Source organism: Providencia huaxiensis (assembly GCF_002843235.3).
Classification (GTDB): Bacteria; Pseudomonadota; Gammaproteobacteria; order Enterobacterales; family Enterobacteriaceae; genus Providencia; species Providencia huaxiensis.
In genome coordinates, this window is the sequence record NZ_CP031123.2 from 3229609 (window position 1) to 3287279 (window position 57671).

Here is a 57671-nt window from a genome sequence, read left to right on the forward strand (position 1 = left end):
ATTCGCAGCACGGTCGATCAGGATTTTGTCTTCCGGTTTTATTCTCAGGTTAAGAGATGAGCGAGTCACGGCAACATCATTTTGAGTCGACATATCGACCTCCCAATTGATTGCTTACTCAGCTAAGCATACAGAAATGTAATGTCGTTGTCATTACATTGTAAATACAAGATTGTCGTACCATGTATTTATGACGTAAATACCACATTGATTTAACAGTGAAATTAATAAAAAAATCAAAAAGCTGACATGAGTGAAATCCCCCAATAGCTGGGAAACCAATTATTAGGGGTCACTTAATGAGAAGAGGGCTTTTTACCATCAACCGCACATTATTCGCTTTATAATGATTGCCCCGGTAATGGCACTAAATCACTTTCAATATAGCGTCTTACTAACGTCGCAAGCGCGACTAATGAGTCAAGATGCGTTCTTTCCCAGCCGTGGGAACTGTCTAGAGCAAAACAGGCTAAAGCCGCACGAATATCCCACCCTGCATCAATCGCGGCGGCACTATCCGAACGATAATGTTTAAACGTATCGCGGACGTGAGGAATATCATACTGCTGACATAGCTGCAATAAATGCCGTGTAATGGCTAAATCAAACGGCCCGGTTCTGTCACGAAAAGCTAAAGTGAGTGCGTCATCCCGTGTGGTTTGGTCTGGGGCAGAAACAGAGTTATCAATCGCTAATAATTCTTGAACCTGCGGACCAAAACCGTGTGTTCCGCCAATACCGACCTCTTCTGAAATCGTGAACATCATCTGGCAAGGCACCGCTGGCACAATGCCATCATCCACCAGTGATTTTAATGCAGCTAACATCACCGCGCAGCCAGCTTTGTCATCTAAATGACGAGAAACAATAAAACCGTTGTCAATGAATTCGGGTTGCGCATCAACCGCAACAATATCACCGACATTTAAGCCATGGGATTGCAAATCAGCGAAGTTATAACAGGGGGCATCAAGGCGAATTTCTAAATTATCCCAATCGGCTATTTGGGTATCAACTTCAGTATTAAAGCGATGCCCAGAGGCTTTTAATGGCAAAATCGTGCCGCGATATTGGTGATTGTCACTAAATACCGTCACCCTTGCACCTTCCGCAAAACGCGCTGCCCATGTACCTGTATTACGCAGAGCCAAACGCCCATTCGGTTTGAGTTGTGTCACCATTGCCCCTAACGTATCAAGGTGGGCGGCTAATGCACGTTTAGGCTCTTCAGAGCCAAGCGTGATATATAACACCCCACGGCGTGTGTATTTCGGTGTGAACCCCAACTCAGTCAACCATTGGTGAGTTTGTGCCACGGCTTGCTCCGTCATACCAACCGGGCTAGGCGTACATAACAATGTTTTTAATACAGAGGTCAGATATACTTTATCTATCATTATATTACCTATCTTCACTTAAAAAACGTTCTTGCAATGTGGCTTGCAGCGCTAACATGGCTTGTTCTGCATAAGCCATATGAGCTTCCATCACCGATTGAACTTTTGCGACATCTTTACGGCGTAATGCTTCGATTAATTGATATTGGTATTCAATGCCTTGGCGTCTATCGACAGGCTCAGGTTTTAAATAAATATCCTTACAAACCGCTAAATCTTTGAGTAAACGCTGTAAAAAATGGCAAATAAACACTAATAAAACGTTGTCGGAATAGCTGGCAACCACGGCATGAAAATCCAGTTCGGCCATCCGCTGTTGCCAGCGTTCGTTTTCATCTGCGGGTTCATGGTCATAAATGGCGATGGTATCGTACAGCTTTTGAATACCCTCATTATCAATGTTGTCAATCGCACTAACGGCAACCACTGGTTCGAGTAATTTACGTAGCGTATAAATATCTTTGATTGATATATCCCGCGTAAACAAATAGTTCGATAACAAACTCATTGCTCGGGATTCAGTCATGGAATCAATAAACGCGCCACCACCCGGCCCGGTTTTCGTTTTAATTAATCCTTGAACTTCTAATGATTTCAGTGCTTCTCGCACCGTACTTTTGCTGGCGTTATAATGTTCAATCAGTTCTTTTTCTTGTGGCAAACGGTCACCGGGTATGAGGTTATTGGCCATGATAGTTTCTTTTATTGCATTGACGATTTCATCAGTCCGCTTAATACGTACTGGCTCTATTGTCGTCGGCTTATTGGTGCTCATATTAGGTTCTCAACTGGTTTAAATTATTTTCTAAACGACTGAATCAACACGAATACGTGGGGCACTCGCCAATAAATTTCGCGTATATTCATGCTCCGGCGCGGCAAATAAGCTGCGGGTATCTCGACATTCTAGCAAATCCCCTAAATAGAGTACGGCAACCCTATCTGCTATCGATTCCACTACCGCTAAATCGTGGCTAATAAATAAATACGACAACGAAAACTGTTGTTTAAGTTGTTCTAATAACAACAAGACTTGCGCTTGCACCGAAACATCCAACGCACTAACTGGCTCATCAAGGACTAATATCCGCGCATCTGCGGCTAAGGCTCTCGCAATCGCTAGCCGCTGTGCCTGTCCTCCCGAAAACTCATGGGGATAGCAAGCTAACGCGTCAATTGGCATATTGACGGCCTCAAGTAATTCCGCCAAGCGTTTCGCCCTTTGTGATGCACTCATGTGCTTTAAGTATTTCAAGGGAACCGTTAATGTTTCCCCAATCGTTTTACGTGGGTTCAAAGATGCGACAGGGTCTTGAAAAACATACTGAATAGCTTGCCCAAACGCACGAGCACCTTGCTGCAGCCACTCGGCTCGAGTCTGCCCTAATACGCTAATTTCCCCCGAGGTTTCACGCTCCAACCCAACTAAAATACGCGCTAAGGTGCTTTTTCCAGAACCACTCTCCCCTACAACAGCAAGTGTTTCGCCTTCATAGAGCGATAATGAAATGTTTTTTAGTGCATGAACTTGGCGCCCTCGGGGGTGAAATAGGCTCTTCGGCTGCCCGAAGGTTTTCACCAACTGATTAACCTCAATCACTTTTTTCATTAAGCCTCCTGCGTTGATGCTAAATCATTACCATTAGGCTGATGACCATAGAGTTGTTGAACCTGCTTTAAAAACCCACGCCCTTCCCCTAACTTCGGTACACTGGCGATCAGACGTTGTGTGTATGGATGCTGAGGCTGACGTAATACCGTTTGCGTATCCCCCGTTTCGACTATCTCACCTTGCTGCATCACCGCAACACGGTCGCAAATTTGATTAATAACCGCGAAGTCATGGGTAATAAATAAGAGCGCAACACCGCGTTCACGGCGTAGTTGGTTGAGTAACTCTAAAATACGCGCCTGGACCGTGACGTCTAATGCGGTGGTCGGCTCGTCGGCAATAATCAACACTGGGTCATTGGCCAACGCCATCGCGATCCCTACCCGCTGACGCTGCCCGCCCGAGAGCTCATGGGGATAGGCATCAAAACGTTCTTGCGCATCAGGGATCCCAACACTATCCAATAATTCGATAGCTTTATTTTTCGCCTCATAGAGTGACAAAGACTGGTGAGCAGTGATGGCTTCACGCAATTGCACACCAATGGTAAATTGCGGATGGAGTGTCGTCAGTGGGTCTTGGAAAATATAGGACACCTTCGCACCACGACGGCGCTGCATAACGGATAATGGCAATGACAACATTTCTTCATGTTCTACATAAATCCCCCCCGCGGTAATCAGCGCAGGAGGCGACGCTAGCAGCCCCATCACAGACAAAGCCGTAACACTCTTACCTGAGCCGCTCTCCCCAATTAACCCTAAGCACTCCCCCGCTCCAACGGTAAAACTGATCCCTTTTACAGTCGGACGTAATTGATTTCCTTGGCGAAAAGCGACAGACAACTCTTTGACTTCTAATACCGCTTGTTTATCCCCTGTTTTCGCAGGAATATTAACTCTATCAGTCTGTGTCATCGGTTGTGAGCGCTGTAGAGCCCCTGATTTTAACCGGGGATCAAGAATGTCACGCACGCCATCCCCTAACAGGTTAAAGCTAATCACAATAAGAAAGATCATAATACCGGGTACCAATGCCACATGAGGAGCGACAAACATTTGTGCGCGTCCTTGCCCTAACATTGAACCTAAATCTGCATTCGGTGGCTGAGTCCCTAGCCCTAAAAATGACAAGCCCGCCGTCTCTAAGATCATCCAACCGATGGTCGTTGACATGGTAACCACAATAATTGGCAAGACATTCGGTAACACTTCCGTTAATAGCACTTGTAGGTGGTTTTTACCTGACAGCCTTGCTGCTTGAATAAAATCCCTATCACGCAAACCCACCGTTAACCCACGAATATTTCTCGCAAAAAAGGGAATATTGACCAATGCGATAGCATATAACGCATTGAGTAACCCTGGCCCAAGGACTGCGACAATCGCTAATGCCAATAGTATGTATGGAAATGCCATTAGCATATCAATACAACGCATCAATAATGTATCGGTGCGATGGCCTACATAGCCAGCCACCAAGCCAATCAGGGTGCCGAATATTGCCGCAATGAGCGTTGCTGAGATACCGACCAATAGGGATACTCGGGTTCCCCACAGCAATCGAGACAAAATATCTCGCCCTAAATGGTCTGTCCCTAATAAATGATCAGGTGAAAAAGCGGGAAGTAGCCGATTTACTAAATCGGTTTTATCTGGATCAGCAAGGGGGAGCCAAGGGGCTAAAAATGCCAAGAGCATAATGATAACTAAAATAAATAGCCCCAACGTTGCTAGACGGTTCGCCAATAATAACGAGCCGATCGATTGGCGATGACGATGCTGAATAACAGGGGTCACAGACTGGCTCATGATTTCAACCTCGGGTCTAACATGGCTTGCACAACATCCGCAAGCAAATTGATAAAGACATAGGACGCTGCCGCAATCAATACGCCCCCTTGGACTAAAAACAAGTCACGGGTTGCTACTGCCTTGACTAGCATGGCGCCTAGCCCCGGCCACTGAAAAACGGTTTCAATGTACACCGCACCACCAAAAACAAAACCCGCTTGGATACCAATGACTGGGATGACTGAAACCAGCGCCATACGAAATGCATGGCGGAAAATCACTCTGCGTTCGCTCAGCCCTTTAGCTCTGGCGGTACGAATGAAATCGAGCCTTAATACTTCTAACATTGCCGTACGTGTCAAACGCGCAATCACTCCTGTCGCAACCAATGAAAGCGTTACAGCAGGTAAAACAAGGTGATGTAATAAATCGCTCAGGCCACCGCCTTGCCAAATATCATACATTCCAGATGCCGGAAACCATTGTAATTGAACAGAAAAAAGCATAATCATCAGTAAGCCTATCCAAAAAGATGGCATTGATATACCCAATAAAACAGCGAGTGTAATAAACCGATCACTCCAACTGAACTGACGAATGGCAGAAAGGACCCCGGCCAGCAGCCCTAGAATTGAGCTGAGTAACAACGCACTTCCGCCCAAAATTAACGTGGCAGAAAATCGCTCTAAAACCTCATCAACAACTGGACGGTTAAGGACAAATGAGCGGCCAAAGTCACCCGAAATTAAATTATTCATCCAAATAAAATATTGCTGATATAACGGCTTATCGAGCCCAAGCTCAACTTTGACTCTCGCCACATTTTCAGGAGTCGCCCAAGGGCCAAGCAACGCTTGAGCTGGGTCTCCAGGGATCATTGCCATGATAAAAAAGACAATTAACGTCAAACCAATCAGTATGGGTATGGTCGCTAAAACGCGTTTCAAACAGTATAACCACATAGTTTTTCCCCATAAAATCAAATGATTAATTGAATAATCAATTCACATTAATCAATCTTTACGAACGTCTTTAAGTAATAAATTAAAATTAGGCTGCAATTTGAAATGCTTAACATGCTCATTCGCGACCGCATTTTGCTTCCAATTCGCGACAAACAACCAAGGTGCATCTTGATGAACAATTTTTTGTACTTGCCGATATAGCTGGGCGCGCTCCTCGAGGTTATTGGTGACTCGAGCTTTGTCTAATAACCTATCAAGCTGCTTGTTACTGTAATAACCGGAATTAAACCCGCCTTTATCTGGCCAAGAGGCGCTATGTAAGGTTAAAAAGGGTAAAGTATCTGGGTCATTCGTCATCCATGCCATTTCAGCCATGTGTGCTTGTTTGAGGCCTGCATTGACCTTGGATAGGTAGGTATTCCACTCAAAAGTTTGGATTTCGACAGATAACCCAACCGCTTTCAGGTCAGCTTGAATGGCGGTTGCCATGGGGATCGGGTCTAGCATCCCTGAGCCCCCTTCCGTGACATAAAAAATAACTTTTTGCCCTTGAGCCCCTGCTTCTGCTATCAATTGGCGTGCTTTTTCAGGGTCATAAGGATAAGCCTTGGTTTCTGCATCAAATGCCCAATCAAATGCTGATGGAATGGGCCCTTGTGCTACCCCCGCAGAGTCCTGAAGAATATATTTCACAATATTGTCTTTATTTACCGCATAGTTAACGGCTTGCCTCACACGCACATCATCAAACGGTGGTTCAGACGCATTGAGCATGGCATACCAAACATGAGGCCCTACCGCTTCATAAACATCAAAGCGGTCGTCATTAACAAATAGCGGGACATTATCAGCGGGTACCTCAACCATGGCATCAATCCCCCCTGATAACATTTCTGCGACCCGAGTATTAGCGTCAGTAATAGGCCGAAAAACCACATGCTCTAAACTGGGTTTTCCATCCCAATAGTTTTCATTCGCGGATACGACCACCCTTTGGTTTGCGGTCCACTCATCAAATTTAAAAGGCCCTGTTCCACTGGGATGGCGGCTAAAGTCTTTGTCGTATTGTTTTACTGCTGTAGGTGAAACAATCAGCCCTGCCGGTGTCGCTAAGTTCGATAAAAACGGGGCAAACGGCTCTTTTAAGGTAAAAACGACGGTTCTGTCATCCGGGGTCGTTATCTTGTCTATCGCGGAGAAAAAAAACGATAATGGGAATGGCCCTGTATGGTAGTACGGGTGCTGGTTATCCAGCATTCGTTCAAACGTGAATTTGACGGCATCCGCATTGAATGGGCTGCCATCGTGAAATTTTATATCTTCGCGTAAATGGAAAGTATAGGTGAGGCCATCGTCACTAATAGACCATGACTGGGCTAAAGCAGGCTCAAGCGTTAATGTGCCATCGGCATTGCGAACTAACCCTTCATACAAGTTAACCAAAATTCGGGAATCATTCGCTGCTGTCGCCACTTGTGGGTCTAATGACTGCGGCTCAGCAACTTGCCCTAATAACAAGACATTAGGATGATTCACCGCCAATGTCGGTAGCGAAATAAAGCATAAAAGCCAAAGACTGGCTATCCATCTACATAAACGCATCTTCATTCGCGCCTCCCCGAGTGCTGACATTGCTATATGATTGTGAAGTGTGATTTGTGTCAATTTTGTTAATAATTTTATCTTTTTCTTTATTTATGATGATAAATTATATTTCAAGCAAGAATTTATGATGATAAATTTGATCAAGGTCTAATTTATGAGGTGTAAAATGACATTTTCAATTGTGGCGCGCTGCCCAGTGACAGGAAAAATAGGCGCAGCAACGGCAACAGGTGGCCCTGCTGTTGGTGCATTAGTCTTACATGGTGAAAGCCAAACGGGTGCAATCGCCACTCAAGCAATGACAAACCCTATTGCAGGACTAACAGGTATTGAATATTTGCAACAAGGTCATAATGCGAATAAAAGCTTAGATTACCTAGTGACACAAGATATTGGCTGCGAACAACGGCAATTGATTATTCTTGATAACCACGGTGGTACAGCCGATTGGACGGGACAAGATTGCTTACCTTGGTGTGGAAGTTTATCGGAGCCCAACTTCGCCATTGCTGGAAATATGTTAGCTGGTGAGCAGGTTCTGGATGCCATACATCAAAGCTATTATAAAAACGCCCATCAAGATCTGGCTGATAGGCTACTGATTGCCATGCAAGCAGGTGCAGATGAAGGCGGTGACTACCGGGGGATCCGTTCCGCTGCATTAAAAATATGGAATAACCGACAATATGCAGATATCGATATTCGCTGTGACTGGTCTGAAGCACCGTTATCCGCGCTTGTCACCATTCTTCAACAAGTCCGATCCGAGGATTATGCTAATTTTTTCGCACAAATTCCTACAGGGAATGAATATATCACTAATAATTGAACCTATCATGGTGCATATCGACTAATAAAGTAAAATAACTGAATGATATGTACCTAAAATAAAAAATAGCCATCCGCTAAATGACAATTAACCACATGAATCACTCTGTATTTTTTCTTATTACAACCAATTTAGCTTTTTATTCAATTTCCAATTCATTACTTAATCTTAATTATCTATTCTTGTTATACATTCTCTTAACTTTTATCTCTGATAGTCATCAAAAAATAAATGGTTATTTTTACAACATTAAAGATAATAGAAAATACCTATCTCTTTGAGTCTGTCTAATTCTATCTCATAAATGATGACGTTAATTAACCTTAGTAAATGCTAGGTTATTTTCTTCTGCTTATGTATTACACATAAAAAATAGAATGAACAACATTATCAACACGTTAAAAACAGCCATTACTATTAATATCATGAATGATATTTAGACAGGCCAGCCAAGCAATATTAAATAAACTTAAATTTTGTAGGTCTTACCAGATGGATAATTAATAATCAAATGAACAAAAATAACTCAAAGAGGTCATTAAAATTCCATTTATATATTATATTTCTCATTTTATAACTTAAGGGATATTCAGAACTTTCATCTATGGTGAAATATTAATCTCCTTCTTTGATCCCCTCATCAATTATTAACCTTAAGTTAAATTATCATATTTACACCTGTACACTTTTAATGACATTAACATTAAAAAAATATTAATTCTTACATCTCTAAAATAAAGTAATCACCGACAAAGCCTTTACAGCACTGAGCACATCAATTTACGTCACATTTCATTTCAATGACCTTTGTTAACAAATGCTACCGACACTTAACAATTACAAAATATATGATAAGATCATCATCTCAATTTGAAATTATTTACTATATAAAAAACAAGATTGTTATTGAGGTTATAGATGAAAATCTCGAGAAGAAAGCTATTATTAGGGGTTGGTGCTGCTGGAGTTCTAGCAGGGGGTGCTGCAGTTGTTCCTATGATCAATCGTGAAGGTCGTTTTGAATCGACTAAATCACGTGTACCTGCTGTTGCTGGTACTGAAGGCAAATTACCTGAGTCTGCAGATGCAGTCATCATCGGTGCTGGCCTTCAAGGGATCATGACTGCAATTAACCTTGCAGAAAAAGGTCTTAATGTTGTTATCTGTGAAAAAGGTGTTGTCGGCGGTGAGCAATCAGGCCGTGCATACAGCCAAATCATCAGCTACAAGACCTCCCCAGCGATTTTCCCTTTACACCACTACGGGAAAATTCAATGGCTTGGAATGAACGAAAAAATCGGTGCTGACACCAGCTACCGTGTTCAAGGCCGTGTTGAAGTACCTTCTAGCGAAGAAGATTTAGAAATTTCAAGAGCGTGGATAAAATCTGCATCTGAAAACCCAGGTTTCGATACCCCATTACGTACCCGTATGATTGAAGGTACTGAACTGGCTAATCGTCTGGTTGATGCACAAACTCCATGGAAAATTGGTGGATTTGAAGAAGACTCAGGTAGCCTTGACCCAGAAGTTGTCACACCAACCATGGCAAACTACGCAAAATCAATCGGTATCCGCATCTACACCAATTGTGCAGTACGTGGTATCGAAACTGCAGGCGGTAAAATCTCTGATGTTGTCACAGAAAAAGGTGCAATCAAAACTTCTCGTGTTGTTCTGACGGGTGGTATTTGGTCGCGTCTGTTCATGGGTAACTTAGGTATTGACGTTCCAACACTGAACGTTTACCTGTCACAACAACGTATTACTGGCGTACCAGGTGCACCAAAAGGTAACGTACACTTACCTAATGGTATTCACTTCCGTGAACAAGCTGATGGCACCTACGCGGTTGCTCCACGTATCTTTACCAGCTCTATCGTTAAAGACAGCTTCCTGTTAGGACCAAGATTCCTGCACGTATTAGGCGGTGGAGAATTACCATTAGAGTTCTCTATTGGTAAAGACTTATTCAACTCCTTCATGATGGCAACGTCTTGGAACTTAGATGAGAAGACACCATTCGAAGAGTTCCGTACAGCAACGAATACACCAAACAACGAACACTTAGATGGCGTTCTAGAAAGACTGAGAAAAGAATTCCCAGTATTTAAAGAGTCCAAAGTGGTTGAACGTTGGGGTGGTACCGTTGCGCCAACGGATGATGAAATTCCAATTATTTCAACAGTCGAGCAGTATCCAGGTTTAGTCATCAACACCGCAACAGGCTGGGGTATGACAGAAAGCCCTGCATCTGGTCGATTAACGGCTGAATTATTAATGGGCGAAAAACCATTTATCGACCCAACGCCGTACAAACTTTCTCGTTTTAACTAAAAAACGGGAAAAATAGCGATTTTTACTGTGGATCTATTAGTGAATAGTTTAAAGTTAAATGAAAGTTTAATTTTTGATAAAATTAATAGATCCTATTTACTTTGATAATGTTAAGGAGTTTACATGCGCTATAAAACTTTATTGCTTTCTCTGCCTTTGATTTTAGGTGTAGCAAGTGCGAATGCAGCTGATGATGTTAAACGCGTTCCAGTGAAAGGATTCCCTATCTCTGAATCAGTAGAAATCGGTGCGGGCAACAGCCTTATTTTCCTGAGCGGAAAAGTACCTTCTAAAATCTCTGCAGACGCTAAAGAAGGCGTTTTAGAGTCTTATGGTAATACCGAAGCACAAACTATCAACGTGTTAAAACAAATCCAAGCTAACCTTGAAGGTATGGGTTTGACCATGAACGACGTTGTTAAAATGCAAGTATTCTTAGTTGGTGGTGAAGAAACTCAAGGTACTATGGACTTTGCTGGCTTTATGGCTGGTTACAACAAGTTCTATGAGTCTGAGAAAGTAACTAATCTGCCAGCTCGTTCTACCTTCCAAGTCGCTAAACTGGCTAATCCAGCTTGGAGAGTAGAAATCGAAGTGACAGCGGTACGCCCAGCTGCAAAAAAATAAGTTATTCGATAACGAATAACTAAACGATAATGGGGCATAGCAATGTGCCTCGTTATATTAATTACCTTTCTTCTATTGCCATATCTTTCAACATCCTCTCACAGATTGTTACTCTCGTTTCCTGTATGCTATTGCTTAAAGTTCTTCAATAAATAAACGTGCTATGCTGCGATTATCAATCGTAAACGTTAGTAATGGCATAAGACAAGGTAATGTATGATTAAAGAGTCTCTCAAGATCCATGGAAAAAAGCAGTTTGAAATCAAACAAAAAGTGTTGTTTCCACGTAAGTCTAAAGAGATCCGTTACCAAGTAGATACTTTTTTCTTTTTACCTTCATCATTACAGATTAACCCTGACCTCTATGCAGCATCAAACCTCCAGCGCAGCCTAAAGAACTATATTCGGCTACGCCCACCTACAGTAAAATTATCATCACTTACTGATGAAAACGGGGCATTGAATGAGCTAAAGCAGTGGCTACAGCAATATAACCCACAAAACTTACCTTCATTGGACGAATATGAAAATAGGCTAAAACGTTATGCTTTAACGTTCAAAAGAACGATCCGCTTGAACATTAAAATGGTAAGCCAAACTCCCCAACGGCAGACTCCCGAATATTTGACTGAGTTCATGGCAAATATCGCCAAATGTTTCTGTGCTTATCGGGAATTAGCCATTCCGTCAGCCAAAATTGAAGAAGCTATCCATTCCAATGCTTTTTCTTATTGTGACGAATTTATGACGTATTACACCATGAATTATTTGCGTGATTTATTAGCAGATAAACAAATACCGTTACGCGAAGAAATACGTCATTTTTGGTACCAAGAGATGCGTTATTTGAAAAAGCAGTATCCTGATTGTTTTCCCAGTGATGAAACGGATGCTGAATTAGTCACATACCGCCGCAATTTATTGAAAAAATATATTAATCGTTATCTCTATTTAGAAATTCGTCATAAACGGGGGCTTCCTCTTCTACTACACTCTATCTATGGTATTGCAGCTGCAATTTCAATGATTTTCGCGACTGTTATCGCCTTTTTCTGGCAAGGAAAATATGGTGCTTTAAGTGCCAACTTATTTTTAGCGATGATCATCGGCTATATCTTCAAAGATAGGCTAAAAGAAGTTGGCCGGGAGCAATTGTATCGGCTATTCCAAAAATGGATCCCTGACCGCCAATTGCGTATTTATCGGGAAGGTATTAAAGCACCTGTTGGTATCTGTAAGGAGTCCTTTCGCTTTATCAATGAAGCGATGCTTTCACCCGATATCCGTGAAATGCGGCAAAAATCCCATTGGGTTAATTTGGTCAATGTTCAACGTATGGAAGACATACTGTATTACCGAAAGGATGTGCTACTGCATAATCGCCAATCCGTCTTCGAAAAGAACCAATCTTCTATCGCCGATATTACTCGGTTCAATATTTCTGATTTTTTGAAACACATTGATATTAGTTATGAAGAGTTAACCGTCAATGATGATGAGCCCGCGATTATGGGAGAAAAGGTTTACCATATTTACCTTTGCCGTCGCATCACGATAAATAAAAAAACCTACAATGAGCTGGCGCGTTTAGTGGTAAATGCCGATGGGATAAAACGCTTAGAAATGTTGCAATCACTGGACTTGCTGACAACCGATGAAGACATTGAAATTTCACCGCAGTGAAGATTACCCCTTTTTATAAAAAATATTCTAACATTTAATTTTCTAAATCATTCGAACTGTAGCAAGGCGGCAAGAGAAGCTAATCCCTAGGAGCATACAAAAGTATGTGACTAGGGTTAGCGAACGTAGCCAACACCGCTACAGCTCGAAGGATGACGAAAATTGGGAGCATACAAAAGTATGTGACCCGGGGTAGCGAGCATAGCCAACACCGCTACAGCTCGAAGGATGACGAAAATTTAGTAGTAGAGAGCAATATACTGGTCATCCACCCTCTTAATATCAACCGGGGTATCAAAAATATCCTCAATAATTTCAGATTTCATGATCTCCTCAGGCTTACCGTGATAAGACAAACGGCCGTTTCTCAGTGCAACAATGTAGTCAGAATAAACTGACGCAAAGTTAATATCATGGATAACTAAAATAATCGTTTTTCCCAGCTCGTCTGCGGCTTTACGCAGCAGTTTCATCATAATCACGGCATGCTTCATATCAAGATTATTCAATGGCTCATCGAGTAAAACATATTCTGTATCTTGGCATAAAACCATTGCCACATAGGCCCGTTGACGTTGACCACCCGATAATTCATCTAAATAACGGTGACGTAAATCTGATAAGTTTAGAAAAGAGAGTGACTCATCAATTTTCTTTTTATCATCAATGGTTAAACGACCTTTGGTATACGGGTAGCGCCCAAAACCGACCAACTCTTCAACCGTTAGTCGACTCGCAAATTGGTTCTCTTGGCGCAAAACAGATAAACATTTTGCGAGTTTATCACTCGGAGTTGTTGATACATCAAGTTCATTCACTTTGACATAGCCACCGTCATCGGGCTGTAACAAACGCCCGATAATCGACAACAGTGTTGATTTACCTGCACCATTAGGCCCGATGATTGAGGTAATACCGCTATTTTTAATTGTTGTTGTTACGTTATCTAAGACTTTAGTATCCTGATAACTTTTCGATATCTGACTAATTTCAATCATACTAAAACCTTCTTAACACCATATAAATAAAGAATATTCCACCGACAAACTCGATAACAACCGATAATGTCCCCGCCATATTTAGGCCATATTCAAGGATCAATTGACCACCAACCAGTGCAATGACACCAAGTAGAAAGGAAACGGGTAGCAAATAGCGGTGTTGGCTACTGCCAGCCACTAAGTAAGCTAAGTTCGCGACCATCAAACCTAAGAATGTTAAAGGGCCAACCAGTGCCGTCGAAACAGCAACCAAGATTGAAATAAGCAACAAGATAACCGTGACTTGCTGGCGATAATTAATCCCTAAGTTCACCGCATTGGCTTGCCCTAACGCGATAACATCGAAACAATAGCGCATACGCCACAATAAAACGCCCACGACCGCAGTGATAAGCAGCGTGAATAGAATGAGCTCAGGTGTCCCTTTGGTAAAGGTGGCAAACATCCGGCTTTGTAAAATGGAAAACTCATTGGGATCCATTAAGCGCTGTAGCAATGTCGCTACACTGCGAAATAATGTGCCAAGAATAATACCCACCATCAATACTAGGTTGATATTCATTTTAACTGACACAAATAACCAGCGATAAAGCAGTACAGAGAACAGCACGAGTAGAGTGGACTCTAATAAAAACTTACCAATATTCAATAGCCAAGAGGATGGAAAGCTATCGGTATAGAAGACAAAAATGGTTTGTAATAATATAAATAATGCTTCCAATCCCATGATAGATGGAGTCAATATCTTATTATTAGCAATAGTTTGAAAGAGAACTGTTGAAACCCCTGAGGCAAAAGCCACCACGATCATGGTGAGAACAATATAGCCTCGGTGCGGCAAAATGTAGGCAAGATTACTGCCCAAATTGACCGTCATATAAAGAACAATGGATAACAATGACAATGCCAGTAGTATCCATATTCTTTGCAACGGCGTTACCCCTTTCCTAGGCAACGCTATTGATGAGTTAACTTTTTGCATAACGTTGTTGCTTCAACAATAAATATAAAAAAATCACCGCGCCAACAACACCTAAAATCACACTTGCAGGGATTTCAAATGGATAGCGAATTAAGCGCCCAATAATGTCACAGAGTAAAACTAAGCCACCACCAGCAAGACAAATCCATGGAATGGTTTTACGTATGTTATCGCCCATCACTAAGCTCACCAGATTTGGAATAATTAAGCCTAGGAAAGGTAATGCCCCGACCACCACGACCACCACACCACTGATTAAGGCGATAATCGATAAACCGATAGTCATCACTTTGCGATAATTTAGGCCAACATTAATTGAAAACTCACGTCCCATACCGGCAACCGTAAAGCTATCTGCAATCCAGCAAGCAATTAACGTTAATATTCCTACTAACCACAAGAGTTCATATCGACCTTGAATGATGCTAGAAAAGTCACCACTCATCCATGCACCAAGAGATTGCAATAAGTCGAAATAATAAGCAGTAAAGATGGTTAATGCGCTAATCACTGCACCTAACATAATCCCTACCAGAGGGACGATTAGTGCAGATTTTAAAATTACGCGGCGCAATAGCATCATAAACAGCATGGTGCCAAGGAGTGCAAAACCGCTGGCGACCACCATCTTGGTCATAATACTCGCTGCTGGGAAAAGTACCATGACAACCAATAAACCTAAGCTGGCTGACTGGGTTGTTCCTGCAAGAGAAGGCTCCACAAAACGGTTTTGCGTTAATAATTGCATGATTAGACCTGCAACGCTCATCGCGCTACCGGCTAAAATCAAGGATATGGTTCGGGGAATTCGGCTAATAAAAAAGATGTCTTGCATCTCTGGGTCGGTGAAAAGCGAAACGGGTGACACGTCACCCGCTCCAATAAACAAGCTTAATACCGCTAAAACCAATAACGCGATAATTCCACAAAAAAGATAAAGCGTTTTCATCGGTTATTTTGCTTGGCTCTTCTCTAGTGCTGTATTGATGTCGTCCATCAACTGAGAATAAGTTTGGATCCCACCTGCGATATACACGGCAGTTGGGTCAAGGTAAGTAATTTGGCCTTTTTCCCATGCTGCTGTTTTTCTCACTAATGCGTTATCAAGTACCTCTGCGGCTGGCTGAGCATCAGATTTACCAATCGCACTATCACGGTCGATAACAAATAACCAATCTGGGTTCAATTTCACCAGTAATTCTGCATTAACGATATTACCGTGACGCCCTGTGTTTTCAGTAAATACATAAGCCGGTTCGAAACCTAACACATCAAAAATAAAGCCAAAACGTGAGCCTGGGCCATACGCGGAGATTTTACCACCACTGACTAAGATCACCATCGCTTTACCTGCTGTCGGTGCTTTAGTTTTGATACCTTCAATTTTTGTGTTGAAGTCAGCAATCAGTTTTTTGGCTTGTTCTTCTTTACCAAATAATGCGCCAAGCTCATTAGTACGCTCAGTTAAGCTACCAATAAAGTTTTTGTTATCAATGTCTAATGAAATAGTTGGAGCAACACCACTGAGTTTGTCATAGGCATCACGAGCACGGCTACCACCTAAAATCAGGTCAGGTTTAGCATTACTTAATGTTTCATAAGCAGGTTCAAATAATGTTCCGCCATTGACGTATTCAGAGCCGCTATATTTCGTTAAGAATTCAGGGAAGCGAACGTTGGTTTGTGGAACACCAGCAACCGGGGCTCCGAGTGCATCCATGATGTCCAGTGTTTCCATGTTCATCACCATAACTTTTTGCGGATGACGAGGAATTTCAGTTTTGCCTTGGGCATGTTCTACTGTGATAGTTTGTTTTTCTGCAACTTGAGCTGTTTCTGATGTGTCTTTCGCGTTATCACAACCCGCTAATACTAATGCTGATAACAAAGCAATACCCGAAACTAATGATTTTACAAACATCTAATTTCCTCCGTCCATCGATAAAAGTACTGATGATTAAATTTGGTGACCCATAATTTAGCGTATATTACACGCAAATAAGCGCAAATGATATTAGTTTGCATTTGCATTCGCTAAAAAGTTGTTACAACGCACAAAAACATCAATTTCATTCTATTGGTGGATAATTAAGAGAATTGCAAAAGTAAAACGGTAGGGAAAATATTAAGGAATTAAGATGAGGAAACGGTGACTTGAAGATGGATATATTGATAGATGGATATATTGATAGATAGATTGAATTTACAGTTAAACCTTGATGCCCTACTCATTTGTACAAAAGACAATACAAAACCGTAATCTCAACCTACCTATCACCACTAATCATTTAAAAACTCATTATTGTATATCATCCAAGTTCCCATGTTTATTAAGCTGGGAGCTAATATCTTCAAGGAACCAATCGATTGGGGTTCCCATTAAAAATGCAAGTTTGAACAGATGAAACAGGTCAATTTTAATTTTGCCTCTTTCGTAACGCGAGATCTGTTGTTGGCTAACACCTAGCAACTGAGCTAACTGAAAGCCTGTATATCCCAACTCTCTACGCTTTTCTAAGATCCTCTGACCTACCATATAATGGATTTTTTCACTACCATTTTCTGAATACATATTTTCACCATTTATTAAGGCACAGTTAAAATAAGGGCTGCGGCACCTTCAAACTGACCAGCTTGAACTCGGCCATTAGTGCCTAGCACGGCTTTGAGGGTGACCGAGTTTGTTCCACCTGCAGGCACATGGATTTTGTAACCATTTTCCCCAGGTGTATCGTTCCCACCTAAATACAAATTCGCATATAAGCTATTATCCGCCCGTAGATTTACACGACCATTTGTCACGTTAACACCAGTTGCAACCACCAAAACATCCATCGATAAGTTACATGTCACACTAATGTTCACTTGTTTTGATTGGCCAGCGAGATCGGCTTCACTAATTGGGCCAAAGTTGATATCCGGGACGGTATTGTTGATCTTACAAGCTCCAATTGGTGGAGGCGCAATACCACATAATGAGCCGGGAATTAACCCACCGTTACTTGTAACCCCTGTGCGATCTTGGTAAAACAGCCCCACACATTCCTGATTATTCTGTAGCCTAACCCCGGTATGAACAGCCCACTGTGTTGCTGGAGCTGTCGCCTTTGCCAAAACGCCGGGTATATTCTGAACATCAAGCATGTATCGATATCTAGAAATTTCGGCCAACTCGACGGTTGCCGCCCCCGGTGTTCCATTAGCGGTATGCTTATGGCTTATGGTGAGATAGCATTTCGACCATCCGAAACAAGGATTAGGCGTAGTTGGCAATTCAGGGTCCCAGCGGGCAATAACGTACTTATAGTCTGCATCGCCATTATTTGGGTTATTACCGGGTCTTGATTCAGTGATATAGGAAAAAACATAAGCTGATGCAGTAGATGAAAACATGACTGCACCAATTAATAGCGATAAAAATACTTTCATATTAGTTCACAGCCTTATTATTCATAATCTAATTTAAATGTTGCTACAGCACTGTAAGGCCCTACTTTTATTGTCTTATCTGCAATAGCATCCGGTTCACCTTTTAAATAGGCATAGAACCGCAATTGGTTAGCGCCATCTTGTAGCGTTAGCTTCGAGCCTTTCTGTTCAAGAGCCAGTGGTGTTTTATCTGAATTTTGCAGCCCCACCGCAAAACCAGATGCGACACTACTTGTTGATAATGCTAAAAAACCAGGAAGCGCTAGATTCGGAGTTCCAGAGAAAGTGACTTCTACAAATTTACCAATCGTTGTGTCACAATCAGACAGCTTAATCACAAACTCTTTAGGTGGAGTTTCACCATAGGCATAAAAGTTTTTTTCTGGTGTATCAAAAAAATCCATCGGGATGTTTTCATCACCAGGTAAAATAGTGCAGGGTTCCTCCACTAAATTACCGATAATCCTTAAATTATCAGGTACAGCAAAAGCCGTACTAACGTCGATAAGTAAGGCTCCAGCTACTGCACATTGAATTAGTTTGTTCATTATTGGTACTCCGCTAGCAATGTCCCTGTTGCGGTAAAGCCTCCTTCAGGCAACGTAACTCCCAATCTCTTAACTGGAACAACTTCTAAAACAGGCGGTTGCCCATACGTAATCTTTAACGGTTTATTGATTTCAAAGCCTAAACCATTTTGGGTAATACGCATGCCAAGATCTCGGAAATTGGTTTCCAGAGCCGACGTATCAAAGTCGGTTGCAGTTCCTTTGATTGTCAGCATCAAGTCCCAACCTTTTAAATTGTCTTCACACTTCAATGCGTAATTAATAGGTTTCGTGAATCTGACTCCATCTATTTTATGTAAACCAATATCTTTATATTCAATGACGTTGACTTTATCTTCAAAAACAGTGCAAGGCGGTGGAATTAATAAAGTTCCCGTAAATTCCACATCGTTCGCCATCGCAGCGCTAGCAGGTATTACTAGCAGACCCATTATCAGCGGAAATCTTTTCATTATTTTTTGCATTATTTTTCCCTCACTGATAATCAAGTTTGATAGTGACGCCCGCATGAAAAACCCCACCTTTTGTCAATGTTGTGGATAAGTCACGAACAGGTATAGCTTCAAATTGAGGGGCATTTGGGTACACGAACTTGATTTCTTGATTTAATCGAAGCTTGCTTCCGTTATAACGAAAAGCAATCCCTAAACCCGGAAGATCTGTCTCAATTGCACCAGTATCAAAAGATGCAGGAATACCAATCAACGTCATTTTCATTTGCGACGTTGGCCTTTTTTCACAGTCAATATTGTAATTTATGGGTTTCGAATAGGCGTTCCCGTCAATTCGCGTACTCATGATTTCATCAAAATTGACTTTGATGATATTTCCACCATTAATTTTGCAAGGGGGTGGTGCTAAAACAACTCCTTTAATCGGTACGGTTATCATACCGGGTGTGACTGTCGCCCGTGTACTTCCCGACGGGCTAATACGTGAATCGGGTAACCCTGCATAGGAGGCCGATGTAAAAAGTAGTCCAACGAGACATGATGCCAGCAGGTACCGCTGCTTATTTAAATCACTCATAATCCACCTTAAAGTCCATTACGGCGCTGAAACTTCCTTCCGTCAATTTTTCGGGAGTTCTCACTGGTGTGACAAAATATTGAAGAGTCCCCTGCGGTGCATCAAGGAATTGTGGACGACCTCGGCTTCCTAGCCTGATATCTTCTCGTTGTGCGTCAGTCACTTCTAATGCCAAGCCAGAGACACCTTTTACACTTAACATTTCTGGAAAGTGTTTATCCGATACGGCAACAAAGGAAACCGTTATGACGGGCTGCATTGCATCCCAAATCGCTCTGCCCGTTCTCGTGTCTTTCATTCGGCTTTCTGTACGAATGCAATGTCTAAATTCTAATTCAAATGACACTGGTTCAGCTCTATCACCAGGTTTACGGAGTGAATAAGAAGGGATCTCCCCTAGAGACACTTCTTGGCGCTTTGAATTGGTCACATCCATCGTACAAGGTGCCTCGGTCATCATGCCATTTACTGTCAATGTTCCGTGTAATCCATCAATATCCCAGCTACTTATTCCAAAGGTAAACACTGGAACTAAGCTGAATAAGATAGTGCTGAACTGGAGAGTCCTTTTCATACATTGTTCTCCGTTATCTATCCGTCGAAGATTCAACTTTGCAAGTTGTACCTGCGCAACCAAACGTCAATTTAGGCCTTCCACCATAATCATTGATATAAGTTAGAACTGGCTTTGCCCCCATAGCACTTGCGCTACCCTTAAGCATTCCGTTACCTTTTGGTGAGATCATCACAGGCTCAAACTGCTTCACCGTATCTCCTCCCACTTTTGAACTTGCATCCACAATCGTGACAAAGTAAGCAGTTGGATTCGTGACTTCGTAGGCATCACCTTTACGCGTTAACGTAATTTTTTCTTGCCATGGGTTTTCTAAATCCGTACGAGTGGCATATAACGCTTTTGGTCGATAAAACAACTTAATACGTGTTTGTAATGCAATTTGTAATACGTTAGCTTCTTTACTACGTGGCGGAATCTCACGTAAGTTAAAGTAATAAACACTTTCTCTGTCCTGAGGTAATGTCGCGATATCAGGAAGAGATTGAATTTTAACTTGGCTACCTTCACCTGGTTCTACGCGTTGAACTGGTGGTAACACCGTGAGTGGGCTTTCAATTTTGTTACCATTAGCGTCTTCAATCCAGCCCTGCGCAAGATAAGGTAACTCTGTGTTTTCATTCTTAATATTTAAGCTAATGGTCTTTTCAGCCCCATTATAAATGACGCGTGTTCTATCAAGTGCAATAGCGGCCAAAGCCTGTCCACATAGCACTGCAGATAACGTAATTGTCGTAGTAAAAAATGCAATTTTCTTAATATTCATATGTACCAACTATTTATAAAATCAAGCAACTTGGGTTACTCGGTATAATCTGCGCTGTAAGCAATATCCGGTGGCTTCAATAACCAACGCTGACTCGGTTCTACGCCCTGTTTAACGGGTGCAGGTTTGTAGACAGGGGCTGGTTGCCCAACAGGAACAGCTTTTGCAGGCATATATCCAGGTTCAATACCTGGGCTGCTTGTACACGGTAATAACAGTGAGTTAAATTCCGCCGTTTTAATATTTTCTGGGATCTGAATTTTGCATTGCGCACTTCCATCCCAATGCACATCTAAAACTTCATTTGGATTGACACCAGAGATATATACGGAGCCATTATCAGTCACGATACCGAGCTCTCTATTTTTCTCATTTCTCACGGTAGCCCCGAATGGCGGATAACTTCCATCGGCCAGTGCCAATCTCACCATCGTTTTAACACCCGCTAACACCTCAAATTCGCGGTAAGCAACAGCCCCTTCAGTCAACGTAATAGGCTGCGATGTCCGAATAGCTTCCACATCGTCAGGCAGCTGAGTCACATCAATATGCGCGCTGGTACGGTAGTAATCACTGATGTCAGAGACTACTGCTTTACCAAAAATATTGGTTTCTGTGGTTGGCCCAAAACCTTGAATAGGGACATTTTTCACACCTTCAGTACCTACCATCACCCGGCTTCCACCTGGCGTGTTAATGCGGTGTAATGCGGCACCATGCCCTGTGACTGTTGCACCACCCTGTAGAGAAAATGCAGCTGAAGAGGTATCGCCATTGATATAACTGGTACTTGCCGTAACGGTTGCTAAATCAGCGTAACGCGTATAGAAACCATCAATGGTTCCACGTCCACGACTACTAACCCCAGTACCAACACGATAATTTGTTTTATCATCAACGGAATCGAAATAGCTGACGGTATGTGAATTACCATCCCTCGTCACCATGTTGTTATAGCTAATTGACGCTCTATCAGCCCAAGGCAAAGAGAGGTTCATATATAGCCCATCATCATTATTTCTATTATCAAATTTGTTACGGAATGCCGTTAAACTTAAATTGATGTTTTTAAAACGACCAATATCAAAATATTTAGCAATAGAAATGTTATAGCGTTTTGCCGCAGGCTTATTCCAATAGGTTTCGTGGTTATAGTTCAGATACGCAGTCAGATCCGCACTAGTGAAGTACTTATTAAATGTGATCGTATACAGCTCTTTACTATTATCGAATTCCACCCCTCTGTAACGACGGTCGAGATATTGGTTCATACTCATAAAGTCGCGTTCAGAGAATCGATATCCTGCGAAGGTGACTTGGCTATCATATTCTTCAAAACGTTTTGAATAACTTAAGCGATAAGACGCCCCTGTATAGATTTTGTTTTCTGTTTTCAGTTTTGCTCGTGACTCAGTGATATCGAATGAAATTGCACCGAAGGCGAGTAAATCTCGACCAACACCGAGTGATAATGCGTTATAGTCACCTGCCGCGACACCACCACCGAATAATGACCAACCGTTAGAGACCCCCCAGCTAAATTCCCCTGTAACGAATCCTTGCCCTTCTGTTTCATGTTCCATATTATTCGGTCGGCCACCGGCAATCTTAAACAGCACTGAGCCTGGACGAGTTAAATACGGAATGGAGGCGGTATTCATTTGGAATTCTTGTATGGAGCCATCCTGCTCTTCGATACGTACATCTAATTTACCGCTAACGGCATCACTTAAATCTTGAATACGAAAAGGCCCCGGAGCAACTTGCGTTTCATAAATGACACGCCCTTGCTGAGTCACAATCACTTTTGCATTGGTTCTCGCAACACCAGTGACTTCAGGTGCATAGCCACGTAAGTTAGGTGGTAACATTCTCTCATCAGAGATAAGACTTACCCCCATATAACGGAATGAGTCAAATAACCCTGAGCGAAGAAATTGCTCCCCCATCGTTAGCTTTGCATTTAGCTCTTTGACGGCTCGATAAGCATAATATTGGCTCCAATCCCATTTACGATCTGTGGATTGACCATTCGTTCGATTATAACTTGCTTGCCAGTCAGCTCTAAAACGCCATGCGCCTAAGTTAAAACCTGTCGTACCGTTACCAGTAACTGACTGGGTATTGGCTGAATCTGCAGGCCTTGTTAAGTTAGCATTCAAGTTATAGTCAAAGATCAGAGCGGGAACACCTTCATCCCAACGAGATGGGGGATCCCAGTTATCAGAGGTAAATTCGATATAAGCCTGAGGTACAGTAATGGTGATCGTTTCTTTGGCTAAAGAACCACTTACTGTCATTCCTGGGATCGTTTCTGGAATTAAACATTGGCCATTTTTAGCAAATTCAACCTTTTGTTTCCATTCATCGCGCAAAGCGATATGGTCAACAACATCTGGCGTTAAACAAGGCTCAGTCATACCCGGATCATTAGGATCCGCGATATATTCAATATCAAAAATGTCAGCTAAATCGCGACTATTTAAATTAATTTTAAATGGGTACTTCCCAGGCATAACATAACCTGCGCGAGAGAACTCATTTAAGGAAATATTTTTTTTATCCTGAAGATCTAAAACATCCGTATTAAACTCAATACTATCATTATTTGCATTAGCTAAATTTATATGAGCAATGGCTATAAACACCATGGTAGCAACAGGCGTTAAAAAATAACTTACTGAGTTATTAAATACTTTATTTTTACTTTTTAATCGCAGAGCCATAATAGTCCCTTAGTAATAACTCAGTAATAATCCATTTTAAAACGGATAGTTGTCTGATAATTTCCTGGTTTTAAGCGTTTATTATTAGGTACTACCCGCACCTTATAGTGCAGAGTTGTCTCCCCCGCGCTAATAGGTAAATCAGGCATTGCCTTACCAGGTATTGCAACATTTCCAGCCATATCAGAAATTTTTACTGACAATCCATTTGCATGCCCAAAAACATCGAAGTTACGGCCATCAGTTGGGCCATCAAATGTAATATTGAAAGTTTGCCAATTAGGGGTTCCAGGAGTTACCGGTGTTAGAACACAATTGATAAGGCGTATAGAGAAATCACTTGTTGGACTTTCTCTGTCGTGAATTATCTGGCTAACCGGTACAGTCGTTATGCTAACTGATTGATCTCGGCTATCTGCATCTATTGCACAAGGGCTCTCAATGATTGAACCGCCCATAGTAACAGTTCCTTTGAACTGACTTTGTGCCCGAGAATTTTGATTTTGCGCACTGACTATCGGGGCAAATATCATTCCTGAAAGCACCATGACAATGATGCCAAAGTGATTCATAGCGACTCCATCTCAACTTAATAACCAATTTCAATGCATTAAAATTAGTGCCCATACATCCTTGTACGGGCTATACCAATTACTGGTAGCTCAGAGCAAATGTTGCAATTGCATCAAATTCACCTGGTACAGCTGGTTTGTTTGTTGCATCATCATCGCCTTGCAAATAAGCTTGGAAACGCAATGTGTTCGCACCAGTTAATAAAGTTTGAGATGGTGATTTAGCACCTAAAGCAATTTTGGTGCCGTTGAAATCAGTGATCACGATACCCGCGTTTTTCGCAGTACCAGCAATAGCTAAACCATCAGTTACCGAAGTACTTGGAATACCAGTAAATGTAGTTTGAACTGTTTTCAGAGTTGTGATGTCGCACTGCTCTAATTGAATATTGAAGTCACGAGCAATACTTTTACCGCCACCGTTTAATGCAGATGTTGCGATAGCACCCATTGGTACTTCAAATGCTTGAGATCCTGGTGGAATTGAGCAAGGAGCATCAATAATTGAACCTTTAAAAGTGACTTGGCCGCCACCTTGGTTTGCAGAAGCAGAACCAGCAACTACTGCTAAACCTAAACCTAATACTAAAGCAAGTTTATTTAATTTCATTTTATACATTTCCATTAGATAAAAAGACAACACAAATTAAAATAATGAGTTATTATTAATCTGATTATTTCAACTTTTTCTTAAAATATATTCGATTAGCAAATATTAAAGATTGACACCAATAACTATTTCTATTTATCAAACTCTATTAGTTAATAAATGAAATAATTAAACAATGCATCAATGCGTTGCCATTATTATACCACATTTTAGTTATGTCAAATTTAAGGGTTAATTAAACATCTTAACTATAAGTTAGTGATATATATATATAATTCATAACATGCCCCATCTTAAATACACCATTACGGGATAAGTTGGTGATGTGCTTCTAATTAAATTGACCTTTTCTTAATAAAAAACCATAAAATAAACCCAATCATTATTAATAAAGTTTTTTATACTCATAAAACGGGTTCTTATTAGTGAAAAAAAATGGGATGAGATAAAGTGAAATCATGAAATTAACTCAAAAATATTAAATCGAGATTTTACCGAAAAATAATTAATCAGAAACTTCCCAAAAAAAACAATTAAATATTTTCATAATGTTTCTAAACTCACCAATTGTTACATTTTAAATGAGTAATAAATTAAAAATAAATCCATAAATATCATCATGATAGATTAAAAACAACCATGAATTCAATATAAACAACACCTAGGTACCATTAATATAATAAAACACTTTTTAAATAAAAATAAAAATAGAAATAATTGATAGAAAATAAAATGAAAAACGATAGCCAGACAGCCTTAATATTTCAAATTATTTCAAAAAGTAATTAAAAGTAACTTTCAATAACTTTATAAATACCACCAGAAGGATTAAAATAGAAAAACAAGACACCTTTAATAGAAATAAACCAATCTCTATTTAAGTTGATTAGCTAAATTAAGGTAAGTTAAATAGCAAAAATGAGGATATCCCAAAAATGAGTAAAAGTAATGCCATAAATTATTGTCGACAATTACATTACTGACCTAATAATAATATCTCAAATATAGAAACCGCTGTTTAAGTCAAAACACCATAAAGACTGAGCATAACTTACCATTATATTTAACATTACCTACACCCAAATTAGAGTATGTTTATATGGCGATACAAAGTAAATCACCACTTAAAACAAAAAACCCCATCTCATATGAAATGGGGTGCCAAAATAGCAATATTTGTTGTTTACACAAGAACAAGTTGTACAAAAGCAATGTACTGGCCCACCGCCTTGTGGAGCCAAACCTAATGGCGATTTCTCACCAATTGATACCGACGAGTCAGGTATTCGATAGGGGCACTCCAAATGTGCACTAAACGGCAGAATGGGAAGAGTAAAAATATCGTCATACCCAACACAATATGCAGTTTAAAAACGATGCCAACACCTTCAAGGTAATTGGATGCCCCCCAATGGAATGTCACAATAGACTGCGCCCATCCCACTAATTTTAGCATTTCGCTGCCATCCATATGTTGCGCTGAGAATGGAATGGTAAGTAACCCTAAGCAAACTTGCACCACCAGCAAGGTTAAAATCATAATGTCACCGAAGGATGAAGTTGCTCTCACGCGAGGGTTCGTCAGGCGGCGCTTCAACAGCATCGCGCCACCAATTAACATCATCACACCTGCTGCCCCCCCACCAATCATCGCCATTAATTGCTTAATATGCATTGGCAGAAAAGATTCATACATCCAATGAGGCGTTAACATACCTAAAAAGTGCCCGACAAAAATCCCAATAATCCCCAAATGGAATAAGTTTGATGCCAAACGCATGTTCTTTTTATCTAACATTTGGCTGGAACCCGCTCGCCACGTGTATTGCCCGTAATCGTAACGTAACCAACTACCGACAATAAATACCGTCCCAGCGATATAGGGGTATATATCGAAGAAAAATTGATTGATAAAATTCATTTTTGAACTCCTACATGGCTACCCACACTGAGATCCAAATATTGTGGTACCACCGCATTGGCGAAGCGATGTTGATGTGCTGCCACTTCGCTACCACATGTTTTTTCATCAGCAAAAAATTTCACTTGCTCCTCTTCCCAAACCGCATCTAGCGCCTCTGGAGTGTCATCCCGTACTTCGATTGCTACTTGTTTGCTTAATTGCTCCGCAGCAATGTCGCTATGGGAAAACTCAAGTAAAAAATCAAATAAAACAGAGAAACGGCTTTCTCGCTGTTTTAGCCTTTCCCCTAACAGCGCTAAAATTGGCGCAATATCCTGTAACCCCTCGATAGTTTCATCGGTCGGTAATGCCGTGAGGTATTCCAAATAAATGGGCAAATGGTCGGGTAATTCACGGCAATCAATTTGTAAACCGTGTTGCTGGTATTGAGCCATTAAATCAACCATCGCTTGCCCTCGGTCTCTGGACTCACCATGCACATGCTCAAATAGCAATAATGATGTCGCGCGCCCTCTATCAAACAGCTCACAATATTGCGCTTGCATATCGAGTAAGTCTTCATTGAGATACTCACGCACAAACACCATCAGTTGAACAGCGCGTGTGACAGACAGTTCATCAGCCTGTTCTAGCGCTTCAATGAGCTCATCACGATGTAACCAAAGCGCTTCCGAAGGGTATTCCAATAACCGAGAGATCACTTTTAGTGCCATCATAGTGCTTTCTCCTGATTATTTTTTGGTGTGATATCAATGGCATCAATGCGTCTGCTATTAAACAAATTCGCTTTGCTATCGCTACCATGGCAGCCATCACCAAAACTAAAGCCACAAGCTTTCGCTTCAGGAAATGCTTCACGCGCCAATTCTCGATGACTGGATGGAATGACAAAACGATCTTCATAGTTAGCAATAGCTAAATAACGGTACATTTCTTGTGCTTGAGCTTGTGTTAATCCAACTTGCTCTAACGCACTGGTATCACATTGGTTTTCTACGGTTTCTGCTCGCTTGAAATGGCGCATCGCTAACATACGTTTTAACGCCAATAGCACCGGTTCGGTATCCCCTGCGGTCAACAAATTCGCAAGGTATTGCACTGGAATGCGTAAACTTTCTACATCCGGCAATACACCGTTATTAGCTAAGAGCCCTGAATCTGCCACTGACTGAATTGGTGACAAAGGGGGGACATACCACACCATGGGTAACGTGCGGTATTCAGGGTGCAGTGGCAGAGCTAAGCGCCATTCCATCGCCATTTTGTACACTGGGGATTTCTGTGCCGCATCGATCACGCTTAATGGGATCCCTTGTTTTTGCGCTTCTTCAATCACTTTTGGATCATGGGGATCAAGGAAAACATCAAGTTGGCTTTGGTAAAGGTCGGTTTCCTTTTCGACACTGGCTGCCGACTCAATTTTATCGGCGTCATACAGCAATACCCCTAAATAGCGGATACGACCAACACAGGTTTCAGAACAAACCGTTGGCATGCCTGACTCAATACGTGGGTAACAGAAAATACATTTTTCTGATTTACCGCTTTTCCAATTGAAATAGATTTTTTTATACGGGCAACCGGTTAAGCACATGCGCCAGCCGCGGCATTTGTCTTGGTCAATCAACACAATACCGTCTTCTGAGCGCTTATAAATTGCCCCACTTGGGCAGGTCGCTACACACGCTGGGTTTAAACAATGTTCACACAGGCGTGGCAAATACATCATGAACGTATTTTCAAACTGCCCGTACATCTCTTTTTGAATATGTTCAAAGTTTTTATCTTGGGCTCGCTTGGCGAATTCACCGCCTAAATCATCTTCCCAGTTTGGTCCCATTTTCACGTTACTCATTCGCTCACCCGTAATTAATGAACGAGGGCGCGCGGTTGGTACGTGTTTGCCTTCTTTGGCATTTTTTAAATGGCCGTAGTCATAATTAAACGGCTCATAATAATCATCCAAAGCAGGTACATCTGGGTTAGCGAAGATTTTCGATAAAACACCCACTTTGTTCCCCATCCGTGGAACCAATTTACCCTTAATAGTGCGTATCCAGCCTCCTTTCCACTTTTCTTGGTCTTCCCAATTATGGGGATAACCAATACCCGGTTTAGTTTCGACGTTATTAAACCATGCGTATTCAACCCCTTCGCGGCTAGTCCACACGTTTTTACAGGTCACTGAGCAAGTGTGACAACCAATACATTTATCAAGGTTTAGCACCATGCCGACTTGAGAACGAATTTTCATTATGCTTTCTCCTTTCCGCTCAAGGTCTGCTGGTAGGCATCACCTTCACCATCCAGCCAGTCAACCTGTTTCATTTTGCGAACAACCACAAATTCATCACGATTAGAACCTACTGTTCCGTAGTAATTGAAGCTATAGGCAAGGTGCGCATAGCCACCGATCATATGCGTAGGTTTCGGGCAAACACGCGTGACCGAATTATGAATTCCGCCACGTTGAGCCGTAATTTCAGATCCAGGCAAGTTGATCAGCCGTTCTTGGGCGTGGTACATCATGATCATGCCATCAGGAATACGTTGGCTAACGATCGCTTTAGCGGTTAATGCACCATTACTGTTAAAAGCTTCAACCCAATCGTTATCTTCGATACCAAGCTCGCGGGCATCTTCTTCGCTAAGCCAAACCACTGGGCCACCGCGGCCTAACGTCAACATTAATAAGTTGTCGCTGTAAGTAGAGTGGATCCCCCATTTTTGGTGCGGTGTTAAAAAGTTCAGTGCTTTTTCTGGGAACCCATTGGATTTTTTCCCCATAAGTGGCTGAGCGGCTCGTGTGTCAATCGGTGGGCGATATACCACAAGGCTTTCCCCAAAGGCACGCATCCATTCATGGTCTTGATATAACTGCTGGCGACCACTGAGCGTTCTCCATGGGATCATTTCATGAACGTTGGTGTAACAGGCGTTGTAAGAAACATGTTCATCTTCCAACCCTGACCATGTCGGGCTAGAGATAATTTTACGCGGCTGCGCAACAATATCGCGAAAACGGATTTTTTCGTCTTCTTTATGACGAGCAAGATGAGTATGGTCGCGGCCTGTTACTTTGCTTAACGCATCCCATGCTTTTACTGCCACCTGCCCATTGGTTTCAGGCGCGAGTGTTAAAATAACTTCAGCGGCATCAATCGCTGTTTCAATTTTTGGCCGCCCAGCATTAGCCCCCTCTGGCTGAGTTTTATTGAGTTTTTTCAAGAAATCAATTTCATCTTGCGTATTCCAATTGATCCCTTTTCCCCCATTACCCAATTTATCCATCAGTGGGCCAAGAGAGGTAAAACGTGCATAAGTATTTGGATAGTCACGCTCAACACAGATAATGTGCGGTGCAGTTTTTCCGGGGATCAGCTCGCACTGGCCTTTTTTCCAATCTCTCACATCAAAAGGCTGTGCCATCTCAGCAGCACTATCATGTTGGATCGGCAACGTCACCACATCCGTTTCTTTGCCTAAGTGCCCAACGCTGACTTCAGAAAATGCTTTGGCAATCCCCTTGTAAATTTCCCAATCGCTTTTGGATCCCCAAGCTGGGTCAACTGCCGCAGAGAGCGGATGAATAAATGGATGCATATCCGAGGTATTCATATCGTCTTTTTCATACCAAGTAGCAGTCGGTAAAATAACGTCCGAGAACAGGCAGGTGCTCGACATTCTGAAGTCGAGAGTCACCACTAAGTCAACTTTCCCTTCTGCCGCTTTATCTTGCCATTCCACTTCTTCAGGTTTGACGCCGCCTTGTTGGCCTAAGTCTTTGCCTTGAATACCATTTTCAGTTCCTAATAAGTATTTCAGTAAGTATTCATGGCCTTTCCCTGCGGAACCCAATAAATTTGAACGCCAAATAAACAGATTTCGTGGGAAATTTTGAGGGTCATCAGGTTGCTCTGAAGCAAAGCGAATATTGCCTTCTTTCAACTGTTTAACAGTATAATCAGTGGGTGACATCCCTTCACTTTGTGCATTCTTCGCAATATTTAATGGGTTGACATTTAACTGTGGTGCTGACGGCAGCCACCCCATGCGTTCTGCTCGTACATTCATATCAACCAAACTGCCACTAAAGGCTTGCTTATCGGCTAGAGGCGATAACAACTCTTCTGTTGCGACTGTTTCATAACGCCATTGGCTTGAGTGGTTATAAAAGAAAGAAGTGCTATTCATATGACGAGGTGGGCGCTGCCAGTCCAAACCAAAGGCTAAAGGTAACCAACCCGTTTGTGGACGTAATTTTTCTTGCCCCACATAGTGAGACCAGCCACCACCGCTTTGCCCTACACAACCACAAAAAATCAACATATTGATAATCGCGCGGTAGGTCATATCCATGTGATACCAGTGGTTAATCCCTGCGCCAACAATCACCATAGAGCGGCCATGGGTTTTCTCTGCGGTATCGGCAAACTCACGCGCTATGCGAATAATATTTTGGCGGCTAACCCCTGTGACTTTCTCCGCCCACGCAGGTGAATACGCTTTCATATCATCGTAATCAACTGCACAGTTTTCATCACCAAAACCACGGTCAATGCCGTAGTTCGCTAGCATTAAATCATAAACACTAGTAACTAATGATTCGCTACCATCAGCTAACTGAATACGTTTAGCGGGCAGTTTATGTAATAAAATATCTTTAAGTTCAACATGCTGGAAGTGCTCGCTTTCTAAGCCACCAAAGTAAGGGAAACCAACATCGACAAATTCATCATAGCTATCTGCCAAGCTGAGTTTCATTTTAATGTTATGTGCATCTTGTCCAGCGCGCGGTTCTAAATTCCATTTTTGACCGCCATCCCAACGGAATCCCATTGAACCTTGTGGAGCACATAATTCGCCTGTATCTTCATCAATCGCAATAGTTTTCCATTCGGCATTTTTTTCTTCGCCTAATGAATTATGTAAATCAGATGCCCGTAGCATGCGGCCTGCGGCATAAGAGCCATCTTCACGCTTATCTAGCATGACAAGCATCGGCATATCGGTATACGTACGCACATATTCACGGAAATATTCAGCTTCGCGTTTTACATGGAATTCATTGAGGATCACATGCCCCATCGCCATTGCCATGGCGCTATCTGTTCCTTGTTTCGGGTTCAACCAATGGTCACATAATTTGGCAATTTCCGCGTAATCTGGCGTCACCGCGACCGTTTTCGTCCCTTTATAACGCACTTCTGCAAAAAAATGTGCGTCTGGCGTACGCGTTTGCGGAACGTTAGAACCCCAAGCAATAATATAAGACGAGTTGTACCAATCTGCTGATTCCGGTACGTCAGTTTGTTCGCCCCACGTCATGGGTGATGCAGGCGGCAAGTCACAATACCAGTCATAAAAACTTAAGCACGAGCCACCAATTAATGATAAATAGCGCGCACCTGAGGCATAGGAAACCATCGACATCGCGGGAATGGGTGAAAAACCAACAATGCGGTCAGGACCAAATTCTTTAATCGTCGCGACGTTTGCCGCTGCAATCAGTTCATTCACTTCTTGCCAGCTTGAACGAACAAAACCACCACGGCCACGAGCTTGTTTATAGCTTTGTGCCTTTTGCGGATCATTGATAATAGATAGCCACGCTGCAACAGGGTCTTGATGCTCTGCTTTTGCTTCACGCCACAATTTAAGTAAGCGCTTACGCATCATTGGGTATTTAACACGGTTTGCGCTATATAAATACCAAGAGTAGCTCGCCCCACGAGGGCATCCTCTTGGTTCATGATCAGGTAGGTCTGGGCGAGTGCGTGGGTAATCCGTCTGTTGGGTCTCCCAAGTGACTAACCCATTTTTGACATAAATTTTCCAACTACAAGAGCCAGTACAATTAACACCATGGGTGGAACGCACGACTTTGTCATGCTGCCAACGGCTACGATAACCATCTTCCCAATCACGGTTTACATTTAATTCTTGCCCGTGATCACCTGAAAAGGTCTCGCCTAACTGCTTAAAATACCGAAATCTATCTAAAAACTTGCTCATCGGATTGCCTCCAAAGAGACGGCGACCGGCGCCGTACATTGCTAAAATTGATTTTTATGACTTGTTATTATTTGTGTTTACGGCCATATACCAGCCATGTGATAAACACACAGGAAAGATAAAATACAAAAAACACTTTCATCGCATCTGCCGGTGACCCCGTCAGTGTTAGTGATGTACCGAACGCTTTTGGAATAAAGAAGCCACCTATTGCCCCAATTGCAGAAATAAACCCTAGAGCCGCAGCACTTTCTGTTACCGCCTCTTTTTGGGCTTCTTGCTCTGAAGCTCCTCTTAAGATGGCCTTGTCCATAGTTAATTTACGGAAAACGACAGCAATCATTTGGAAGGTTGAGCCACTACCTAGCCCTGCCGTTAAAAACAACACCATAAATACGCCATAAAATGCTCCAAAAGAGCCTCCTTGGCCGTTTTCTGGTAACGTAAAAAATAGCAAGCCGGAGAAAACCGCCATGACCACAAAGTTCAGTAATGTGACTTTCACACCACCAAAACGGTCAGACAACATGCCGCCGACTGGACGAGCTAGAGCTCCGAGGAAAGGGCCAAAAAAGGCAAACTTCAAAATAATGACGTCTGGGAACTGCGTTTTCGATAACATAGCAAAACCGGCAGAAAAACCGATAAATGAGCCGAATGTTGCCAGATATAACAGGCTTAATACCCATAGATGACCCCGTTTCAAAACAGGTAACTGCGCTTTAAGAGATGCCTTATTCGCCGCTAAATCATTCATGCCAAACCAAGCCATCACAGTAAAAAGCAGCAGAAATGGCACCCAAATCCAAGCGGCATTTTCTAACCACAACGTTGAGCCATCCGGCTGAGCCGCTCCAGCTCCACCCACAAAAGTAAATACGCCAACACCTACAATGAAAGGAGCCACCAATTGCATGACACTGACCCCTAAATTACCTAACCCACCATTTAGACCAAGTGCCCCGCCTTGGCGAGCTTTAGGAAAGAAGAAGCTGATGTTGGCCATACTGGACGCAAAGTTAGCGCCAGCAAAACCACAAAGTAGGGAAATAATGACAAAGACTTGATAAGGCGTGGCAGGGTTTTGAATCGCATAACCTAGCCAAATACATGGGATCACTAAAAATAGTGTACTAATCGCCGTCCAGCGACGCCCACCAAAAATAGGAATAACAAATGAATAAGGGACTCTTAATAAAGCGCCTGAAACGGAAGGTAATGCGGTTAATAAAAATAATTGGTCTGTCGTAAAATTAAAACCCACTTTATTTAAGTTAACTGCAACTGCACTAAATAACATCCATACGCAAAATGCGAGCAATAAACATGGAATAGAAATCCATAAATTACGATTTGCAATACGCTGCCCTGTTTGCTGCCAAAACCGAGTATCTTCAGGACGCCAATCCTGTATAACTCCGTTATTTGACGGTGCAACTACGTTATTAACATTATCTCGTTGAGACATAAATCACCCCGATAAATACAATTTCTGTTCGCAGTGTGTGGCGAATAGACCACCGTGAAGCTGATCTAAATCAAGAGAGACTTAAATGAAATATTCGCGTTTTTTTTCGTTAACCACTAGAGGGGTATTAGGAGTACAAGCCAATAACAAATTGAATTAAAACAAAAAAATTTATTACTCGGTAATTTTATGTATTGGAATTTAAAGCGAATATTTCAATGGGATATTAAGGAGTAATACCGAAGTGGCATATTCAATTTTATATAATAGAGAAACAATATCTACGTTATCAAAAATAATGAATAAACATGTACCGTAGAAAGGATTATTTATGTCTATTGCTTATCACCGATTTTCAATCATTAACCAAGTTATTGGTTTAATGTTATTGATTGCCGTACTCGGTATTATTGGCATGACAATCTCAAATAGTATGATCATTAGTGTGCAAGGAAATGCACATGCAATTAATAAATCAGGCTCATTGCGGATGCAAAGCTATCATTTACTTTCATTAGTACCACTCAACCAATATTCTGACGTATATGTAAGTGAACTTGAGAAAAATTTATTAAGCGATGAACTGACACAAGTCGTCGAAATAGAAGATTTAAAACCGCAATTTTCTGAGATTTATCAATATTGGGTTACAGAATTAAAACCTGCACTTAACCATGCAGTTTCGCCTAATGATGCACGGCTTGCGGTCGTTACTTTTGTTAATAAGCTTGATGCATTAGTTCGCAATATTGATGAAAAAACAGAACGAAAGATAACCTATGTAGCAATCACTCAAATGGTATTTATTAGCCTCGTTTCGTTGCTACTTATTTTTGCTATCTGCCATTTTAGAAAGAAAATTTATACACCTTGGCTTAAGTTACTTCATATGGTGAATGCGATTAGTCACCAAGATTTTAGTCAGCGCTTTCCTGCAGGCAAAAAACAAGATGAGCTAAATTCACTGGGCCAAACGTTAAATCAAATGTCGGATGAGCTTGCACAAAGTTACCATCAATTAGAATCCCGAGTTATCGAAAAAACGGCTGACCTGCAAAATAAAAATAAAGTATTACTCTATTTATACCAATCTAATCGCACCTTACATGCCATTGGGCCATTATCAGTCAGGTTAGAAAAAGTATTATCTGAGCTTAAAAGCTTAATACCGCTACAGAATATCAGCTTGAGACTATACGAAGAAAATAATGATACCTACTTTCATGAAATTCATTGCCCAGAAAACGAAGAGCACTCTCTCAAGTCACCCAAGGTAACTGAACAACTTAAAGTAATATCATGGGAGATTTCCGATAACTTACAGCGTTATGGCATGATTTTGGCTGAAATAGATATAAATCAGCCATTATCTGAAGAGCAAAATAATTTAGTGCTGATGCTAGTTAAACAAATTGCTGGAATGCTAGCGATGGAGCACCAATTAGAACAACAACAGCAGTTACTGATTATGGATGAACGCTCGGCGATTGCGAGAGAATTGCATGATTCAATCGCACAATCATTATCTTGTCTCAAAATGCAAATTAGTTATCTGCAAATGCAACCTAAAACATTGCCAACTAAGCACCAAGAACTATTAAACGAAATGCGTAATGAAATAAATTCCGCTTATAGCCAATTACGTGAACTTTTAACAACCTTCAGGCTAAAATTAACTGAACCCGGCTTATTCCCGGCTTTAGAAAGCACAATCCAAGAATTCAGTCAGCGCCTTGGTTTTCAAATTGGATTAAATTACCAAATTCCAGCAAAAAGCCTCTCCCCACATCAATCTATCCATATTATCCAGATAATCCGAGAAGCTTTAAGCAATATTCTCAAACATGCTAATGCAAACTGGTCACAAGTCTCATTAATTGAAAATAACGGATTAATCACCATGACGATAGAAGATAATGGGGAAGGGATTCAGCCTCAGCCAACAAAAAATAACCATTACGGATTGATTATTATGAGAGAGAGAGCTCTGAGCCTAAATGGGAAATATCAAATTTCGCCAAGAGTTCAAGGAGGCACTACTGTTAATGTCGAATTTCCACTGACTGTGGCTTAATTGAATTGGAGTAACTCATTAATGAAAAATGAAAATAAACTAACTGGGCAATCCACCATTTTACTGATTGATGACCACCCGATGCTACGTAACGGAGTTAAACAATTAATTAGTTTAGAACCCACATTAAAAGTAATTGGTGAAGCAGACGATGGAATAACGGGTATTAAAATTGCGGAAGAGCAAGACCCCGATTTAATCCTATTAGATCTCAATATGCCGGGTATGAATGGCTTTGAAGTACTCGATAGTTTACGTAGCCGCGAACTTTCAGGCCGTATTATCTTATTTACAGTATCCAATTACGGTGAAGACTTAATTAATGCATTAAAACGAGGTGCTGATGGCTATTTACTGAAAGACATGGAACCCGAAAAATTAATTATTGCATTAAAAGAAGCAGCAAGTGGTAAAATGGTCGTTAGCCCAACGCTCGCCTCTATTTTAGCTGAATCCTTAAGAGATAACCGAGCCTCTACAGAGCATAATTTATCGGCATTAACCCCAAGAGAAACCCATATCTTAGATTTAATCTCTCAGGGGCTATCAAATAAGATGATTGCTAATAAATTACAAATCACAGAGAGCACCGTCAAAGTCCATGTCAAACACCTACTAAAGAAACTCAATTTAAAATCACGCGTTGAAGCGGCTATTTGGGTTTTACAACAAAAGTAATGACACTGCACCTTAACTTAATGCATCAAGCCATGGCTGTTGTTTTGGGTAACGTCGACGATAGCCATGCATAGCAACAGATAATTGAATCAGATCCGTAAACCTTGTCGGGTCCAAACTGGTTTGCTTTTTAATTTGCTGTAACCGATAACTTAATGTATTTCTGTGAATGCCTAATTGCTGTGCGGTACTGCCTATTTCCCCATTTTGCGATAGGAATAACTCAAGGGTTTCAATTAAAATATCCCCCGAATCATGCAACAATATTTTATGGCAAATATCCAAAAAGAAATTAAATAGATAGCTATTTTCCAATTCATTAAAGAGGCATAAAGATGCCATTTCTTTAAATAGAAAAACTTGTTTATCGGGCACAGTTAGCCGGCCAACTTCAATGACTGAACGTGCGAAATGAACGGCATCCCTCACATGTTCCTGCGTATCTGCCTGGACACCAACACCAATATAATATTGGCTAAGCTGGCTATCTAGAATGAAATGAAGATTAGGAATAAATGATTCATTTTGATAATGAGTTGATGGAAATAGCATCAAAATTTCGCGGCTATTAAGCAATAACACATCACTTTTTTCCATGGCTGATAATTCAGTAATGATCGTATCGAGTATTTCAGGACGATACTGAATAGCTTCAATATTAATAATCACAGGAATAGTCGGTAAAGTGAATGCAAAACCAGAGTTATGCAGTTTGAGTAACGCACTGCGTCCCTGTGCTTGCGTTGTACTTTCTATAAACTGGACAAATAACATATCTCGCAAACGGTGCTGCCAGTTAATACTACGCCGCTCAATTTCTTGTTGAATTAGCAGCTCAGCCGTCAGTATGGCAAGCTCGGCATAACGCTGGATCACAACAGGGTCACCACTCACCCCAATGACTAATTCCACTTTATCTGCCACAACAATCGGATGGTTTATCCCCGGAGCTACATTCGAATAAGCTCGCGCTTCATTTTCATTGTAAATAGTGATCCGTTTGCCGCAGCGAATCACTTCCACTGCGGCTTCATGAATTTCACCAATACGCTTTTTTTCCCCTGAGGCGATAATCACGCCCTGACTATTAATCACATTGACGTTGTGATGGATAATCCCCATTGCACGCGTGACAATATCATTGGCTAATTTTTCAGTCAGTAGCATCTTACCGCCTCACTTTAGGGTTTTATTTGCTTATTCGGATTCGCTAGTACGGTTCGCAGCAAATTTTCTGCTGTATCTGCCAAGTAACGCTCACCATTTGTCATGGCTTGCTCAAGGGAAATCGGCCCAGGGCACAATGACCACATTGCGCTAATACCATGTTGATATAGGATACGGCTATCTTCACTGTATCCTCCGCAAAGCGCAATAACAGGCACACCATAATGACTGGCCATACGAGCCACTCCCACAGGAGCCTTACCGTTCGCACTTTGGCTATCAAGCCGCCCTTCTCCTACAATGACTAAGTCCGCTTGTTGAATATAGGATTTCGCACCAAGGAGCCCCAAAACGAGATCGATTCCTTTTTCGAGCTTTGCCGAAACAAACCAACGAAGCCCCGCACCTAATCCACCCGCAGCGCCACTGCCCGCCTCCAGCGAAACATCTTTTCCCGTTATTGCTGACATTAATTTCGCATAGTGAGCCATTCCCATTTCAAGCTGATCAAGTGTGGCTTTGTCCGCTCCCTTTTGAGGACCATAAATATAAGTCGCGCCGTTATTGCCTAATAAAGGGTTTTCAACATCGCAAGAAACATTAAATTCAACCTTAGCGGCTCGCGAGTCAAATTTATCAAAATTAATCTTTGCAATATTAATGAGGTCTTTACCGCAAATTGGCGCCTCAATAAGCTGAGAATTTTTATCATAAAACAAAGCACCTAATGCTTGAGCAAACCCTGCACCACCATCATTAGTTGCACTTCCTCCTATCCCTATGACAATACGAGAGCAACCCATATCGAGTGCATGCTTGACCATTTCCCCCAAACCATAAGTCGAGGCATTTTCAACGCGACGGTGCTCGCGTTGAACTAATTCCAGCCCACAGCATTGTGCCATTTCAATAAAAGCAGTTTTTTCCTCCAGCACTAATAATCCTGCATCAACCTTACTACCATAAGGTCCAGTACAGCTAAAAATGTAAGGTGTTACACCAGAAAGCGCCGGGCTATGTTCCAGTGACTCCAACAAACCTTCTCCACCATCAGATATGGGTAATAACGTCATATCTAATTCAGAGGATACACGCTTGAAACCCTCAGCAACGGCTTGACATGCTAACCTTGCAGAACAACTTCCCTTAAAGGAATCAAGTGCGATAACAATTTTCATGCAGACTTTCCTATTGTAAATGGCGATGTTGAATTATTTGCTTTCCACTGAAGCCGATACTTGTAATGGTTGAGGTTCGCTCATACCGTTAGTATTCACTCGTGAAGCAATAATCGTTCCGATAACTAACAAACCGACACCAAACCATAATCCAGAAGTCGCTGTTCCAGTGTAATCCTCAAAAAAACCAAGAATAAACGGGCCGAGGAAACCACCAAATAATCCTAAGCAGTTCAATAATGCTAAACTTCCCGCCAGCATACTGCCACTCATATAAGTGGGTGGAAGAGAGAAAATAATCGATTGAACCACAAAAAACATAAATGCAGTCAAGCAAAAGCCTATTAAGCCGACAACTGGGCCTCCCAGTGCACCTATCACTAATCCAACCGCCATCACGGCATAACCTGAAATTAAAATACGTGATGAACGACGCGGTGTATTGGCTTTTCTCGCCACAAAAATGCCACCAATTGCAGCTGAAATCCAAGGAATCGCCGTTAATAAGCCAATTTGAATCGGTGTCAGTTTGCCATACTCACCTATAATAGTAGGCAAAAAGTAACTTAAACCATAGACGGAGAACTGGTGAGTAAAATAGATAGCAACAATCATCATAAAGGCTTTATTTTTAAATGCCGCCTTAAGTGAGAATTTACTATTACTCACACTAATGCTGTTTTTATCTTGGTCGTGTTTATATTTAATATAATTCCGATCATCCTCATCTAACCATTTCGCATCTTCCGGTTTATTCGGCAACACAAACCACACAACAAATGCGAGGATCACCGCGGGTAAACCTTCAATAACAAACATCCATTGCCAACCATGGAAACCTAATAAGCCATCCATACTCAGCAATAAGCCACTTAGCGGTGCTCCAATAATATTCGCAAGACAGACCCCAAGTAAAAATAACCCCGTTGCTTTAGCTCGTTCCTCTTGGCTAAACCAATATGTCATATATAAAATAACCCCGGGATATAAACCCGCTTCAGCTGCTCCCAGTAATAACCGCAAGATATAAAAAGAAGTCGGCCCTGTCACAAACGCCATTGCCGCAGATAATAACCCCCAAGTGATCATAATCCGCGTGATCCAAAAACGCGCGCCCACTTTTTCCATTATTAAATTACTTGGGATCTCAAGAATCGAGTAGGTTAGGAAAAAAAGCCCTGCACCAATACCAAATGCGGTTGCAGATAATCCTAAATCAATCGACATCGCATTTTTTGCCATGCCAATATTGGTTCGGTCAATAAAGCTAATAATGTACGCTAAAATCAACAACGGCATCAGGTTACGATATATCTTTGCGTTAGTTTTTTTACCCTGAGCTGCATAATCTAACTTTGCATTTGTAGAAAACATAGATAAGATCCTCATGTTGTAGTGAAACAGGTACGGCTCTCGGCAATAAGTGACCCATACCTGTTGTTTTACTTCAGCAACAGCCCGACGCCCCACGTCGGGCTTTCTGCTTGCAGTTTTTCTTATTCTCTTTCGAACAACATTGATATCCCTTGACCACCACCGATACACATAGTCACTAACCCGGTAGCAACCTGGCGGCGTTCCATTTCATACATTAACTTCACAGGCAAAATAGCCCCACTGGCACCCACAGGATGACCCAGAGCAATTGCGCCACCATTCACATTCACTTTAGTGCTATCAAGAGACAAATCATTCATGACTGCAATAGCTTGTGCAGCAAACGCTTCATTTAACTCAATTAAATCAATGTCTTTTACATCCATTTTGAGCTTTTCCATTAATCGACGGGTTGCTGGCGCGGGTCCAAAGCCCATAATGGCCGCTTCACAACCTGCTACAGCCCAATCGACCACTTTCATTCTTGGCTTCAGACCACGTTTTTCCGCCTCTTCACGACGCATCATCACTAATGCCGCAGCTCCATCATTGATACCTGAAGAGTTTGCTGCCGTAACCACACCATCAGCTTTAAATGCAGGACGCAATTTTGCTAATTTTTCACGTGGTGTATCCCGTGGATGTTCATCGGTATCAAAAATACGCGTGCCTTTACGGCCTTCAGGTATTTCTACGGGTAATATTTGATCAGCAAAATAACCCGCTTGAATCGCTTTTAACGCTTTTTGCTGGCTATCCCATGCAAAATCATCCATTTCTTCACGGGTAATATTGAACTGTTCTGCAACATTTTCTGCCGTCATTCCGTTGTGATAAGGGCCTTCTGGCCAAGTTAAGATAGACGTTAACCCATCCTCGAGCACATCATTCCCCATGCGGTAGCCATAACGCGCTTTGCGTAAGTAATACGGCAGCATCGTCATATTTTCTGTACCACATGCCACCACAACATCGGATTGGCCAGTCTGTAGCAGCATCATGCCATCAGCTAAAGCTTGTAACCCTGAGCCACATTGGCGGTTAACCGAATATGCAGTCGTTTCTTTTGGGAGCCCTGCTCGTAGCTGACAAATACGTGCGATAAAACCACTTTCTGCGATTTGCCCAACATTACCCACGATGACTTCATCAACATCTTCGGGGGCAATTCCTGCTCTTTTCACAGCTTCACGGATCACCACAGCTCCGAGGTCATGTTGATGCGTATTTGCAAAACTTCCCCCCATCGTGCCAATTGCTGTTCTCACACCACTCACAATGACAATATCATTCGCTTGTTTCATTATTTCCCCCTATAGCACCATTCCGCCGCCAACATTGATCACTTCACCATTGATATAACGCGCTTTATCAGAGGCTAAAAAGGCAACACATTGGCCTACATCGCGCGGATCCCCGGCAAAACCCGCAGGGATCTTACTGATCATGATGTCCCACACTTTTTCAGGTACACCACGGGTCATATCTGTATCAATAAACCCCGGGCAAATCGCATTTACTGTGACACCTTTACGGGCTAACTCGCGGCAAGCCGTTTTTGTCAGACCAATAACCCCTGCTTTAGACGCGGCATAGTTGGCTTGCCCAACATTCCCAAGCCAACTGGCCGAGGAAATATTGACAATTCGCCCATGTCCTTGCTCACGCATTAATTTTGCAGCCTCTTGCATGCAGTTAAATGTCCCTTTCAGATTAATATCAATGACTTTATCCCAATCATCTTCCGTTAATTTATGCAGCATGCCATCTCGGTTGATCCCCGCATTGTTCACCAGTACATCAATCGCCCCAAAATGTGCTAACGTTTTAGAAAATAAGGTATTGACCTCTTCACGCTTGGCAATATCACAAGGAATAAAAATGGCTTGATGGCCTTGCTCTTGTAGCTGTTTTGCACTTTCTTCACCTGACGACATGGCTAAGTCAGAAATAACGACTTTTGCCCCTTCTTCCGCAAGCACCTGAGCAATAGCAAAACCAATACCTCTTGCAGAACCCGTCACAATGGCGACTTTATCTTGTACTAACATGGATAAATTCCTCTTTAATATTGAAACTATAAATACGAAACCAGACCAAAAGGGGCTTCCTCAAATAATGAAGAAGACATCACCTTCAAATCAGGGGAAATTTCGGGTACGAAGTCCATATGGGCAAGGATGTCACGCTCTAGGTCAATACCGGGGGCAATTTCAACCAGTACTGGGGTTTCCCCCCCTAATGTGAACACTGCACGTTCCGTGACAAAATGCATGGTTTGGTTGATATTTCGTGCGACATCCGCATTCCATGAAATTTGCCGTACTTGGTTAACTAACTTTCTAATATCCCCTTCCCGCACAATATTTAACTGCCCATTTTCACAACGAATATCTAACCCTTTTGCGGTAAACGTCGAGCAAAACACCACGTGCCGCGCATTTTGGGTAATATCAATAAACCCACCTGCCCCAGGGCAAATATTGCCTAGCAACGTCGCATTGACATGGCCACGGGCATCCATTTCCCCTGCGCCCATATACGTGATATCAACGCCTGCACCGTTGTAGTACAACATTTGGTCTTGATGACTAATCATCGCTGACAGGTTACGGCCTATACCAAAGTCAATACCGCCAGCTTGGACGCCCCCCCAAATCCCTGACTCCACGGTAATATCGACGCGCTTAGTTGCATTTTCTTCCTGAATAATTGAGCCGATAACATCGTTTGGAATACCCGTTCCTAAGTTAATCACACAGTTTTCATATAGATAACGGCATGCAATTCGCCCAATCAATTTGCGAATATCCAAAGGTAATGGCGTAGTTTGTTGGACAGGGGTGCGAATATCACCGCATAGAGTTGGGTCAAAAAACCAGCTTGAGGATTGGCGATGGTCTTCTTCAGGGTTATCGCACACGACAATGTGGTCAATAAAGCTTGCGGGAACAGTGACACGCTTGGGATGCAGAGTCCCTTCTTCAACGCAATACTTCACTTGTGCAATCACTTTGGCACCAAAACGTTTAGCCGCCAGTACCGCATGCAAGACCTCTAGGGCCATGGCTTCTTCATCGGTGGTGAGGTTACCTTTACTATCAGCGTGAGTTCCTCTGATCACCACCACATCTAAGGGAATTTCTGGGTACCATAACCATTCTTCCCCTTTGAAATTCACTTTTTCAACCAAAGGAGGAAGTACCAACGTTTTCGCGTTCATCCTACCGCCTTCAAGATCAGGGTCGATAAATGTCCCTAACCCTACTTTGGATAAGCGCCCCGGTAAGCCTGCAGCCATTGCGCCATATAAGTGCACCATTTGCCCTTGAGGGAGGCAATACGCTTCGACTTGGTTATCATTAATCATTTGCATCCATCGAGGTGCTAACCCCCAATGGGAACCAATGATCCGTTTCACCATCCCTTCATGGGCAAAGTGTTGATTCCCTCGAATACGGTTACACTGTCCAGCCGCATGAACCAGTGTTAATTGATTTGGTGTACCCTCGGATAAAAAACGTTGTTCAATTGCCGATAAAATAGATTCAGCAGCACTGGTTAATGTCATTCCCACAGTACAAATCGTATCGCCATTATTAATTAATTTAGCGGCATCTTGTTTCGAAATAAATTTATTATTCATGATAAAACCTACCTGAAGGCTAATATTTCATAGCCCCTTTTTGATTAATTAAAAACTAATTTAGAATTTAGTTATTTAAAGAGTAATATCGTAATTTCAAATCTTTCTTACTTATTTTCCCATTCCACGTTCTAGGAAAATTACGTGTAAACATAATTCTTACTGGAACTTTATAAGTTGGCACCCTGTCTTTTAACCATTCAATAATTTCTTTACTGGTTAAACATACTTGGTTTTCAGGAATAATAAATGCAATAGGCTCTTCACCATAAATGGTACTTTCAATTGGAATGACAGCGACTTCATTAACACCCGGATAATTAGAAATCAAATCTTCGACTTCAATAGAATATATTTTTTCACCACCACGGTTAATCATGTCTTTAATTCGATCTTGAATATAAAGAAAACCATCATCATCCCTATAACCAATATCCCCTGTGAAAAACCAACCATCATTAAATGATGTCGTGTTCGCAGGGCTGTCAGGCCAATAACGTTGGATAACAACATCCCCCTTCACCCAAATGTTACCTGTCGTGTTAGCGGGTTTATCTTTACCGTTATCGTCACGTATGGCCACCTGTAATCCGGGAACTGGTGTACCTGAGCTCGCTTTCTTATCACTATAACGAATATCTTCACGAAATATGGTGGCAGGGGATGATGTCTCAGTCAAACCATAAATAGAATGAATAGATGTTTTGGCGAATATATAAGAAAGCTCTTTAATCGTACCTTCATTTAAATGCCCTGCACCACAAGCAATCATTTTTAATGAATTAAATCTTTCTAGATTAATACTTTTATTTTCTTTTATTTTTTGAATTAACAATATAAATACAGTTGGAGAACCATGTAGAAATGTTATTTTCTCTCTTGCAATTGTTGAGATAATATCTTTTGCATTAAATTTTTTCTGAAGATAGATCGTACCACCAATATGAATAAATAATGCTAAAATAGCGGAGAGCCCCGTAATATGATAAATCGGTACAGCCAAAATTGTTTTATCGTGTTCAGATAATTTTAACGTTTCCTGATAGGCATATACAGCAGATAATATATTCTTGTGCGTGATCACAGCACCTTTCGGTGTTCCCGTTGTGCCCGAAGTGAATATCACCACCGCTGGGTCTTCTTCATCAACTTGGTTAATAAAATTAATTTCATCGGTAAGGATTAAATTACGCCACTGAGAAAGGCTAACTCCTTTTTCACTGAGCTGTGCCAGCCATGGTTGGTATGTATCATCCCAAAAAATGGCATCGGCATTAATACAGGATAAATGCTCTTTACCTTCAAATTCTTTCATTTTGGTACTTAAGGGCATTACCTGAATACCCAGCCCTACCGCGGCATAAAATAATTGGCAAAATTCAATCGTATTACCCCAGCCGAGTACAATTCGATCGCCTTTTTTCAACTGCACGGTGGTTGTTAGCCACAACATTGTTTGGTTTACTTTCACAAGTAATTGGCGATAACTCCAACTTTGCTCTTCAAATACAATGGCAACAGCGTCTGGCTGCGCTTTTGCTCTCTGTAATAAGCTTTGGTAGATGTTTGAATTTGGCACAAGCATGGACACACTCCGATACCGCTGAATATGACTGATATGCTATCAATGTATAAAATACACTCCGATAAATTAGTGCCAATCTTCACAAATTATTCACACCCTTTTTTTATTTGAATTAGTGATCTGCACAACCCATTTGTTAACGTTTTTTTTTTATTTAGGTCTCATTTCACACCCTGATTTTTATAACAAATGAAAATATTTACCTTTTGTTATTGGCGAACCACCCAAAAGGCACAGAAATTCCTATAAAGAACTCAACCTCCATTGTGCGTATAAACAACGACTCACAAACGAAAAAGAGTTCAGGGTTAATACCTAACAAGCCCGTTTATCCCCTATCTGCTCTTGCACTCTGTGCTATTTAGCCTTCTCACCAAACCCAATAAGATAATAATAGTGGTGAATTCACTAGAGATTGCTACAGTGGAACACGGTCATAATGAAAGAAATGATGAGAAAGCAATCGCCATCTTTGAAAACGGTTAAGGAGTTAACTCATGGCAAACACCCCTTATATTCCCCCTAATGTCTGGCAATGGGAGCAAGGTAATGGCGGAAAATTCGCCAATATTAATCGTCCAATTTCCGGTGCAACTCACGAAAAATCTTTACCTGTAGGTAAGCACCCACTACAGCTATATTCATTAGGAACACCGAACGGGCAAAAAGTCACTATTATGTTAGAAGAGCTATTAGCCCTTGGCATTAAGGAGGCTGAGTACGATGCTTGGCTAATTAATATCGGTGAAGGAGACCAATTTAGTTCGGGTTTCGTTGAAATTAACCCTAACTCAAAAATCCCCGCCTTAGTCGACAGAAGTGGTAAGGAGCCAATCCGAGTATTCGAATCAGGTTCGATTCTGACCTATTTAGCTGAAAAATTTTCTGCTTTTTTACCCACAACTCAACCAGAACGTGCTGAAACCTTATCTTGGCTATTTTGGCAAATGGGCTCAGCACCTTTTGCAGGTGGCGGTTTTGGCCATTTTTATGCCTATGCTCCTGAAAAATTTGAATACCCTATTAACCGCTTTGCAATGGAAACCAAGCGTCAATTAGATGTGTTAGACAAACGTTTAGCAGAACATAGATATGTTGCAGGGGAAAACTACAGTATCGCTGATATCGCCATCTGGCCGTGGTACGGTGCATTAGTGAAAGGTTGGCTTTATGATGCCGCTGAGTTTTTATCTGTCCATGAATATAAAAATGTCATTCGTTGGGCTGATGAAGTCTATGCACGCCCAGCAGTACAGCGCGGTCGACGGGTTAATCGCCTACAAGGTGATCCTGCACAGCAAGTACGCGAACGCCACGATGCGAATGATATAAGTTAAGTCATTTTTACCAACCAAAGTACTTAAATCGCACAAGGTAGTTATTATGAGCTCACCTTGTGCTTTTTTAAACTTTACCCCTCATTTAAGCTCACTAAAGTATGCCAATATTGTTCTATCAAATATAAACTTTTATCGTGTAACTTATTTATGTCAGGGACTGAACTCTCTTTATAAGCGTATTTTTATGATCCGCATCCTAATTGTTTCTGAATTATTTATTACATTTATTTTCAAATTAACATTATTAAAAAATCCTTATAAATAATTAATCCATACTACTCATTCACAATTGCGCATTAAATTTAAAGGAATAATTAACAAACATGTAAGATAAAAGGTCAGCATTAAGAAAATGTATAATTAATCCTTTAACTTTATCTCCCGCCTTATATTGGCGGGAGCATTATTTAGAAAAACAGCTTGGTCATTGTACGCTGTACTTGTAATTCTCTTGCTAACATATTTACTACTATATGTGTAATCTCCCCAGCCAATCGATACACTGGAGTTTTTGTATTTTGATAAACTAATTGGCAAAAACGTTCTTCCCAAGTAAGAAGATGTTCATATAAAACAATACGAGTTGCATGTTTATAATACTCCTTATCTTCACCCTTTAAATTTGGGTCCATTATTTTTTGCCATAGTGTCGCTAATACTGACAGCATTAACCCTATATGGTCTTGCGGTTGTTTTTCATCAAGTATATATCGTAATTTATGCTCTTCTAAAAAAGCTATCCACTGATAAGTTGATGAGCGAAATAATAAATTTTCTTCATCTAGATAGACAGAGCCCCATGGTGGAGCTAGAGGCATTCCAATACCAACAAATAATGATAAATGGTCTGCCTGTAATTTATCTAAAACATTTTCATCAGATAAATAGTTTTCTAATACACTACAATCATTACCTAATTTTTCTTGCCAATATAATAAAATACCACTTGAACAGACTTCTTTTAAAAGTATAGCATTTGGCTCGAAAAAAAATAATTGGTATAACAACTTCAATGTAACAACAGTTTCTGATGGTTCAAGTTGTAATTGAGTATCTGTAATAATACTTTGGTCATTTCTCATCACTTGCCTCTTTCCCCATAAACTACAGCAACTATATAGCTTTAACTTCTACCAAATTGGTGCCTTGTGGGTTGGCTTTAGCCAATGCAGTAGGTCTTAAGCGAGTAATAGTATTAATGCATCCGCCTATATCGATACCATTAGAATCCGGCTTATACCATGCTCCTTCAGCCAAAGCGACAACACCTGGCATAATACGAGGTGTGATTTTAATCGGTATCTGGATAGTTCCCCGATCATTGTAAACGTGAATAAGTTGTCCTTGCTCCAAGCGACGCTCACTGGCATCAATAGGATTAATCAACAATGCATCTTCAATGACTTCTCGCAGCCAAGGGACATTATAGAATGTAGAATGTGGACGCCCTTTTGATTTAAATCCTATTAGCTGTAGTGGATATCGTTTCTTCGTATCTATATCCGTGTAGCTTTCCCATGTTTGTATATATTGCGGTAAAGGAGTAACTTTGTCCCCTTCATCTAATTGCCAAGTATTCGCGATTTTAGCTAGCTTATGGCTATATATCTGAATTTTTCCTGATTCCGTTGATAATGCATTTTCTTTAGGATTTAATCTGAATGCTTTCAATACATAGCGATCTTCTTCAGGATCGAAAGGTCTACGTATTGTTTTCTTTTGTGACAATTCCTGATAACTAGGAAAATTAGGATGTTTAACCCGGCTTTCTTCATATAAATGACGTTGCCAATCATCCCATGTTCTACCTTCTCTATATTGCTCTCCTATGCCAAACTTTTCTGCTAAATCTGAAAACACATCATAAGGGTGGCGACACTCATATAATGGATCCAATACATGTTCTGTTTTTGTTATATGTGTAGAAAATGCAACAACGCGTGAATTTTCTAGCCATGTGATATCAGGCAGTAAGATATCTGCAAACTTGGCACTTGCAGTCATATGATTATCCATGACAAAAATAAACTCAAGCAGCTCTTCATTGGCTAATATTTTAGCCATTGCATTACAGTCAGAATGTTGATTTAATAGCCAATTACCTTGATACATAAACACACATTTTACATCTGTGTTAAGCTTATCTTCACCTTCAATACCGTCACTTAATGATGTCATTTCGTGACCTCGTAGGATCGCTTCCGACCATTTAAAACAAGGTATTTTTGCTTTGACGGGGTTCTTGCCTGTAGGCATCTTAGCAATATCAGTTTTATGAAATAAAAAATCTGAGCCGCCATTATTCGTTCCAGGCAAACCAATTTTTCCAAGTAAAATTGGTAACATAAATATGGCCCGGGCTGTTTGCTCACCAGCTGCATGACGTTGAGGCCCCCAACCTTGAGCGATAAATGGAGCTTTAGCATTACCTAATTCACGCGCTAGCTTATATATTTGCTCGCTAGGAACACCGCAAATATGAGCCGCATATTCAGGTCTTTTTTCTATTCCATCTTCACCCTGCCCTAAAATATACGCTTTATAACTAAGTGATGCGTCTAAAGCGGGTAGCCCATGCTCTGGTATCGCAGGCTCTGCATCATAACCGTAGCAATATTCCTTTAAGAAAGCTTCATCAACAAATTTTTCGGTAATCAAAACCCATGACAACGCTTCGACTAATAAAGCATCTGTTCCTGGGCGAATTGGAATCCATTGGTCTTCCCGCCCACAAGCTGTATCAGTATATTGAGGGTCAATAATAATAGTCCGAGCAGAACTTTTCGCTTTGCTAACTTGATAATGATAAGTATCACTACCTCCGCTCATTCTAGTATTAGCGGGGTTATTACCAAAATAAACAATGAGGTCTGAACGAGCTAATTCTGTTGGAGCACTCCCCATTGTGTAAGACTTATCCCCATAGGTATAAGTTGAGGCAGTATCAATTTGGTGGCTACTATAATTACCAACAGGTGATAGAAAACCACCAATCATATTAAGGAAGCGAGGAACAAAATGATAGGGTCCATCAGGTTTACCATAGCCTATACGGCTAAATATAGCCTGATTACCATATTGGCTAATAATTTTACTCAGCCTAGTATATATTTCTTCTAATGCTTCATCCCAACTAATTCTTTTAAACTCACCATCTCCTCGTTTGCCAACTCTTTTCATTGGATATTTCAAGCGATCTGGTGAAAATGTACGTTTATGTAGCGAACGCCCACGTAAACATGCTCGAACTTGATGCTGTCCGAATTGATCATTACCTATATCATCAGTTTCAATTCGCTTTATCTGATTATTTTCTGTAACAATCTTTAGTAAACAACTGGAATGACAATGTGCCCAGCAGTTATGCCATTTTGTTACTTCTCCAATATGAGTTTCTATTACTGCTGATGCTATTGCATTCATAGAATGAGTAGATAAAAAAGCACCTGAACCTAAAAATGTTCCCAGCTTTATAAAATGGCGTCGAGAAAGCGTATAACGTTCTTTTTCAAATTGGTCTTTTGTATCTTTAAGCATAATGATATCTCTATTTTTAATAAGAATTCTAGAGGTGATTAAATGTAATTAACTCATAAAATACGGCACGGCCTAATAACTCCGCACTGAAGACTAAAAGCGTGACAAGTATTAAAGAGACTGTTTTAATCTGTACAGCACTTCTGATTATCCAAGTAAAAGCACATACAATCAGCATCATTTTGATGAACAAAAACAATTTAATCCATTGAGGTAAAATTATATTTTCTATAACTAACTGGGTAAAAAAATGCATTAAATATCCAGTATTAACTGCCATACTTATAATAAAAATAACACTCCACAGTTTGTTAAAAAATTTCCGACTATCTTCTTGATTAGTGACTATTTTAATGATCAGTGCAATCAGTAGTGAACCTGAAATAAAACCACTAGATATAAAGTTTATTAACGTCCATTCCGAATTCCATAAATAAACAGTATCCAAATAGTAAACATTTGAAATGGCAATGATTTGTGCAAATGCAAAAATAGTAGCAATAACATTGATAATTATTTTTATCACATTATTTATATTAAGCCTTTCAAGAAATATCAGAGAAAATAACATGGCACCAAAAATAGATATCGTTATAATTTCTATTGACATAGCTGATAAATGGGTTAAACCGAGTAACACATTTGGAGCCCGTAAAGGAGTACCTAAATGAGTTAATGCCACGGCCCCTGATATTCCAAGTAAAATAAGTAATATAATGAAAATATTAGTAAGCTGCTTTTTATTTATCAGAAATTGATAGCTGACTGAAATGACTCGCAAGTACTGCAAGAATATAAAACTAGCAGCGACTGCTTGAGCTAATACAGTAAAAAAAACTAAAGGAAATTCCTGCATAGTTACCACTCCGCCTTATTAATGATAAAGCCTTGCTGACTATGAGTAGGCTTAGCATGACGATTATGTCGAATAATTAAAGATGGTTGAGTCAGATTGGAATCTGGTAGGGGAGCGATATTAGCCGTTTCACCATATTTAGTTCGAAGGAAATCCATTGGCCCAAAATCAAGAGCCCGTAAAGGACAAGATGCAACACAAATTGGCGCTTTATTCTGAGCTATTAACTCAAAGCATCCATCACACTTTGTCATATGTTTTTTTTCAGGGTTATACTGCGGCGCTCCATATGGGCAAGCCATTTCACAGTAGCGGCAACCTACGCAAATTTTTTCATCAACAACAACTAAGCCATCATGCTCACGCTTATGCATTGCTCCTGTAGGGCAAGCTTTTGTACAAGCAGGATTACTGCAGTGATTACAACTAATCGAAACATAATAGGCAAATACATTTTGTTGCCATGTATCATCACTAGTTTGTTTAGTCCATTCACCACCTGTGTATTCATATACACGGCGGAAATTAACGCCGATTGGTAATTCGTTTTTATCTTTGCAAGAAACCTGACAAGTTTTACAGCCAGTACATTTACTCGTATCAACAAAAAAACCATACTGTTGTGCCATAACCATATACCTATATAGTATTAAATCCTTATAAGTATATTTACGATTTTTTGGCCATTTTTCTATTAGGGGTACCCACATAAAACATGGGTATATAATGTGGTTCACTGTTTTTGAATTCAGCGATTACTGCTAAATTTTATAATTAATAGAACATCAAAAACAACATCATAACCAATTGAAATATATTCATATTTATCAAATTAGATACGCTAACCAAGAACTATCTAATCAATAAGCGTCAATAATACGGTTTTATTTTTTTCGCCGAATTCTCATTGGAGGAGGAGGAATAGTTGCTATAAATGGCTCAATCTGAATGTAAATTTTAATCATTTCCGCCAATGTAGTTACATCCAAGTGACGTAGTGTACTCGCTTTATGAACTTCTACAGTCCGTGGTGATATGTGAAGAATATTTGACACTTCTAGATTATTTTTCCCATTCGCAAGCAAGGCTAAAATATCACGTTCACGTTGCGTAAGTTTTTGATATTTTTCAATATAATTTTTTTGATATATTTGTTTTTTACTATAAGACAACGCGGCTTCTACCGCACTAAGCAATGACTCCCTATAGATAGGTTTCTGTAAAAAGTCTACGGCACCGAGTTTAAGCGCATCAACTGCCATAGGGACATCACCATGCCCAGTAATAAAAATTATACCTAAAGTTTTATGATTCTGTTGAAGGATAACTTGTAGTTCTTGCCCACTCATTCCTGGCATTCGGCTATCAAGAACCAGGCATCCTTGCAATACACCTGATTGTTTTTGAATAAAGTCCAAAAATGCTTCTGCTGATGAGAAACATAATGGCTCATACCCTTCACCTTGTAGCATAAATTCCAAGGCGTCTAATACGGACTCATCATCATCAACTACAAATAAAAATGATTTTTTCATCCCAAAATCCTCTGGAGCTCCCGAACATTAAGACGGGGTACAGTCAATATATTTTATTTAACTTTAGCTATAGGGATACGAGCTACAGCTCGGCAGCCTCCGGTTGATAAATTTATCAATTCAAACTCACCGAAATGGGACTCCATGACTTCTTTACAAATCACCAACCCTAAACCAATACCATCTTGCTTCGTTGTCACAAATGGAGTTAACAACTTTTCAAAAGGCATTGATAAACCTGTACCCTGATCGTAAACCGATACTTCAACTTTATCATTTGTTTTCGTTAAGGTAATGGTGACTTGTTCACGATTATTTTGAAATGTAGCATCAATTGCATTTGTCAACAAATTCACAAGCAATTGTTCAATTGCTGCTTTATCCCCAAAGATAAAAACTGCATCACTAGCTGACTTCCAATGTAAGTGAACGTGCTTTTGATCTGCATATATTTTAACTAAATCTATTGTTCCACCGATTAATGCATTTATATCTATATACTTTTTTTCTATTGCTTTCTTTTGAAGTAATGAACGAAAACGGCGCACAACCTCATCGACTCGATTAACCTGTCGATGGATTTTATCTAAGGGTACAGTGATATCTGTATCTAATTTGCCTTGATTCCTTCGTGAAATTTCACTTTCAGCATAGAGGCGAATTGCAGCTAGAGGCTGATTCAATTCATGTGCCAAGCCTGAACCTAATTTATCAACTAATGCGTGACGTTGAACCTTATGCAAACTTTCTTGAGCATGTCTCAGTTTGAGATAATTCTTTCGGTAACGAAGAGACAAAAAGAAATATTGAATAGGAAGAATTGCAAACAGTAATAGACCAGCAATGGTAGCGTAGTAATTATTAATTAACCAATTCCAAGTTTGATACCACCATTTTTCTTGTAGTGGATGCACCCCTAAGTCAGTAAATAACCGATCTAACTCAATTTGACTTTCAGGAACACTCCATCCCAGAGATTGGGCACTTTTTGCAGCAGAAGAATCTGACGGAATATCGAATAAAGCAACAACGACTTGCTTAGCCAATAAACGGTCTGCCGCATTAGTCATAGCAAAACTCCAATTAGGATATAAATGAGTAGATACTTTACAATGCGCGTCAGATTTATTTCGTTGACCAAGTATACGTAATTGATTTGGCTTTAATTCACCTTTTAAAATCATAGATTCAATCAAACAAACAGGTAAGATCGCCCCCTCTATTTGCCCACTAACCAATGCATCCACAACATGTTCATGAGGGTAGCCAATCTCAACCAGATGAGAAAAATATCCCTTTAGCTTCCTTTCATGAATGACATCATGAGCAAATGCCATAAACCCGCCAAAAGCTTGTTTACTCGCAGTCCCAATCGAATGCCCCGATAACTCTTCAATTGAAGATATAACACTTTCTTCTTTCACCCAAACCGCGGACCCTGTTGAATATTTTGTTCCGCTATCCATAGGGCTAATCAAAGTTGCTAACCAAGAGAGTGATGATTTTCGACCAATACGGATACTTTCAGAGGGATTAACGATAATAAAAGGTAAACGTTGCCGTAAAATTTCTTCTTGTAACTGTTCTAGTAATAAAGGCTGTAGAGTGAAGTGATATTCTGGGAGACGCTCATTTAGCCAATCTATAGTCTTTTGCCAACGATTACTCGCCTCTTCTACCCCCCTATCAGCAAAAACACCAACTGTGATTACTTCTTTGGGTACTGAGGTTGGCTTTGATATTGCCAATGGGTTTAATAAAAAAAATAATAAGTTACATAAGCAAAGACTTATGAGTATTCTTTTAAGTATATACATAATAAGGAACCGTAATATTAAGTTCTAAGTACATAAAAAAATTGTTTAAGAATTTAAAAATTAAATTCACACTCTTCACCCATTGAAAACGTACTGTGTTCAATTTTATCTTTCGCAAAGAAAAACATGCTATTGTTTATTATTCTTCTATGATTCAACAGATAGAGCAAATATTTTTCATCAAATAACCACATATCGACATACTCAGAGGGATTTGTCATTCTTCAAACCAAAACTCTTGATGTAACGAGCTGACGTAGACTTTTGTAGACAAGATTGATAAAAACCTAGCATAGATTCTTCTATGATTCGCTACTTGAGAGAGTAATGAAACCTCTAAATTTACCCATTATAATAAGAAAAGGAAAATACCCATAAAAATGCTAATAATCCTATTGAGTGCTGGCTTGAAACTAGTACCTTAGTATTAACGACCATTGTCGAACACTGTCTTATTTTTCGTAAAAAAATAGTTTTTTAATTAACAATTAATTTTTAACTTTTGTTCATTTTCATTATAAATAAAGCCTAAAGTTTAAATGATAAAATTTAATTTCATGATTTCCTTGTGAGATTAGCTAGCAAGTTCAAACAAGCATTTAATTTACAACAAATAAAAAACACTCAATTTCTTAAATTCATTTTGATAATTTAAGAAATAAAGAAACTCATCATAAATGCCATCTAATCATTTTACTCAGACAATAATATTTCAGCCACAAAAAATATTAAATAACACATATATTTCATATGGTTAAATTAAAACAATTTCTTCGGATTATTTATTTCCCGACCATTGATAGGCAAATCTTATTTCAGCAATTGCTTAAACCGATGGCCATCATTGATAAAAATCAAGAACCTCTCAGACTTATTTATCCATCATAGTCCGGCTGTAGAATTATATTAATTAAAAAATATTTAAATATATTTGACCGCAATCTTTCAAGGATAGTGTAATGAAAAAACTTACTCGCATTACGGTCGCTGTCATATTTTTGCTTTTACTCGGTTATTTTGGGTTATCTGGATATGTGTGGTATCACGATAACCAACGAAGAGAAAATAATGACATTCAGACATCTAAAATTGCAGAAAATAATCAAGTCCTAAAGTTCTTTGCTGAAAAAGGATGCGATTACTGTCACACGCCGTCAACTGATTTACCTGCCTACGCATCATTCCCCATTGCTAAGCAACTGATGGAGTACGATATTCAGCTAGGTTATAAATCATTCAACCTTGAGGCCGCTCGCGCTGCACTCATCGCAGGAGAACCTGTACCGCAAAGTGAATTAAATAAAATTGAGTGGGTTATGCAGAACCACACCATGCCACCAACGCGTTATGTTGCACTTCATTGGGCCAGTAGCGTCAGTGACGAAGAACGTGATAACCTATTGAATTGGATAGCTAAACAGCGGGAAGAACACTATACCAGCCAAGATACCGCTGCTGAGCACCGCAATGAACCAATTCAACCAATTCCAAAATCACTGGATGTCGATGATGCAAAAGTCGCATTAGGTTTCCGCTTGTATCATGATGCGCGTCTGTCAGGGGATAGCACGATTTCTTGTGCACACTGCCACGCGCTCAATGCAGGTGGTGTTGATGGCCGTAAAACGTCAATTGGTGTTGGCGGTGCAGTAGGTCCAATCAATGCGCCAACGGTGTTTAACTCGGTATTTAATGTCGAACAGTTTTGGGATGGTAGAGCACCTGATTTACAAGCCCAAGCCGGTGGCCCACCATTAAACCCTATCGAAATGGCATCAAAATCATGGGATGAAATCATTGAAAAACTGGATAAAGACCCTGTCTTAAAGCAAGATTTCAATGCCGTTTACCCAGAAGGGTTCACGGGTGACACCATCACAGATGCGATTGCAGAGTTCGAAAAAACCTTAATCACCCCAGACTCTCCGTTTGATAATTGGTTAAGAGGCGACAAGACTGCATTAACCGCGCAACAACTCCATGGCTACCAGTTATTTAAAGAAAACAAATGTGCAACCTGCCATGGTGGTGTGATCTTAGGTGGTCGTTCCTTCGAACCGCTTGGTTTGAAAAAAGACTATGAGTTTGGTGAAATCACTGCACAAGATATTGGTCGTATGAATGTCACCTCTGATGAGCGTGATAAATTACGCCAAAAAGTACCAACGCTAAGAAATGTTGAATTAACAGCGCCTTATTTCCACCGTGGGGATGTCGCCACCTTAGATGAAGCAGTGAAACTGATGCTGCGTTATCAAGTCGGTAAAGAACTGCCACAGAAAGATGTCGATGACATTGTTGCCTTTCTTGAAAGCTTAACCGGTGTGTATACACCGTATATGCAACAAAGTGATTCACAACAGTAAAT

The 57671-nt window shown here is 40.7% G+C and carries 47 protein-coding genes (1 of these 47 running past the window's edge); 8 read left to right on the forward strand and 39 right to left on the reverse strand.

The genetic code is table 11. The features are described 5' to 3' along the window. The 7 genes from CYG50_RS16570 to CYG50_RS16600 form a co-directional block, all read right to left on the reverse strand. On the reverse strand, positions 1–93 hold the 5' portion of the coding sequence (locus tag CYG50_RS16570; protein WP_102138080.1) for a type II toxin-antitoxin system TacA family antitoxin. The gene continues 195 nt to the left of window position 1, outside the view; 93 of the gene's 288 nt are visible here — the first part of the coding sequence; it begins with the start codon at positions 91–93; the stop codon falls past the left edge of the window. Between the two features lie 248 nt (positions 94–341). Continuing rightward, positions 342–1397: an osmoprotectant NAGGN system M42 family peptidase gene (locus CYG50_RS16575; protein WP_102138081.1), complete on the reverse strand. Its 1056-nt coding sequence runs from the start codon at positions 1395–1397 to the stop codon at positions 342–344. A gap of 4 nt (positions 1398–1401) precedes the next feature. Continuing rightward, complete coding sequence (locus CYG50_RS16580; RefSeq protein WP_102138082.1) at positions 1402–2172, reverse strand: FadR/GntR family transcriptional regulator; 771 nt, start codon at positions 2170–2172, stop codon at positions 1402–1404. Between the two features lie 30 nt (positions 2173–2202). After that, positions 2203–3006: an ABC transporter ATP-binding protein gene (locus CYG50_RS16585; RefSeq protein ID WP_102138083.1), complete on the reverse strand. Its 804-nt coding sequence runs from the start codon at positions 3004–3006 to the stop codon at positions 2203–2205. After that, positions 3006–4820 carry a dipeptide/oligopeptide/nickel ABC transporter permease/ATP-binding protein gene (locus CYG50_RS16590; RefSeq protein WP_102138084.1) on the reverse strand — a complete coding sequence of 605 codons (1815 nt, stop codon included), beginning with the start codon at positions 4818–4820 and terminating at the stop codon, positions 3006–3008. Before CYG50_RS16590 ends, CYG50_RS16585 begins: the two co-directional genes overlap by 1 nt. Further along, entirely contained in the window at positions 4817–5764 is a 948-nt protein-coding gene (locus tag CYG50_RS16595) for an ABC transporter permease (RefSeq protein WP_102138085.1), read from the reverse strand. The genes CYG50_RS16590 and CYG50_RS16595 overlap by 4 nt, the downstream gene beginning before the upstream one ends. 51 nt (positions 5765–5815) lie before the next feature. Continuing rightward, positions 5816–7375, reverse strand: a complete 1560-nt coding sequence (locus CYG50_RS16600) for an ABC transporter substrate-binding protein (protein WP_102138086.1) — start codon at positions 7373–7375, stop codon at positions 5816–5818. 163 nt (positions 7376–7538) lie between these two features. Between CYG50_RS16600 and CYG50_RS16605 the strand changes: the two genes are divergently transcribed. The 4 genes from CYG50_RS16605 to CYG50_RS16620 all read left to right on the forward strand — a co-directional run bounded on the left by CYG50_RS16605 (position 7539) and on the right by CYG50_RS16620 (position 12848). Further along, a complete protein-coding gene (locus CYG50_RS16605) occupies positions 7539–8201 on the forward strand; it encodes a DUF1028 domain-containing protein (protein ID WP_102138087.1) in 663 nt (220 codons plus the stop codon). 918 nt (positions 8202–9119) lie between these two features. Then, the gene (locus CYG50_RS16610) at positions 9120–10538 is read left to right on the forward strand and encodes an NAD(P)/FAD-dependent oxidoreductase (protein WP_102138088.1); all 1419 of its coding nucleotides are present in this window, start codon (positions 9120–9122) and stop codon (positions 10536–10538) included. Between the two features lie 123 nt (positions 10539–10661). Continuing rightward, on the forward strand, positions 10662–11165 hold the full coding sequence (locus tag CYG50_RS16615; RefSeq protein ID WP_102138089.1) for a RidA family protein: 504 nt from the start codon (positions 10662–10664) through the stop codon (positions 11163–11165). Positions 11166–11381: 216 nt separating this feature from the next. Further along, positions 11382–12848, forward strand: a complete 1467-nt coding sequence (locus tag CYG50_RS16620) for a hypothetical protein (protein WP_102138090.1) — start codon at positions 11382–11384, stop codon at positions 12846–12848. A gap of 239 nt (positions 12849–13087) precedes the next feature. On the opposite strand, the gene CYG50_RS16625 is transcribed toward CYG50_RS16620, so the two are convergent. From CYG50_RS16625 to CYG50_RS16715, 19 genes are all read right to left on the reverse strand, one after another. After that, positions 13088–13846 (reverse strand): iron ABC transporter ATP-binding protein, encoded by a 759-nt coding sequence (locus CYG50_RS16625; RefSeq protein WP_102138091.1) that lies wholly within the window; start codon positions 13844–13846, stop codon positions 13088–13090. Position 13847: 1 nt separating this feature from the next. After that, on the reverse strand, positions 13848–14831 hold the full coding sequence (locus CYG50_RS16630; protein WP_102138092.1) for an iron chelate uptake ABC transporter family permease subunit: 984 nt from the start codon (positions 14829–14831) through the stop codon (positions 13848–13850). After that, a complete protein-coding gene (locus CYG50_RS16635) occupies positions 14818–15780 on the reverse strand; it encodes an ABC transporter permease (RefSeq protein ID WP_102138093.1) in 963 nt (320 codons plus the stop codon). Before CYG50_RS16635 ends, CYG50_RS16630 begins: the two co-directional genes overlap by 14 nt. A 3-nt stretch (positions 15781–15783) precedes the next feature. Further along, a complete protein-coding gene (locus CYG50_RS16640) occupies positions 15784–16752 on the reverse strand; it encodes a siderophore ABC transporter substrate-binding protein (protein WP_102138094.1) in 969 nt (322 codons plus the stop codon). A 378-nt stretch (positions 16753–17130) separates the two neighbouring features. Continuing rightward, on the reverse strand, positions 17131–17403 hold the full coding sequence (locus CYG50_RS16645; RefSeq protein ID WP_102138095.1) for a helix-turn-helix domain-containing protein: 273 nt from the start codon (positions 17401–17403) through the stop codon (positions 17131–17133). Between the two features lie 14 nt (positions 17404–17417). After that, on the reverse strand, positions 17418–18260 hold the full coding sequence (locus CYG50_RS16650) for an MrpH family fimbial adhesin (RefSeq protein WP_102138096.1): 843 nt from the start codon (positions 18258–18260) through the stop codon (positions 17418–17420). A gap of 17 nt (positions 18261–18277) precedes the next feature. Then, complete coding sequence (locus CYG50_RS16655) at positions 18278–18808, reverse strand: fimbrial protein (RefSeq protein ID WP_102138097.1); 531 nt, start codon at positions 18806–18808, stop codon at positions 18278–18280. Beyond that, the gene (locus tag CYG50_RS16660; RefSeq protein WP_229597487.1) at positions 18808–19260 is read right to left on the reverse strand and encodes a fimbrial protein; all 453 of its coding nucleotides are present in this window, start codon (positions 19258–19260) and stop codon (positions 18808–18810) included. Before CYG50_RS16660 ends, CYG50_RS16655 begins: the two co-directional genes overlap by 1 nt. A gap of 43 nt (positions 19261–19303) precedes the next feature. Beyond that, complete coding sequence (locus CYG50_RS16665) at positions 19304–19858, reverse strand: fimbrial protein (protein WP_102138098.1); 555 nt, start codon at positions 19856–19858, stop codon at positions 19304–19306. Then, entirely contained in the window at positions 19851–20432 is a 582-nt protein-coding gene (locus tag CYG50_RS16670; protein ID WP_102138099.1) for a fimbrial protein, read from the reverse strand. Before CYG50_RS16670 ends, CYG50_RS16665 begins: the two co-directional genes overlap by 8 nt. 13 nt (positions 20433–20445) lie before the next feature. Further along, the gene (locus tag CYG50_RS16675) at positions 20446–21198 is read right to left on the reverse strand and encodes a fimbria/pilus periplasmic chaperone (protein WP_102138100.1); all 753 of its coding nucleotides are present in this window, start codon (positions 21196–21198) and stop codon (positions 20446–20448) included. Between the two features lie 35 nt (positions 21199–21233). After that, on the reverse strand, positions 21234–23924 hold the full coding sequence (locus CYG50_RS16680; protein WP_102138101.1) for an outer membrane usher protein: 2691 nt from the start codon (positions 23922–23924) through the stop codon (positions 21234–21236). Positions 23925–23944: 20 nt separating this feature from the next. Then, the gene (locus CYG50_RS16685; protein WP_102138102.1) at positions 23945–24496 is read right to left on the reverse strand and encodes a fimbrial protein; all 552 of its coding nucleotides are present in this window, start codon (positions 24494–24496) and stop codon (positions 23945–23947) included. 79 nt (positions 24497–24575) lie between these two features. Beyond that, positions 24576–25106 carry a fimbrial protein gene (locus tag CYG50_RS16690; RefSeq protein ID WP_148241605.1) on the reverse strand — a complete coding sequence of 177 codons (531 nt, stop codon included), beginning with the start codon at positions 25104–25106 and terminating at the stop codon, positions 24576–24578. A gap of 1243 nt (positions 25107–26349) precedes the next feature. Further along, the gene (narI, locus tag CYG50_RS16695; protein ID WP_004907792.1) at positions 26350–27027 is read right to left on the reverse strand and encodes a respiratory nitrate reductase subunit gamma; all 678 of its coding nucleotides are present in this window, start codon (positions 27025–27027) and stop codon (positions 26350–26352) included. Next, a complete protein-coding gene (gene narJ / locus CYG50_RS16700; protein ID WP_102138104.1) occupies positions 27024–27746 on the reverse strand; it encodes a nitrate reductase molybdenum cofactor assembly chaperone in 723 nt (240 codons plus the stop codon). The genes narI and narJ overlap by 4 nt, the downstream gene beginning before the upstream one ends. Next, a complete protein-coding gene (gene narH / locus CYG50_RS16705; RefSeq protein WP_102138105.1) occupies positions 27743–29284 on the reverse strand; it encodes a nitrate reductase subunit beta in 1542 nt (513 codons plus the stop codon). The genes narJ and narH overlap by 4 nt, the downstream gene beginning before the upstream one ends. Beyond that, a complete protein-coding gene (locus CYG50_RS16710; RefSeq protein WP_102138106.1) occupies positions 29284–33045 on the reverse strand; it encodes a nitrate reductase subunit alpha in 3762 nt (1253 codons plus the stop codon). Before CYG50_RS16710 ends, narH begins: the two co-directional genes overlap by 1 nt. Before the next feature lie 67 nt (positions 33046–33112). Further along, positions 33113–34513: a NarK family nitrate/nitrite MFS transporter gene (locus tag CYG50_RS16715; protein WP_102138107.1), complete on the reverse strand. Its 1401-nt coding sequence runs from the start codon at positions 34511–34513 to the stop codon at positions 33113–33115. A 331-nt stretch (positions 34514–34844) separates the two neighbouring features. Between CYG50_RS16715 and narX the strand changes: the two genes are divergently transcribed. Continuing rightward, positions 34845–36587, forward strand: a complete 1743-nt coding sequence (gene narX / locus CYG50_RS16720) for a nitrate/nitrite two-component system sensor histidine kinase NarX (protein WP_102138108.1) — start codon at positions 34845–34847, stop codon at positions 36585–36587. Between the two features lie 21 nt (positions 36588–36608). After that, on the forward strand, positions 36609–37265 hold the full coding sequence (narL, locus tag CYG50_RS16725) for a two-component system response regulator NarL (protein ID WP_004907776.1): 657 nt from the start codon (positions 36609–36611) through the stop codon (positions 37263–37265). A 12-nt stretch (positions 37266–37277) separates the two neighbouring features. Here the strand turns inward: narL and CYG50_RS16730 are convergent, their stop codons facing one another. The 7 genes from CYG50_RS16730 to CYG50_RS16760 form a co-directional block, all read right to left on the reverse strand. Then, positions 37278–38432 (reverse strand): CdaR family transcriptional regulator, encoded by a 1155-nt coding sequence (locus CYG50_RS16730; RefSeq protein WP_004907773.1) that lies wholly within the window; start codon positions 38430–38432, stop codon positions 37278–37280. A gap of 14 nt (positions 38433–38446) precedes the next feature. Next, positions 38447–39610: a glycerate kinase gene (locus CYG50_RS16735; RefSeq protein ID WP_102138109.1), complete on the reverse strand. Its 1164-nt coding sequence runs from the start codon at positions 39608–39610 to the stop codon at positions 38447–38449. Between the two features lie 33 nt (positions 39611–39643). Beyond that, positions 39644–40984, reverse strand: a complete 1341-nt coding sequence (locus CYG50_RS16740; RefSeq protein ID WP_004907769.1) for an MFS transporter — start codon at positions 40982–40984, stop codon at positions 39644–39646. Between the two features lie 122 nt (positions 40985–41106). After that, on the reverse strand, positions 41107–42291 hold the full coding sequence (locus CYG50_RS16745) for a thiolase family protein (RefSeq protein WP_102138110.1): 1185 nt from the start codon (positions 42289–42291) through the stop codon (positions 41107–41109). A 9-nt stretch (positions 42292–42300) separates the two neighbouring features. Further along, positions 42301–43038, reverse strand: a complete 738-nt coding sequence (gene fabG, locus CYG50_RS16750; RefSeq protein WP_102138111.1) for a 3-oxoacyl-ACP reductase FabG — start codon at positions 43036–43038, stop codon at positions 42301–42303. 26 nt (positions 43039–43064) lie between these two features. Then, positions 43065–44633 (reverse strand): acyl CoA:acetate/3-ketoacid CoA transferase, encoded by a 1569-nt coding sequence (locus CYG50_RS16755; protein WP_102138112.1) that lies wholly within the window; start codon positions 44631–44633, stop codon positions 43065–43067. A gap of 67 nt (positions 44634–44700) precedes the next feature. After that, a complete protein-coding gene (locus CYG50_RS16760) occupies positions 44701–46218 on the reverse strand; it encodes a class I adenylate-forming enzyme family protein (protein WP_102138113.1) in 1518 nt (505 codons plus the stop codon). Positions 46219–46715: 497 nt separating this feature from the next. Between CYG50_RS16760 and yghU the strand changes: the two genes are divergently transcribed. After that, complete coding sequence (gene yghU, locus CYG50_RS16765) at positions 46716–47555, forward strand: glutathione-dependent disulfide-bond oxidoreductase (RefSeq protein ID WP_102138114.1); 840 nt, start codon at positions 46716–46718, stop codon at positions 47553–47555. Between the two features lie 410 nt (positions 47556–47965). On the opposite strand, the gene CYG50_RS16770 is transcribed toward yghU, so the two are convergent. The 6 genes from CYG50_RS16770 to CYG50_RS16795 all read right to left on the reverse strand — a co-directional run bounded on the left by CYG50_RS16770 (position 47966) and on the right by CYG50_RS16795 (position 55303). Then, positions 47966–48640 (reverse strand): TorD/DmsD family molecular chaperone, encoded by a 675-nt coding sequence (locus tag CYG50_RS16770; protein WP_102138116.1) that lies wholly within the window; start codon positions 48638–48640, stop codon positions 47966–47968. Between the two features lie 31 nt (positions 48641–48671). Beyond that, positions 48672–51095, reverse strand: coding sequence for a DMSO/selenate family reductase complex A subunit (locus CYG50_RS16775; protein ID WP_102138117.1), 2424 nt, complete (start codon positions 51093–51095; stop codon positions 48672–48674). A 28-nt stretch (positions 51096–51123) separates the two neighbouring features. Next, positions 51124–51951: a dimethyl sulfoxide reductase anchor subunit family protein gene (locus CYG50_RS16780; protein ID WP_102138118.1), complete on the reverse strand. Its 828-nt coding sequence runs from the start codon at positions 51949–51951 to the stop codon at positions 51124–51126. Between the two features lie 2 nt (positions 51952–51953). After that, positions 51954–52580, reverse strand: a complete 627-nt coding sequence (locus CYG50_RS16785) for a DMSO/selenate family reductase complex B subunit (RefSeq protein ID WP_102138119.1) — start codon at positions 52578–52580, stop codon at positions 51954–51956. 255 nt (positions 52581–52835) lie between these two features. Continuing rightward, positions 52836–53486, reverse strand: a complete 651-nt coding sequence (locus tag CYG50_RS16790; protein ID WP_102138120.1) for a response regulator transcription factor — start codon at positions 53484–53486, stop codon at positions 52836–52838. Between the two features lie 53 nt (positions 53487–53539). After that, the gene (locus CYG50_RS16795; protein WP_102138121.1) at positions 53540–55303 is read right to left on the reverse strand and encodes a sensor histidine kinase; all 1764 of its coding nucleotides are present in this window, start codon (positions 55301–55303) and stop codon (positions 53540–53542) included. A gap of 959 nt (positions 55304–56262) precedes the next feature. Here CYG50_RS16795 and CYG50_RS16800 point away from each other — a divergent pair. Further along, positions 56263–57669: a cytochrome-c peroxidase gene (locus tag CYG50_RS16800; RefSeq protein ID WP_102138122.1), complete on the forward strand. Its 1407-nt coding sequence runs from the start codon at positions 56263–56265 to the stop codon at positions 57667–57669. The last annotated feature ends 2 nt before the right edge of the window (positions 57670–57671 follow it).

Bases quoted from the DNA above. Each gene is read 5' to 3' on its own strand.
- CYG50_RS16575 (WP_102138081.1), bottom strand. From the start codon at position 1,397: ATGATAGATAAAGTATATCTGACCTCTGTATTAAAAACATTGTTATGT.
- CYG50_RS16790 (WP_102138120.1), bottom strand. From the start codon at position 53,486: ATGAAAAAATCATTTTTATTTGTAGTTGATGATGATGAGTCCGTATTA.
- CYG50_RS16690 (WP_148241605.1), bottom strand. From the start codon at position 25,106: ATGAAATTAAATAAACTTGCTTTAGTATTAGGTTTAGGTTTAGCAGTA.
- CYG50_RS16580 (WP_102138082.1), bottom strand. From the start codon at position 2,172: ATGAGCACCAATAAGCCGACGACAATAGAGCCAGTACGTATTAAGCGG.
- narL (WP_004907776.1), top strand. From the start codon at position 36,609: ATGAAAAATGAAAATAAACTAACTGGGCAATCCACCATTTTACTGATT.
- CYG50_RS16715 (WP_102138107.1), bottom strand. From the start codon at position 34,513: ATGTCTCAACGAGATAATGTTAATAACGTAGTTGCACCGTCAAATAAC.
- CYG50_RS16795 (WP_102138121.1), bottom strand. From the start codon at position 55,303: ATGTATATACTTAAAAGAATACTCATAAGTCTTTGCTTATGTAACTTA.
- CYG50_RS16680 (WP_102138101.1), bottom strand. From the start codon at position 23,924: ATGGCTCTGCGATTAAAAAGTAAAAATAAAGTATTTAATAACTCAGTA.
- fabG (WP_102138111.1), bottom strand. From the start codon at position 43,038: ATGTTAGTACAAGATAAAGTCGCCATTGTGACGGGTTCTGCAAGAGGT.
- yghU (WP_102138114.1), top strand. From the start codon at position 46,716: ATGGCAAACACCCCTTATATTCCCCCTAATGTCTGGCAATGGGAGCAA.
- CYG50_RS16595 (WP_102138085.1), bottom strand. From the start codon at position 5,764: ATGTGGTTATACTGTTTGAAACGCGTTTTAGCGACCATACCCATACTG.
- CYG50_RS16645 (WP_102138095.1), bottom strand. From the start codon at position 17,403: ATGTATTCAGAAAATGGTAGTGAAAAAATCCATTATATGGTAGGTCAG.
- narX (WP_102138108.1), top strand. From the start codon at position 34,845: ATGTCTATTGCTTATCACCGATTTTCAATCATTAACCAAGTTATTGGT.
- CYG50_RS16665 (WP_102138098.1), bottom strand. From the start codon at position 19,858: ATGAGTGATTTAAATAAGCAGCGGTACCTGCTGGCATCATGTCTCGTT.
- CYG50_RS16730 (WP_004907773.1), bottom strand. From the start codon at position 38,432: ATGCTACTGACTGAAAAATTAGCCAATGATATTGTCACGCGTGCAATG.
- CYG50_RS16740 (WP_004907769.1), bottom strand. From the start codon at position 40,984: ATGTTTTCTACAAATGCAAAGTTAGATTATGCAGCTCAGGGTAAAAAA.
- CYG50_RS16605 (WP_102138087.1), top strand. From the start codon at position 7,539: ATGACATTTTCAATTGTGGCGCGCTGCCCAGTGACAGGAAAAATAGGC.
- CYG50_RS16685 (WP_102138102.1), bottom strand. From the start codon at position 24,496: ATGAATCACTTTGGCATCATTGTCATGGTGCTTTCAGGAATGATATTT.
- CYG50_RS16650 (WP_102138096.1), bottom strand. From the start codon at position 18,260: ATGAAAGTATTTTTATCGCTATTAATTGGTGCAGTCATGTTTTCATCT.
- CYG50_RS16670 (WP_102138099.1), bottom strand. From the start codon at position 20,432: ATGAAAAGGACTCTCCAGTTCAGCACTATCTTATTCAGCTTAGTTCCA.
- CYG50_RS16755 (WP_102138112.1), bottom strand. From the start codon at position 44,633: ATGAATAATAAATTTATTTCGAAACAAGATGCCGCTAAATTAATTAAT.
- CYG50_RS16775 (WP_102138117.1), bottom strand. From the start codon at position 51,095: ATGCTTAAAGATACAAAAGACCAATTTGAAAAAGAACGTTATACGCTT.
- CYG50_RS16710 (WP_102138106.1), bottom strand. From the start codon at position 33,045: ATGAGCAAGTTTTTAGATAGATTTCGGTATTTTAAGCAGTTAGGCGAG.
- CYG50_RS16600 (WP_102138086.1), bottom strand. From the start codon at position 7,375: ATGAAGATGCGTTTATGTAGATGGATAGCCAGTCTTTGGCTTTTATGC.
- CYG50_RS16735 (WP_102138109.1), bottom strand. From the start codon at position 39,610: ATGAAAATTGTTATCGCACTTGATTCCTTTAAGGGAAGTTGTTCTGCA.
- CYG50_RS16630 (WP_102138092.1), bottom strand. From the start codon at position 14,831: ATGCAAAAAGTTAACTCATCAATAGCGTTGCCTAGGAAAGGGGTAACG.
- CYG50_RS16800 (WP_102138122.1), top strand. From the start codon at position 56,263: ATGAAAAAACTTACTCGCATTACGGTCGCTGTCATATTTTTGCTTTTA.
- CYG50_RS16745 (WP_102138110.1), bottom strand. From the start codon at position 42,291: ATGAAACAAGCGAATGATATTGTCATTGTGAGTGGTGTGAGAACAGCA.
- narH (WP_102138105.1), bottom strand. From the start codon at position 29,284: ATGAAAATTCGTTCTCAAGTCGGCATGGTGCTAAACCTTGATAAATGT.
- narI (WP_004907792.1), bottom strand. From the start codon at position 27,027: ATGAATTTTATCAATCAATTTTTCTTCGATATATACCCCTATATCGCT.
- CYG50_RS16770 (WP_102138116.1), bottom strand. From the start codon at position 48,640: ATGAGAAATGACCAAAGTATTATTACAGATACTCAATTACAACTTGAA.
- CYG50_RS16590 (WP_102138084.1), bottom strand. From the start codon at position 4,820: ATGAGCCAGTCTGTGACCCCTGTTATTCAGCATCGTCATCGCCAATCG.
- CYG50_RS16635 (WP_102138093.1), bottom strand. From the start codon at position 15,780: ATGAAAACGCTTTATCTTTTTTGTGGAATTATCGCGTTATTGGTTTTA.
- CYG50_RS16620 (WP_102138090.1), top strand. From the start codon at position 11,382: ATGATTAAAGAGTCTCTCAAGATCCATGGAAAAAAGCAGTTTGAAATC.
- CYG50_RS16760 (WP_102138113.1), bottom strand. From the start codon at position 46,218: ATGCTTGTGCCAAATTCAAACATCTACCAAAGCTTATTACAGAGAGCA.
- CYG50_RS16615 (WP_102138089.1), top strand. From the start codon at position 10,662: ATGCGCTATAAAACTTTATTGCTTTCTCTGCCTTTGATTTTAGGTGTA.
- CYG50_RS16660 (WP_229597487.1), bottom strand. From the start codon at position 19,260: ATGGGTCTGCTAGTAATACCTGCTAGCGCTGCGATGGCGAACGATGTG.
- CYG50_RS16585 (WP_102138083.1), bottom strand. From the start codon at position 3,006: ATGAAAAAAGTGATTGAGGTTAATCAGTTGGTGAAAACCTTCGGGCAG.
- CYG50_RS16785 (WP_102138119.1), bottom strand. From the start codon at position 52,580: ATGGCACAACAGTATGGTTTTTTTGTTGATACGAGTAAATGTACTGGC.
- CYG50_RS16655 (WP_102138097.1), bottom strand. From the start codon at position 18,808: ATGAACAAACTAATTCAATGTGCAGTAGCTGGAGCCTTACTTATCGAC.
- CYG50_RS16640 (WP_102138094.1), bottom strand. From the start codon at position 16,752: ATGTTTGTAAAATCATTAGTTTCGGGTATTGCTTTGTTATCAGCATTA.
- CYG50_RS16780 (WP_102138118.1), bottom strand. From the start codon at position 51,951: ATGCAGGAATTTCCTTTAGTTTTTTTTACTGTATTAGCTCAAGCAGTC.
- CYG50_RS16610 (WP_102138088.1), top strand. From the start codon at position 9,120: ATGAAAATCTCGAGAAGAAAGCTATTATTAGGGGTTGGTGCTGCTGGA.
- narJ (WP_102138104.1), bottom strand. From the start codon at position 27,746: ATGATGGCACTAAAAGTGATCTCTCGGTTATTGGAATACCCTTCGGAA.
- CYG50_RS16675 (WP_102138100.1), bottom strand. From the start codon at position 21,198: ATGAATATTAAGAAAATTGCATTTTTTACTACGACAATTACGTTATCT.
- CYG50_RS16625 (WP_102138091.1), bottom strand. From the start codon at position 13,846: ATGATTGAAATTAGTCAGATATCGAAAAGTTATCAGGATACTAAAGTC.